The organism is Streptomyces sp. IMTB 2501 (genome assembly GCF_001953885.1).
Lineage (GTDB): Bacteria > Actinomycetota > Actinomycetes > Streptomycetales > Streptomycetaceae > Streptomyces.
In genome coordinates this window covers 1-57504 of record NZ_MQUS01000044.1, presented here as the reverse complement: position 1 = coordinate 57504, position 57504 = coordinate 1, and the positions used below count along the sequence as shown (strand labels likewise).

The 57504-nt window shown below is 68.7% G+C and carries 35 protein-coding genes and 6 pseudogenes; 15 read left to right on the top strand and 26 right to left on the bottom strand.

All coding sequences use genetic code 11. The features are described 5' to 3' along the window. Positions 1–308 precede the first annotated feature (308 nt). Positions 309–875, bottom strand: coding sequence for a TetR/AcrR family transcriptional regulator (locus AV521_RS42065; RefSeq protein ID WP_076096814.1), 567 nt, complete (start codon positions 873–875; stop codon positions 309–311). Positions 876–976: 101 nt separating this feature from the next. Between AV521_RS42065 and AV521_RS42060 the strand changes: the two genes are divergently transcribed. The 3 genes from AV521_RS42060 to AV521_RS42050 all read left to right on the top strand — a co-directional run bounded on the left by AV521_RS42060 (position 977) and on the right by AV521_RS42050 (position 4433). Beyond that, positions 977–1744: an SDR family NAD(P)-dependent oxidoreductase gene (locus tag AV521_RS42060; protein WP_079249675.1), complete on the top strand. Its 768-nt coding sequence runs from the start codon at positions 977–979 to the stop codon at positions 1742–1744. A gap of 20 nt (positions 1745–1764) precedes the next feature. Beyond that, entirely contained in the window at positions 1765–2730 is a 966-nt protein-coding gene (locus AV521_RS42055; RefSeq protein WP_076096810.1) for an alpha/beta hydrolase fold domain-containing protein, read from the top strand. 825 nt (positions 2731–3555) lie between these two features. Beyond that, positions 3556–4433 (top strand): IS5 family transposase gene (locus AV521_RS42050; RefSeq protein ID WP_107481163.1). Its coding sequence is split into 2 segments (ribosomal slippage): positions 3556–4378 and positions 4378–4433, totalling 879 coding nucleotides; the frame shifts between segments, so codons are not numbered across the junction. Positions 4434–4437: 4 nt separating this feature from the next. Here AV521_RS42050 and AV521_RS42045 read toward each other — a convergent pair. Continuing rightward, positions 4438–4788 carry a hypothetical protein gene (locus tag AV521_RS42045; protein ID WP_076096808.1) on the bottom strand — a complete coding sequence of 117 codons (351 nt, stop codon included), beginning with the start codon at positions 4786–4788 and terminating at the stop codon, positions 4438–4440. Positions 4789–4970: 182 nt separating this feature from the next. Between AV521_RS42045 and AV521_RS42040 the strand changes: the two are divergent. After that, positions 4971–5111: pseudogene (locus AV521_RS42040) on the top strand (IS5/IS1182 family transposase); the annotation flags it as partial. Positions 5112–6016: 905 nt separating this feature from the next. After that, a complete protein-coding gene (locus tag AV521_RS42035) occupies positions 6017–7675 on the top strand; it encodes an FG-GAP-like repeat-containing protein (RefSeq protein ID WP_076096806.1) in 1659 nt (552 codons plus the stop codon). A gap of 364 nt (positions 7676–8039) precedes the next feature. On the opposite strand, the pseudogene AV521_RS47220 reads toward AV521_RS42035, so the two are convergent. The 12 genes and pseudogenes from AV521_RS47220 to AV521_RS41980 all read right to left on the bottom strand — a co-directional run. Beyond that, positions 8040–8322, bottom strand: a pseudogene (locus tag AV521_RS47220) (IS5/IS1182 family transposase); the annotation flags it as partial. Between the two features lie 2 nt (positions 8323–8324). Next, positions 8325–8546 (bottom strand): annotated as a pseudogene (locus tag AV521_RS53065) (poly(3-hydroxybutyrate) depolymerase); the annotation flags it as partial. 32 nt (positions 8547–8578) lie between these two features. Next, positions 8579–10561, bottom strand: coding sequence for an alpha-L-fucosidase (locus tag AV521_RS42025; protein ID WP_076096804.1), 1983 nt, complete (start codon positions 10559–10561; stop codon positions 8579–8581). 77 nt (positions 10562–10638) lie between these two features. Next, positions 10639–13047 (bottom strand): ricin-type beta-trefoil lectin domain protein, encoded by a 2409-nt coding sequence (locus AV521_RS42020; RefSeq protein ID WP_076096801.1) that lies wholly within the window; start codon positions 13045–13047, stop codon positions 10639–10641. 55 nt (positions 13048–13102) lie between these two features. Further along, the gene (locus AV521_RS42015; RefSeq protein ID WP_076096800.1) at positions 13103–14935 is read right to left on the bottom strand and encodes an RICIN domain-containing protein; all 1833 of its coding nucleotides are present in this window, start codon (positions 14933–14935) and stop codon (positions 13103–13105) included. A 48-nt stretch (positions 14936–14983) separates the two neighbouring features. Next, a complete protein-coding gene (locus tag AV521_RS42010) occupies positions 14984–16465 on the bottom strand; it encodes an arabinofuranosidase catalytic domain-containing protein (RefSeq protein ID WP_256725938.1) in 1482 nt (493 codons plus the stop codon). A 79-nt stretch (positions 16466–16544) separates the two neighbouring features. Beyond that, the gene (locus AV521_RS42005; RefSeq protein ID WP_076096796.1) at positions 16545–18197 is read right to left on the bottom strand and encodes a glycoside hydrolase family 27 protein; all 1653 of its coding nucleotides are present in this window, start codon (positions 18195–18197) and stop codon (positions 16545–16547) included. Positions 18198–18239: 42 nt separating this feature from the next. Then, on the bottom strand, positions 18240–19673 hold the full coding sequence (locus AV521_RS42000; protein WP_076096794.1) for an arabinofuranosidase catalytic domain-containing protein: 1434 nt from the start codon (positions 19671–19673) through the stop codon (positions 18240–18242). A 354-nt stretch (positions 19674–20027) separates the two neighbouring features. After that, positions 20028–21494 (bottom strand): annotated as a pseudogene (locus tag AV521_RS41995) (endo-1,4-beta-xylanase); the annotation flags it as partial. 74 nt (positions 21495–21568) lie between these two features. Continuing rightward, complete coding sequence (locus tag AV521_RS41990; RefSeq protein WP_076096789.1) at positions 21569–22702, bottom strand: SGNH/GDSL hydrolase family protein; 1134 nt, start codon at positions 22700–22702, stop codon at positions 21569–21571. A 57-nt stretch (positions 22703–22759) separates the two neighbouring features. Then, positions 22760–25138: pseudogene (locus tag AV521_RS53060) on the bottom strand (RICIN domain-containing protein). Positions 25139–25284: 146 nt separating this feature from the next. After that, positions 25285–26910: an arabinofuranosidase catalytic domain-containing protein gene (locus tag AV521_RS41980; protein WP_256725935.1), complete on the bottom strand. Its 1626-nt coding sequence runs from the start codon at positions 26908–26910 to the stop codon at positions 25285–25287. A 515-nt stretch (positions 26911–27425) separates the two neighbouring features. On the opposite strand from AV521_RS41980, the gene AV521_RS41975 reads away from it, so the two are divergent. After that, a complete protein-coding gene (locus tag AV521_RS41975) occupies positions 27426–28472 on the top strand; it encodes a LacI family DNA-binding transcriptional regulator (protein WP_076096787.1) in 1047 nt (348 codons plus the stop codon). Here AV521_RS41975 and AV521_RS41970 read toward each other — a convergent pair. Next, on the bottom strand, positions 28451–28792 hold the full coding sequence (locus tag AV521_RS41970) for a hypothetical protein (protein ID WP_143658743.1): 342 nt from the start codon (positions 28790–28792) through the stop codon (positions 28451–28453). The genes AV521_RS41975 and AV521_RS41970 overlap by 22 nt on opposite strands. A 36-nt stretch (positions 28793–28828) precedes the next feature. Further along, a complete protein-coding gene (locus AV521_RS41965) occupies positions 28829–30559 on the bottom strand; it encodes a glycoside hydrolase family 6 protein (RefSeq protein ID WP_076096783.1) in 1731 nt (576 codons plus the stop codon). A 488-nt stretch (positions 30560–31047) separates the two neighbouring features. On the opposite strand from AV521_RS41965, the gene AV521_RS41960 reads away from it, so the two are divergent. Then, positions 31048–32166, top strand: a complete 1119-nt coding sequence (locus tag AV521_RS41960) for a cellulose binding domain-containing protein (RefSeq protein WP_076096781.1) — start codon at positions 31048–31050, stop codon at positions 32164–32166. Positions 32167–32243: 77 nt separating this feature from the next. Here AV521_RS41960 and AV521_RS41955 read toward each other — a convergent pair whose 3' ends face one another. From AV521_RS41955 to AV521_RS41945, 3 genes are all read right to left on the bottom strand, one after another. Beyond that, positions 32244–32903 (bottom strand): polysaccharide deacetylase family protein, encoded by a 660-nt coding sequence (locus tag AV521_RS41955; RefSeq protein WP_256725934.1) that lies wholly within the window; start codon positions 32901–32903, stop codon positions 32244–32246. A gap of 127 nt (positions 32904–33030) precedes the next feature. Further along, complete coding sequence (locus AV521_RS41950; protein ID WP_371917109.1) at positions 33031–33714, bottom strand: glycoside hydrolase family 11 protein; 684 nt, start codon at positions 33712–33714, stop codon at positions 33031–33033. Between the two features lie 240 nt (positions 33715–33954). Beyond that, entirely contained in the window at positions 33955–35010 is a 1056-nt protein-coding gene (locus AV521_RS41945) for a LacI family DNA-binding transcriptional regulator (protein ID WP_076096774.1), read from the bottom strand. A 372-nt stretch (positions 35011–35382) separates the two neighbouring features. On the opposite strand from AV521_RS41945, the pseudogene AV521_RS41940 reads away from it, so the two are divergent. Next, positions 35383–35993: pseudogene (locus tag AV521_RS41940) on the top strand (family 1 glycosylhydrolase); the annotation flags it as partial. On the opposite strand, the gene AV521_RS41935 reads toward AV521_RS41940, so the two are convergent. The 6 genes from AV521_RS41935 to AV521_RS41910 all read right to left on the bottom strand — a co-directional run bounded on the left by AV521_RS41935 (position 35993) and on the right by AV521_RS41910 (position 43719). Beyond that, on the bottom strand, positions 35993–37048 hold the full coding sequence (locus AV521_RS41935) for an endo-1,4-beta-xylanase (protein WP_076096772.1): 1056 nt from the start codon (positions 37046–37048) through the stop codon (positions 35993–35995). The pseudogene AV521_RS41940 and the gene AV521_RS41935 sit on opposite strands and share 1 nt — an antisense overlap. Positions 37049–37104: 56 nt before the next feature. Then, positions 37105–39336 (bottom strand): glycoside hydrolase family 3 N-terminal domain-containing protein, encoded by a 2232-nt coding sequence (locus AV521_RS41930; protein WP_076096770.1) that lies wholly within the window; start codon positions 39334–39336, stop codon positions 37105–37107. Between the two features lie 52 nt (positions 39337–39388). Then, the gene (locus AV521_RS41925) at positions 39389–40153 is read right to left on the bottom strand and encodes a carbohydrate ABC transporter permease (RefSeq protein WP_371917110.1); all 765 of its coding nucleotides are present in this window, start codon (positions 40151–40153) and stop codon (positions 39389–39391) included. 80 nt (positions 40154–40233) lie between these two features. Next, a complete protein-coding gene (locus AV521_RS41920) occupies positions 40234–41226 on the bottom strand; it encodes a carbohydrate ABC transporter permease (RefSeq protein ID WP_076096823.1) in 993 nt (330 codons plus the stop codon). Positions 41227–41232: 6 nt separating this feature from the next. Continuing rightward, the gene (locus AV521_RS41915; RefSeq protein WP_076096765.1) at positions 41233–42540 is read right to left on the bottom strand and encodes an extracellular solute-binding protein; all 1308 of its coding nucleotides are present in this window, start codon (positions 42538–42540) and stop codon (positions 41233–41235) included. 126 nt (positions 42541–42666) lie between these two features. After that, the gene (locus AV521_RS41910; RefSeq protein ID WP_076096821.1) at positions 42667–43719 is read right to left on the bottom strand and encodes a LacI family DNA-binding transcriptional regulator; all 1053 of its coding nucleotides are present in this window, start codon (positions 43717–43719) and stop codon (positions 42667–42669) included. Between the two features lie 588 nt (positions 43720–44307). Between AV521_RS41910 and AV521_RS41905 the strand changes: the two genes are divergently transcribed. Both AV521_RS41905 and AV521_RS41900 read left to right on the top strand, forming a co-directional pair. After that, positions 44308–45783, top strand: coding sequence for a xylan 1,4-beta-xylosidase (locus AV521_RS41905; protein ID WP_076096763.1), 1476 nt, complete (start codon positions 44308–44310; stop codon positions 45781–45783). Positions 45784–46229: 446 nt separating this feature from the next. Further along, on the top strand, positions 46230–47555 hold the full coding sequence (locus AV521_RS41900; protein WP_076096761.1) for a non-reducing end alpha-L-arabinofuranosidase family hydrolase: 1326 nt from the start codon (positions 46230–46232) through the stop codon (positions 47553–47555). Between the two features lie 405 nt (positions 47556–47960). On the opposite strand, the gene AV521_RS41890 is transcribed toward AV521_RS41900, so the two are convergent. Then, a complete protein-coding gene (locus AV521_RS41890; RefSeq protein WP_256725933.1) occupies positions 47961–49679 on the bottom strand; it encodes an RICIN domain-containing protein in 1719 nt (572 codons plus the stop codon). A gap of 932 nt (positions 49680–50611) precedes the next feature. Between AV521_RS41890 and AV521_RS41880 the strand changes: the two genes are divergently transcribed. The 5 genes from AV521_RS41880 to AV521_RS41860 all read left to right on the top strand — a co-directional run bounded on the left by AV521_RS41880 (position 50612) and on the right by AV521_RS41860 (position 57373). Next, positions 50612–52852 (top strand): cache and HAMP domain-containing protein, encoded by a 2241-nt coding sequence (locus tag AV521_RS41880; protein WP_076096755.1) that lies wholly within the window; start codon positions 50612–50614, stop codon positions 52850–52852. Between the two features lie 6 nt (positions 52853–52858). After that, positions 52859–54127 carry a poly-gamma-glutamate synthase PgsB gene (pgsB, locus tag AV521_RS41875; RefSeq protein WP_076096753.1) on the top strand — a complete coding sequence of 423 codons (1269 nt, stop codon included), beginning with the start codon at positions 52859–52861 and terminating at the stop codon, positions 54125–54127. Next, positions 54124–54606: a poly-gamma-glutamate biosynthesis protein PgsC/CapC gene (locus AV521_RS41870; RefSeq protein ID WP_076096750.1), complete on the top strand. Its 483-nt coding sequence runs from the start codon at positions 54124–54126 to the stop codon at positions 54604–54606. The genes pgsB and AV521_RS41870 overlap by 4 nt, the downstream gene beginning before the upstream one ends. 93 nt (positions 54607–54699) lie before the next feature. Beyond that, on the top strand, positions 54700–55737 hold the full coding sequence (locus AV521_RS41865) for an NlpC/P60 family protein (RefSeq protein ID WP_256725932.1): 1038 nt from the start codon (positions 54700–54702) through the stop codon (positions 55735–55737). A gap of 340 nt (positions 55738–56077) precedes the next feature. Continuing rightward, the gene (locus AV521_RS41860) at positions 56078–57373 is read left to right on the top strand and encodes a sodium:proton antiporter (protein WP_076096748.1); all 1296 of its coding nucleotides are present in this window, start codon (positions 56078–56080) and stop codon (positions 57371–57373) included. The last annotated feature ends 131 nt before the right edge of the window (positions 57374–57504 follow it).

The following is a 57504-nucleotide window of genomic DNA, read 5'->3' as shown; positions in this document are numbered from 1 at the left end:
GCCGTCCTCACCCTGGAGAGTCACCGCTGAAGAAGCTCAGTGAGTCTGCTCCCCACGCGTGCGGGGATGGTCCCGTGTGGTCGGCGTCTTGGGATCCCAACACGGGCTGCTCCCCACGCGTGCGGGGGTGGTCCCCAGCCGCAGGTCGCCACCACCTACCCCGACGGGTGCTCTCCGCGCCCGCGGGGATGGCCCTCGGTGTCGCAGCTCGTCCACACCCTCAGTCCGGCAACGCCGACCCGGCCGTGACGCCGTTTCCGCCGGGCCGAGGCGTGTCGGCCCGGCCGTACCCGAGTCGGCGGTTTTGGCTATTTGAGGGTGGCGGTGGCGAGCCGCAGTTCGCGGAATGCCTGGTCGATCTGGTCGTGGAGGGGGACCGACGGGTCCTGCATCCAGCGGTGGGTGGCGATGGCGAAGGTGTCCATGCCGACCTGGGCGCACAGCGGCGCGGTCCGGGCGTCGGCGCCGCGGGCCCGCAGTGCATCGGTCAACGCGGTGACCAGCATGGCCCGCCTGGCCAGGGCGCGTTCCTGCAGGGCTGGGGTTTCGGCTACGAGGCGGGCGCCGGGCTCGGTGATCGGGCGGTTGCGTTCGAAGAGGGGCACCGACTCGTGGAAGGCGGCGCGCAGGGTCGGCAGTGGTTTCGTGCCGTGCGGGACGGCGGCGATGGCCTGGACGAGTAGGTCGCGGAGCTCGCTCTCGCGGTCGAAGAACATCTCGCGTTTGTCGGCGAAGTGCCGGAAGAAGGTGCGCTCGGTGACACCGGCACGGGCGGCGATGGCTTCGACCGGTGTCTGGTCGAAGCCGCGCTCGGTGAACAGCTCAAGGGCGGCCTGCAGGAGTCGCCGGCGCACCGCTTCCCCACTTCTTGGCATGCGCCAACCGTAGCACGTTGCGTCAGTGACTGACTCAACGTAGTGTCAGTTCCTGACAAGTTTCGAGTCAGTGACTGACACATACTTTGGAGGTCGCTCACGTGGAACGGCGCTTCGATGGAAAGACGGTGGTCGTCACCGGCGCGAGCTCCGGGATCGGGGTGGGCATTGCCCGGCGATTCGCTGCGGAGGGAGCGAACGTCGTACTCGCGGCGCGCCGCAAGGACCGGCTGGAGGCGCTCGCGGCCGAACTCGGGACGGACCGGACACTGGCGGTGGCCACCGACGTCACCCAACAGGATGCCGTGCGAGCGATGGCCGAGGCCGGCGCGGACCGGTTCGGCGGCCTGGACGTGCTGGTGTCCAACGCCGGCGTGGGTCTGGGCAAGGAGTTCGAGGAGACCACGCTCGCCGACTGGCGGCTGGTCATGAGCACCGATGTGGACAGCTGCTTCTTCGGAGCACAGGCCGCGCTGCCGTACCTGAAGCAGAGCCGTGGCAGCATCGTGCAGATTGCCTCGGCTTCCGGGCTGGGCGGCGACCGGATGCTCACCGCCTACAACGCGGCCAAGGGCGCCGTCGTGAACTTCACCCGCGGGCTCGCCTTCGACCTCGGCCCGTTCGGCATCCGCGTCAACACCGTCGCCCCGGCCTTGACGATCGGGGCGGAACACGCCGATCACCCCATGGCCGCGGACCTGGTGGAACGGTTCAACCAGCGCCGGGCGCTCACCGGGTACAGCACCCCGGCCGACATCGCCGGCGCGGTCACGTTCCTCGCCTCGGACGACGCCCGCTTCATCACCGGAACCATCCTGCCCGTCGACGGCGGCATCACCGCCGGCAGCGGCCAGCCCCCCTTGTTCTGATCCCCCAGAGGAAAGAGACCATGGACTACGGCATCGACCCCGAACTCGCAGCCGCGCTGGCCGCCATGCCCAAGGGCCCGAACGGCGCTCTGCTGGACCTTTCCGACATCCCCGCGCTCCGTGAACAGATACGGACGGCCGGCGAACGGTTCCCCGCGCCCGACCCGGATCCGCGCGTCACGATCGAGACGCTGAGCCTCCCCCGGCAGGACGGGAGCCTGCTCGACGTGGTGATGTTCCACCCGGGCAGCGCCGACCGCGCCCGGCCGGCCCTGGTCTACTTCCACGCCGGCGGACAGGTCCTCGGCAGCGCCCACGACCGCGTGGCATGGGCGTACGGCGCGGCCGTGGCCCTGCAACTCGACATCGTGCTGGCCGTGGTCGACTACCGGCTGGCGCCGCAGACCCCGGCGCCGGGCGCGGCCGAGGACGGCTACCTGGCCTACACGTACCTCGCCGAGCACGCCGCCGAGAACGGAATCAACCCGGACCGGATCGGGCTCGCCGGCGCGAGCGGCGGCGGGGCACCCGCCACGGCCACCGCACTCATGGTCCGCGACCGCGGCGACCGCCGCCCGCGACTGCTGTCACTGAACTACCCGATGCTCGACGACCGCAACGAAACCCCGTCCAGCCACGAGATCGTAAACCTCGGCATCTGGGACCGCCGGGAGAACCTGTACGCCTGGGCCGCCGTACTGGGTGACCGCACGGGAGCCCCGGACGTCCACCCGTACTCCGCACCCGGCCGCGCCACCAACGTAACCGGCCTGCCGGACACCTTCATCGCCGTCGCCCAGTTAGACGTCTTCCGCGACGAGAACATCGACTTCGCACAGCGGTTGATCGCCGCCGGCGTCCCAGTCGACCTGCACGTCTACGCCCACGCCTTCCACGCGTGGGACGTGTTCGCCCCGCAGTCGGCCCTCGCCAAAACCTTCGAACAGACCTGGCACGACTACCTGCGCCGCCACCTCCACAGGTGAAGAACCCTTTTCGCGACACCGCCGCTGCCGACTTCGCCGGTGGCGGCGCACCATGCACCGGCAATCCCGCCGGACCGCCCGGCCAGAGGTCCTCCCCCGGCATCCAACCGACCGGCCTCAACGACCACGGACGTCGAGCATTGACTCAGCAGACAACCCAGGTATCCGTACCGAGGCAGGAGGCACCGGTGCTGTCGAAACCCACGACCATTTCGAATTGCTTCTCAACGTCGGCTGCCTTCCGAATCCGTGACCAACTGCTGCCCTTCGTCACGAACAAAGCCATCCTGCTCCCTGCGCGGGCGCGGGTGGCTGTGAGCGTGTCTGCTGTCGGCGGCACCGGCAGGCGCGGCGGCTCTACCTGCGCCCTGCTGCAACGGCATGCTGCCTGTGGTGGTCAGTGCTGCCCTTTACCCTGCTGGCGTGTTGGCGACCGGCAAACCGCGTCGAGCTGGCATTGCAGCTGAAGTACCCGATGAGCACCATGAGTCGGTCGTCGGTGACAGGGGTCGTGGGCTACACCTCAGCAGGGCGAAAGGGCGGTTTGCCAGTGATGCCGGATTCGATGAAAGTGATGAAAAGCGAGCCGACAACGCGGTAAGAAAGCGGGTCAGCCAGTGTGCTCCCCGCGCCCGCGGGGATGGTCCCCAGATCAAGGCCAGCCCCACGGCCCTGATGATGTGCTCCACGCGGCCGCGGGGATGGTCCCCGGTACGCGAGCAGGCCTCGCGCAGTGGAGGTGTGCTCCCCGCGCGTGCGGGGATGGTCCTAGGGCCTGTCCGACGGGTCGTGTGACTGGTCCACGTTCATGTCGTTCCGGCCCGTGTGGGGCGCGGTGATCTGTCGGACGAAGAGTGGGCTCGGCTGGAGCCACACCTGCCGAAGAGCGTGGGTCGGGGCGGGCGTTGGAAGAACCACCGCACCGTCATCAACGGCATCCTCTTCCGTCAGCGGACCGGCATACCGTGGCGGGACCTGCCCACGCGATTCGGGAAGTGGAAGACGTGCCACGATCGCCATCGCCGATGGTCGGCCGACGGCACCTGGGAGAGAATCCTGCGGTCCGTCCAGGCTGACGCGGATGCGGAAGGCCGGATCGACTGGAGCGTAGTCAGTGTGGACTCCACAGTGTGCCGTGCCCACCAGCACGCAGCAGGAGCCCGCCGCCGATTGACTCTGATACCGGGGCGACGCCGTCACCCTGCCCGGCATCGCCCCGACGAGGCGCTCGGCCGTTCACGTGGTGGGCTCACTACGAAGATCCATCTGGCGAGTGAGGGCGGACGCCGCCCGCTGGCCATCCTCATCACGCCTGGACAGTGGGATGATGCTCCTCAGCTGATCCCGGTCCTGGACCGTATCCGTGTTCCGCGGCCAGCCGGTGGGCACCCGCGGACCCGTCCGGACTACCTGTGCGGCGACAAAGCGTATAGCTCACGCCGGAACCGCCATTACCTGCGGCGACGGCAGATCCGGCACACGATTCCCGAGCGCCGGGACCAGCGGGCCAACCGCCAACGCCGCGGAAGCCGTGGCGGCCGGCCCAGCGGCTTTGATCGGGCCCGCTATGCCCGCAGGAACGAGGTCGAACGGACCGTCAACGCCCTCAAGGGATTCCGGGCCGTAGCAACCAGATACGACAAGAGAGGTACGTCTTCCAGGGCACAGTCACCCTCGCCGCGATCCGGCTGTGGGTCCGTTGATGACCTACCCGGGGGCCGAGCCGAAGCGGACGCCCATGGCTTGGGCGCCCGTGGGCGCGTCCCATGTGGCGCCGGTACCGACGAGTTCGCCCCATTGCCCGCTGCATGATCCGCTGGCGTAGAGGAAGGCAGTGTCGGTGGTGTCGTTGGAGAACCTCACCGCGCCCCCGGTGAGCGGGATGCACGTGTCGCTGGGCGGGTCCTGGCCCTGGATGATCTGCCCTGACGGTGTGACGTAGGTGTATGTGCCGGACGCCGCCTGCGCGCTGCCCGCCGTCGCCGTCAGCAGCGCGAGCGCCGACGCTCCCGCCAGGACGGCTTTCCTGAGCCCTCGCCGCCCGCATAGTGACCTCATAAGTCCTCCTCTGTCGAGCCGAACCCGGCACCTCAGTGGACGAAGCCAGCACAGCGCAGCACGTCAGCCTTGGACAGAGCCCAGGCAACGCTTCACCCAAAACAGGGAGGACAGGATCTTATGTTCGAAATGACACCAAATGCGCGGATCAGCGCTGACCCATCGGACAGGCCCTAGGACGCTATGCCCGCAGGAACGAAGTCGAACGGCTGATCAACCGGTTGAAGATCTACCGGGCCGTCGCCACACGCTATGACAAGAGGGCGTACGTCTTTCACGGCACCGTGACCGCCACGGCCATCCGACTCTGGCTCCGCGCGTAACCCACCAGACAGAACCTAGTGGTCACCAGATGCATGGGGCGCGGTCATTTCGGCGCGTCGGGCGTTGGCGAGGAAGCGGCGGACCGTCTCCACGAGGGCGGCAGTGTCCGCCCGGAAGCCCTCCCTATCGGCCCCCGATGGTTCATGCCGGGCCGATGCCCCACATGGCGAGTCGTGCTCTCTGTGCCAAGTGCGTTGTGGACTGTGTGCTGACGACAAGGCCGCGAGATCGCGAGATCCTTAACCCCTGCCGGGGAAAGGGCTGCATCGAATTGACGGGTTGACATACCTGCACCAGGCCACATGGCCAGGAACTTGGGACCTTCAGCGCGGCATGCACATCTCGCCGTGATTTGACCGCTTATGCCGTAACTGGCTTTGTGCGCCTTCCGGTTGTATGTCATGTCATGCTCGCCACCTGGCGGCTGTCGGTTACGGTTCCCCCGCCCGACCCGGCTGGCTCGGGGGCAACGGGGTGGTGACCTGGACGGTCACGTGAACTGTGTAGGGCAAACCATGCGGCGCCCACGGCGCAACACCTTCTCCTGCCCGGCTCCTCCCGGGCATTCCAGACTTCTCCGGTCGATCCGGTCCGGAGTTTCCTCATGAGCAGGAAGGTTCTTCCTTGCGTACCTCACGCACATCGAATACAGCGCATCGCCGTTTCGGCAGTCAGCGCCGCGGTGTTCCTGACGGGCGGCTCCGGGCTCGCCCACGCCGACGGCGGCAAGCAGAGACCCGTCCCAACCCCCGTAGGCACGCCCTCCGTTGGCGCGAGGCACGGTGCGACCCCGGCGCCGAAACTGCCCTCGCCTTCCCCGAGCAAGGGTCTGCCCACTGCCAAGCCGACCGACAAGAGCGGCTGGACGGACGCGGACGCCCTCAAATTCTGGACGCCCCAGCGCATGGCCTCGGCGGTCGACCCCGCCAAGCGCAAGGTAACCCCGAACGCCAATGTCCGGCAGCGGGGACTGGCAGCGAGCATGCCGACCGCCGAGCACTTCCTCGGCATGAAGTCGGTCGGCACCCTCTTCAGCTATGACAAGGACCCGACCACCGGCGAGATGCAGGCGCACGAGTGCACGGCCAGCGTGGTGGAGAGCCCGGGACACAACCTGATCCTCACCGCGGGGCACTGCGCCGGCGGCAAGGCGGTGTTCGTGCCCTGGTACCGCACCGAGTACCCGCTGGACAAGCAGGAGTACGGGTTCTACCGCGTCGGCCACTGGTTCGTGGACAACCGGTATCCGGCGGGGCACCAGATCAAGAGCAAGGTCTCGGACCTGGACTTCGCCTTCGGCAGCCTCGCGGTCTCGCCCAGCGGCAAGAACGCCCAGGACGTGGTGGGCGCCAACACCCTCGCCCGTACTCCGGGTTACAACAACAACCTGACGATGGTCGGTTACCCCAAGGCCGCGTACGACTCGGAGGACCACGCTGTCCGCTGTCCGGTCCAGACCCGGGCCCTGTCCGGCTTCTACCAGATCCAGGCTCTGTGCCGGGGCATGTACGGCGGCGTCTCGGGCGGCCCCTGGTTCTCGAAGATCGACACGGCCTCCGGCACCGGTGTGATCGTCGGCAGCGTCGGCGGCTACAACGGCGGCGGCAATGACGCCAACGTCGACTACATCACCTACAGCCCGGTGCACGGCGACTGGTTCTTCCGTCTCTACGAGGAGGCCAAGGCCGACCAACAAAAAATCAACCACGGCAGTTCGTACGACCAGCCCCCGCTCCCGTACTCGCTGGGCGGCGGCGACACCTGGCAGCACGCCCAGCTGATGGCCTCCGGTGACTTCAACGGCAAGGGCCGCAGCGACATGATCGTGGTGTGGACGGACGGTGAGGTCACCCTCTACAACAGCGACGGCCAAGGCAACTTCACCAGCGAGCGCCAGCTGATGGCCAAGAACACCACCTGGCCGCACGCGGAGACCATCACCGCCGGTGACTTCACCGGCTCGAACCAGGCCGACCTGCTGGTGCGCTGGTCGGACGGCGAGGTCACGCTCTACGGCGACGTCGGCTCCAACGGCCTGAACTGGGCAGGGACTCAGATGGCGGACCCCAACAAGACCCACCTCTGGAAGTACGCCACCCAGATCGCCGCGGGCCGCTTCAACGCGCAGCAGTACGCCACCGACCTGATCGTTCGCTGGTCGGACGGCGAGGTCACCCTCTACACCAACGTCAGTGCGGGCAGCTTCGGCCAGGAGTACCAGCTCGTCGACCCCGACAAGTCGAACCACTCCTGGAAGGACGCCAACCTGCTGACCGCCGGTGAGTTCTCCGGCAACCAGAAGTGGGACCTGATGGTCCAGTGGGCGAACGGCGAGCTCGACAGCTACGTCGGCACCGGCACTTCCGGCCTGGGCAGCGCGTCGCGCGTCCAGGACGCCAACTCGACCTGGACCCACAACACGGTCATGACCGCCGGCAACTTCACGGGCAACGGCCGTACCGACGACCTCGTTGTCCGCTGGTCCGACGGCGAGACCACGATGTACATCGACACCACCGCCAACCACCTCGGTACCGAGGAGAACCTCGTTCCTGCCGCGTGATCCGGTCGACGCACGGCCCAGCGGCGGCGCTCCGAGCCGAGCGGACTATCGTCGCGCGCGACCGCCCCAGCCCGACGCATCCTGAGGTTCGCCCCGGGGAGTATACGCTTGCGGAGGAGGTCGAGCTTCGCCCCGCCGAACATCTGGGACCCGGAAGCCCGCCGGCCGCCTCGCTCGGGGCCGGTTGCCGGCCTCTCAGGCGGAAGCGTCGGGTACGGCGTGGGCCAGTAGGCCGAGGTCGCCGTACAGGGCGGCGTGGAGTGCGGCGGCGAGTTTGCGGGCTCGTTCCTCGCTGCGCACGCCGTGCAACCCGGTGACCGGCGGCGGACACAATCAGTTGGGAGAGGCGTTGGACCGCTCCCGGACGGGTGGCGACGGCTCGGTAGATCTTCAACCAGTTGATCAGCCGTTCGACTTCGTTCCTGCGGGCATAGCGTCCCAGGTCAAAGCGGGTGGGCCTGCCACCGTTGCCGCCACGGCGTTGGCGGTGGGCCTGCTGGTCGTAGCGGCGGTTGCGGCGCGATGAGTACGCCGCTCAGGTGGTCCGACCGTGTGCGGGGGCGGCCGCGAGTCGGACGGGGAACGCGAATGCGTTCCAGGACCGGGATCATCTGCGGGGCGTCGCCCCATTATCCGGGCGTGACCAGTATGGGACCCGCAGGATGTAACTGCGTGTCTGGCCGCCGCTCTGGATCGTGTGGCTGCCACTGGTCAGGGTCGGGGCCTTGCCGCAGCCGGCGGTCGCCCGGAGGGCGCCGGTGGGTGTGGTCGACGCGGGCGTCCCGAGGCCGCTGCCGAACGAGGAGCCCGCAGCCGACAGGACGAGAAGTAACGCTGCCGCGATGGACGTCAAGAGTGGTGTGCGTTTCATGCACTCCTTCTTCCGTGGTGGTGGGGGGCGGTTCACACGCCGGTGATGGTCCATGCGTTGTTGGTGCTGGAGTTCGGCGTCCACAGCACCGCGGTCGAGCCCACCGTGGTGCTGCCGCTGCCATCGAGCGCGGTGCCGGTGCCGCGGTTGACGATCTGGTAGCGGTCGCCGCCGAGGCCGACCAGCGACCACTGCTGGTTGTTGCCGCCGTTCCAGGTCTCCTGCCGGGCGGGAGCGCCGTTGGCGGAGTTTCCCCAGCTGTCGGCGGTCATGCCGTTTGTGCGGTTGATGATGCGGTAGTAGCCGTTGCCGAGGTCGATCAGCTGCCACTGCAGGTTGGTGCTGCCGTCGTAGTTCCACTGCTTGAGGTTGGAGCCGGCGGCGACATTGCCCCCGCTGTCGAGCACCAGCCCGCTGGTCACGTTGGCGATCTTCACCCAGGTCTTCGAGCCGCCCGGTGCGCCCAGAACGGGAATCTCGCCGGAGAAGGTGAGCTTGACCGTGTACGCCAATGCGCTGAACGGCGGGTTCGACGAGGGCATGGCCAGGTGCAGGCCGGTGCCGTCCTGTGTCGGGGTGGGCAGGTTGACGTAGGTGCCGGCTGTGTTGTCGAGCAGTTGGGCGCCGGTCAGGCTGCTGAGGTTGATCCGGTTGGAGTTCAGCGTCGTGATGGTCGTGGTGCCGCCCTGCCAGCCCAGCGTGGTGGCGTAGAGCACCTTGTTGTCCTGGCTGCGGGTGAACCGGATGTCCTTCGGCGTACCGCCCACCGGGCCGCTGAAGGAGCCTCCGCCCATCGGCGTGGGGCCCTCGCCGTAACTGGTCCAGGAGCGGGTGCCGTAGATCGCCTCTCCGAAGCGGCCTAGCCAGTCCCCCATGGCGAGCAGGATCGACTGCTGTCCGGAGGGGATGGTGCCGTCGGCCATCGGGGCGATGTTCAGCAGCATGGTGCCGCCCTTACTGACGCGGTCGATCAGCGAGTGCAGCAGTGCCTGCGTCGAGTAGTAGCCGATGCCCACCGTGTAGCACCAGCTGGAGGAGGAGATGCTGTCGTCGGTCAGCCAGTAGGGGGTGAGCAGTCCTGCCGGGCCGCCGCGCTCGAAGTCGAAGACCTCGCCCTTGTTGTCGAGTCCGTCCTTGTAGGTCGCGGCCACGTCCTTGTTCCAGGAGACGGCCTGGTTGTAGTAGTGCGCGAGGAACTGGAGCCGGTAGGACTCCTGCACCAGGTTCAGGTCGAAGTCCTGCCAGAGCAGATCCGGCTGGTAGGTGTCGATGACCTCGACCAGCTTGTCGTACCAGAGCTTGTTCTCCGCGGCCGAGCCCTGCTGGCCGAAGAGGATGCGCAGGGCCGGGTCCGACTGGGACGGCACATGGTCGTAGTAGCCGTTGAAGTGGTAGGCGTGGTGCAGGGACGCCATGAACTTCAGGCCCTGCCCTCGGATGGCCTGCGCGTGCAGTCCCACGAGGTCGAGTCCGGGGCCGTGCCGGACGGAGTTCCACGGGTTGGCGCGGCTGTTCCACATGGAGAAGCCGTCGTGGTGCTCGGCGACCGGTCCTGCGAACCGCGCGCCCGCGGCCCTGAACAGCCGCGCCCAGGCGTCCGGGTCCCAGTGGCCGCCCTGCGAGGCGAGCTTGGGGGCGAACTGCACGAAGTTGCCCGCCTTGTCGCGGGCTCCGTCGATGAAGTTGTTGTACGGCCATGCCGAGGGGTCGCCGTAGGTGGCGATGTGATGCTGGTTCTCGGCCGAGCCGCCCACGTACATGTTGCGCGGATACCACTCGTTGCCGAACGCGGGGACGCTGAAGACGCCCCAGTGGTAGTAGATGCCGAACTTGGCGTCCTTGAACCAGGCCGGAGCCGGGGGGTGCTGGTCCACGGAGGGCCAGCTCGCGGTGTAGCTCGTGGGGCCGTCGGTCGCGGCGGCCTCGGGGGCGAACCGCAGCAGGCCGAGGGCCGTTGCCGCGCCGGTCGCCGCCAGCAGCCGGCGCCGGCTGATCGGGAGGGGTGAGGAAGTCATGGGGGCCTCTCGGCGTCATTGACGGGGTGGGTGGTCCCAGATCTCAGAGGGCAGATCTCAGAGGGCACCGGATCAGTTCAGTTGCGTGTCCACTTCTGGTTGCTGCCGCCACTGCAGGTCCACAGCTCCAGCAGGGTGCCGTTGGCCGTTCCGGCGCCGGTGGCGTCCAGGCACAGGCCGGACTGGGCGCCGGTGATCGTTCCGTCGGCGTTGAGCGTCCACTTCTGGTTGCTGCCGCCGTCGCAGGTCCAGATGTCGACCTTGGTGCCGGGGCTGGTGCCGCCGCCCGAGGCGTCCAGGCAGGCGCTGCCGTAGACCCGCAGTTCACCGGCCGAGGTGCTGGTCCACTGCTGGTTGCTGCCGCCGTTGCAGTCCCACAGCTCCACCTGGGTGCCGGACGTCTGCGACTGGTTCGGCACGTCCACGCACCGGCCGGAGCCGGCCCCGACGATCGCGGCGGTCGTGCCGCCGCCGGGTCCGCCGCTGCCGGGGGTGAGGGACAGGTTGTCGAACTGTGCCGTCTCGCCCTGGCTGGTCGCGTAGCCGGCCTGTCCGCCGGCCCAGGTGCGGTCGCTGACGGAACCGACCGTGGAACCGTCGACGACGGCGGTAAGGGTGGTGCCGGAGAAGGTCAGGGCCAGGGTGTGCCACCGGTTGGTGCCCAGCGCCGCGGTAGTGCCGTGGGCGAGGGTGGAGACATTTCCGTTGGTGCCGGAGTTCAGGATCGACCAGGCGCCTGTGTCGCTGACCCGCAGGTGGTAGGCGTTCAGTCCGCCGGTGCTGTTGTAGTCCTGCCCGTTCGCGCGGCCTATCAGCTCGGCGTATCCGGGCTGTTCCAGGAGCACGTCGGACGAGACGGTGTAGTTGCTCCAGCCGGTGTCACCGAGGAGGGCGTGCGGGTCGGACAGTGCGTCCCAGGTGATCGGTTTCTGCGGGCTCATCTGGCGCACGCACTTGCCGCTGCGGCCGCCGCCGCAGCCCGCCACCTCGAAGGCGCCCTGCCAGTCCATGAGGTACTTCGCCTCGGTGCCGGTGGCGTAGCCGTCGAAGGAGTCGCTGTACGGCATGCTCATCGCGTCCTGGGCGGGGCCGGTGGCGGTGCCCTTGCCCTGGCCGGTCGTGGTGGTCAGGGTGTAGACGTGATGGGGTTGCACGGTCAGGCTGAAGCCGCCGCCGGACGGGGTGATGTCCGTGGTGTGCACGAAGTAGTCGGCCTGGTTGCCGGAGTTGACGTCGGTCGACCAGACGTGGACGGCCGCGGTGGACAGCCCTCCGGTGACGTCGAAGTTCAGCGTCTGGGCGCTGCCGGCGTCCATGGTCTCGATGACCGTGGAGTAGTCGGAGTTGTTCGGGGACTTCAGGGAGACGTAGCTGCCGTTGTTCCGGTTGCCGCCGATGTAGCCGCTGGAGGCGTCGAGGTACCTCCAGCCCGCGGCGGTGAACTGGCTGGTGTGCGCCATCACCCAGGTGTTCTTGCCGATCGCGTAGTGGCCGGACCACGGCTGTGCGGCCAGGGCGAGGCCCATGGTGGGGTACGGCAGGTTGGGCGTGATCGCCGCGACCACCGGCCAGTTGAGATACGCGGTCATGCGGCCGTCGATGTATCCGCGGTTGATCCCGCGGGCCATGGCCGGCGCTCCCGCGTTGTAGCCGTCCGAGCCGTTCTCGCTCGCCCACAGCGACTTTCCGGACGACGTGGCGGCCGACGGCACCGAGCAGTTGGACTGGGAGGAGCGGTAGCCGCAGGGGTAGTGCGTGCCGATGACGTTCACCGCCGCGGCGAACGCCGGGTTGGAGTTGACGTCGCCCGCCACGTTCCAGTCCGAGTCGGCCGCTACGATCTTGACGCTGCCGTAGCCGTTGCTGTTGAGCGCGCTGCGCAGCTGCTCGTACCAGGAGACGTTGTAGCCCCGCTCGTTCCAGCCGCCGAGGTAGTCGATGGTGAGGCCGTGCTGCTTGGCGCAACCCAGCCAGGAGACCAGGTAGTTGACCATGTCGGTGGACCAGAAGTTCCCGCCGCCGATCCAGCCGGGGGCGCCCCAGGCGAGGCCGTACAGCTTGATGTTCGGGTTGCGGGCCTTGGCCTGCTCCATCAGCCACCATTCGTAGCCGCGGTCGCAGTTCAGGTCGGAGCGGGTGTGCTGGTGGCTGGGCTCGGCTCCCGAGGTGGAATTGGTGTCCCCGCCGATCTCGGCCTTGAGGATCTGCAGGGAGGCGCCGTACCCGGGTTTGAAGAGGTAGTCAAGGATCTGGCCGCGTTCGGGCTCGGGATAGTCGATCAGGAGTCTGCTGTTGCCGCCTCCGCCGCTGATCGCGCCGACGCCGTCGAAGGTCCGTCCGCCGGACGTGCCGTTGACGGTGATGGAGGTGGCGGCATGGGCCGTGGCAGCTGCCGTGCCGACGAGGCCGCCGGCGGCCAGGACGAGGCCCGTGAGCACGGCCGTCGAGCCGCGCAGGCGCCGTAACAGCCGTCTGAGTGCTGACACGGTGGGGGTTCCTTTCGCAGGTCGGTGGGGTTCGCGGTCCGCGTCGGGTGCGGCATCAGCGGACGGCGAAGTCCTGGTTGGTGCCCGGCGCGTTCTTGCACTGCCACTGGTCCAGCTGCTGTCCCGCGGTGCCGCCGGCACCGTAGACGTCCAGGCACAGACCGCTGTTGCGGTTCTGGAAGGCGTAGGTGCCGTCGGACTGGCGCACGGGCAGCCAGAGGGCGCTCGGCGCCGTGCCGGGGGCCTGCTGGACGATGTCCGGGGTGCCTGCTGCCGTGGAACTGCCGGCGACTGCCACGTCCTGGCCGGAGCTCTGGGTGCGCAGTTCGCCGTAGCCGTCCGAGGCCGGCACGAACCGGAACTGCTGGTTGCCCTGCCCGTTGCAGGTCCACTGGTCGATCGCGGCGCCCGCGGTACCGGAGTTGCCGTACACGTCAAGGCACAACTGGTTGCTTGCGACCACGAGTTGGTGGTAGCCGTCCGGGAAGCCTCCGCCGCCGGACGTTGCCGGGGTCAGATAGACGGCGAAGGCGTCGTGCGAGGCCTGGAACGTGAACGGCACGCTGATCGAGCCGCCGGAGGTGCTGACGTTCTGGTCGTACACGGTCTGCGGGGCGGCGAGCGGCGCCTGGTCCGGGATGCGGTGCACGGTGACGTGGACGCTGCCGGTGTTCGTCAGCCAGGGCACGGACGATAGCCCGTTGAAGGTCACGGACACGGCGCCGGTGTAGCCGTTGGAATCGCCGATGACGGCCACCGCGCGCCCGGCGGCGGAGTCCTGGGAGGCCGCGATGGCCGTCGACCCGACCTGGCCGGAGGTGTCGACGAGGGTGCCGGTCATGTCGGCGTAGTCCCGAAGCGCCCACCAGTTGCCGGTCGGCTGCCAGCTGCCCCCGCTCTGGGTGAGGACTCCCGTCAGGTTCGGCGTGACGCAGCACACCCAGTTGCCGCGCATCGCGTTGGCGTACCCGGACTGCGCGAACCGCGCCAGGTACCAGGCCGTCACCCCGGCGGTCTGCCGGTCGGCGGGCTGGTACTCGTTGGCGGACAGCGGCCGCGCCCCGATGCCCGCCCTGCTGAGCGCACTGTTGAGAGACTGCGAGACGGTGACGGGGTCGTCGACGTCGCCCTCGTCATGGTTGGTGATCATGTCAGGCACCGTCCCAGCCGCCTTCACGTGCGCGAGCCAGGTCTGCCACTGCCCTGACCTGCCTTGCGGGGTGTAGGCGAACGAGGGGCCCACGATCTGCGCCGTGGGGGCGATGCGCCGGATCTCCCGGTAAGCGGTGTCCCACATCTGGAAGTACTGGGCGCTGTTGACACCCCGGGTCCAGAAGTAGGAGATGTCGGGCTCGTTCCAGATGTCGTAGGAGAACTTCAGCCCCGACGCCTGGAGCGCTCCCACGCTGGAGTCGATGAAGCTGATCCAGTTCGCGCAGTTGCCGTTGTCGCACGGGTACATCGTGTTGGACGGCTGGCCGCCGTTCGCGCCGTAGATGTCGCTGACCAGCACCTGGTACTGGGCGTGGTACGGCGGCTGGGTCAGCCGTTTCGCCTGCGCGATGATCGAGTCGACGTCGGCCCGGCTGGCCGCGCCGTACTGGTAGTTGTCCTTGATCCAGCCGCCGGAGAACCAGCCCCCGCCGCGGAACGCGTTGATCCCCAGCGGCTGGACGAACTGGTCCACAGGCTGGCTGCCGTCCTGGGTGAAGCCGTAGAGAAACCCCTCACCCACACCGGTCGACGGGCCTCGCGTCGACGCCAGGTTCACGCTCAGCGCCTCGCCCGTGGCGGCACGGCTCCCGGCCGCCGACAGCAGCTGCAGCACGAACGCCAACACGACGCCGACGGTAAGCAGCACACGGCGGTCCCTCGCTCGCGTCCTCATACGGACCTCCTATGGGCCGGCGGTTCAGCGATACAGCGATTTGTCGGTTCAGCTCAGCGACCACTTCTGGTTGGATCCGCCGTTGCAGGTCCACAGCTGTACGAGGCTGCCGTTGGCGGTGGCGGCGCCGGTCACGTCCAGACACAGGCCGGACTGGGCACTGGTGACGGTGCCGTTGGCGTTGAGGTTCCACTGCTGGTTGGTCTGGCCGTTGCAGGGCCAGGTGATGACCTTCGTGCCGGGGCTGGTGCCCTTGTTGTAGGCGTCCAGGCACACTTGGCTGCTGCCGGAGTACACGGTGAGCTGGTGGGACGCGGTCGCGGTCCACGTCTGGTTCACCGCGCCGTTGCAGTCCCAGATCTGCGGCTGCGTACCCGCCGTCGTGGATGCGCCCGGCACGTCGAGACACTTGGCCGCACCCACCGCGTGCACGGCACCGGTCGTGCCGCTACCGCTTCCCGTTCCGTAGTTGGCGGCGGTGATGGCGGCCTGGACCGCGTACTCGGTGGCGTCGGACGGATAGCCGGCCGTGATCGCGCCTTCGAAGAACTCGCCCACGCCATTGGGACTGTTGTCACCCCCGGTGCCGAGCAGGACCGAACTGTCGACCTTCATCGGTGAGTAGCCGTTGGGCAGGGGGCCGGAGAAGGTGGTGGTCAGGCCGCCGCTCGTGCCGTTGCCGTATTTGAGAGTGAAGTTGCTGGTGCCGTTGTTCTTCAGCCACGCGCTGACGAACGGATAGTGCACGCCCGGGTTGTTCGGGTCCTTGTTGGAGCCGGTGTTGGTGTGGAACATGCCGTTCTCCAGGTCGGCCTCGACCCACGGGCCGCTGCCCGTGCAGCCGCCGAACCAGCAGGCGGTGCCCCAGTAGATGGCGTTCATGGTGGCGTTGCCGGTGTCCGTGTGGGAGTTCTCGCCGCTGCCGTAGTCGAAGCAGCACCACTGGCTCGTGTAGTTCGACGAGGTCACCATGTAGATGCCCTCGGGCTGGGCGCCGGTGGGCACGCCGCTCGCGTGGTCGAGACGGTAACCGACGCCCGGGGTGACCTTGACACCGAACACCTGGTGACCGGCCGCGGTCACCGGCAGGGCCATGGCGTCCGCCCCGACGTCGGATCCGTTCGGACCCGGGCCCTTCCAGTAGCCGCCCCAGGAGATCGGCATGTCGTTGTGCCTGGCGGTCTGGTCGTAGATCTTCGTGATCGTGCAGGACGTACCGGCGCAGAACGACACCTGGGAGGCGCCGTCGGCGTACCCGCCCGCGGTGAGCACTCCGATGTCGCGGTATGTGTGATCGGAGGACCGCTGGATCTGGTACAGCGGCCCGTTGTACGCCGCGAAGAGCGCCCTGGTGGTGGCGTGCGCCGTCACGCACGGCGTGCCGCCCGCCGCGTAGAGGTCGCACGGAAGCGATGCGTCCGCCGCGGGTACGGGCGCGTGGCCGGCGGCGGGTGTGCCGGTCCGCGCGGAGGTGGCGAACGAGGGTGTCCCGAGCGCGGCCAGGGCCATCGCCAGGGCGATCAGGAGCACGGCCGGGAAACGCCTTCGTCGGCGATCGGTTGCTGATCCGGGCAAGGAGACCTCCTGGGTGGCGGTGGGGAGGACGGGGTCAGCCCAGCGTCCACCGCTGGCCGCTGCCGCCGTTGCAGGTCCACAGCTGGGCGAGGGTTCCGTCAGCCGTGGCCCCGCCGGTGACGTCCAGGCACAGGCCGGACTGGACGCCGGTGATCGTGCCGTCGGAGTTCAGCGACCACTGCTGGTTGCTCTGACCGTTGCACTGCCAGATCTCCACCTTCGTCCCCGGTGTGGTCTGGTTGTTGTAGGCGTCCAGGCACATCTGACCCCTGCCGGAGTAGACGGTGAGCTGGTTGGAGGCGGTGTGCGTCCAGGTCTGGTTGGCGCCGCCGTTGCAGCTCCAGATCTCCACCTGGGTGCCCGCGGTCGTGGTGGAGTTCGGCACGTCCAGGCACTTGCCCGCGCCGACCGCGTGCAGCGGACCGGTCACGCTGGTGCCGCCGCCACCGCTGGTGCCGCCCGCCACCCGGTACATGACCGTGCCGTGTGCCGGTACCGAGGCGCTGATGGTGCCGGAGGTGGTCGAGGACGCGCCCGACCACAGGTCGGTGAGGGTGTAGGCGGACGCCCCGGTCTTCCCGATCGCCGAAGCGGTGGTGGTGATGGTCGCCGTGGATCCCGTCTCGTTGAACAGCGCCACCGACACGTCTCCGTTGGCCAGTGGCTTGGCCAGCACGTCCAGGCCGCCCGAGGAGGACACCATGGTCCCCTGCTTGCCGAGGGGGTCCTGGTCGACCTCGATCACCCGGGAGTTGGTCAGGACGGACAGGGTGTCGGAGCTGGCCGAGGGGATGTTGGTGCCCGCGACGAGCGGTGCGGCCATCTCCGCCCACAGACTGAACTCGCTGCGGTTCTCGGTGGCCGTCATCGAGCCGTTGCCGACCTCCAGCATGTCTGGGTCGTTCCAGTGGCCGGGTCCGGCGTAGGAGGCCAGTCCCACGTTGCTGTGGAAGATCGACAGCATGCTGGAGAAGGTCGGGCTGATGTCGCCGGTGGTGCGCCAGCTGTTGCCGACGTCCGCGCCCCAGGTCCACACGTTCTCCTGGCCCCAGTTGCACAGGCTGTACAGGATCGGCCGTCCGGTGGCCGCCAGGGCGTCCCGCATCGCCGCGTACCGGGTCCGCGCCGGCACACCGGTGTTGTTGCAGTTGTCGTACTTCAGGTAGTCCACGCCCCACGCCGCGAACGACTGCGCGTCCGTGGTCTCGTGGCCCAGGCTGCCGGGGTATCCCGCACAGGTCGCGGTGCCCGCGTCCTCGTAGATCCCCAGCTTCAGCCCGAGCGAGTGCACGTAGTCCGCGGTGCCCTTGATGCCGTCGGGGAACTTGGCCGGGTCCGGCACCAGGTGGCCGCCGGAGTCGCGGTTGTGGGTCATCCAGCAGTCGTCGATGTTGACGTACGAATAGCCGGCCGCCTGCATGCCGTTGGTGTGCATGGCCTGGGCGGTGGACTTGATCAGCGACTCGGTGACGTTGCAGCCGTACGCGTTCCAGTCGTTGAAGCCCATCTGCGGGGTCGGCGCGAGCCCGTTGCCGAGTGCGGCGGCGGGCCCTGCCGTGCCGAGGGAGAGGAGGGGCGCGGTCGCGGTGAGCAGGATGGTCGAGAAGGCGAGCGCGAGGGTTCTGCGCAGGGAACGTAGCGGGGACAGCGACCGGGGACGCCTGGCTCTCGCAGTGGTCGTGGGCATAAGTCATCGACTCCTGGGGCGGGTTGGGGAGCTGGGTGCGGGTCAGCGGTAGCCGGCGGCGGTGATGTTGGCCTGCACCGCGTTGTCGGTCGCGTCCGAGGGGTAGCCGGCGACCATGGCTCCCTCGTAGAAGGTGCCGGCGCTCAGGTTGGCGCCGCCGCCGGGCTTGCAGCAGTCGCCGCCGCTGCCCAGCACGATGGCTCCTTGTTTCTTCATGGGGTTGTATCCGCCGGGCAGCCCGCCGTCCCACAGGGTGGTCAGGCTGCCGGACTGGGCGTTGCCGCCCTTGAGGGCGAACCTCGTCGTGCCGTTGTTCTTCAGCATCGCGGTGACGAACTTGCTCGGAAACGCCCGCTGGTTGGGGTTCCAGGACTGGCTGCCGCCGGGGTACAGGCCCCATTCGAGATCGGCCTGCACCCAGGGGCCGCTGCCCGAGCAGCCGCCGAACCAGCACTGGGTGCCGAAGTTGATCGCGTCCATCGCCCCGGCGGCATCGGCCTTCCTGGTCGTCTCACTGTTGCCGTAGTCGAAGCAGCAGCCGCTGTTGACGTGGGTGCCGCTGGTCACCATGTACGCCCCTTCGGGTGCGGCACCGGTCGGTACGCCCGTCAGATGGCCGTCCCGCCAGTAGCTGTTGCCGGGGTTGATGTACAGCGAGTACGCCTTGCTGCCGCCGGCCGTCAGCGAATCGGACGTCGCCTTCGCGGGACTGCTCTGACTCGACCCCGGGACCTGGGCCGATCCCTGGTACCACAGGTCGTTGCCGTGTCCGGACTGGTCGCGGACGACCGTGATCACGCACGAGGTGCCCGCGCAGAACGCGTCCTGCGCCGCCGCGTCGGCGAAGCCGCCCGACGCCAGCACGCCGATGTCCCTGGTGGCGTTGTCCGAGGCGCGTCTGACCTGGTAGAGGGAGCCGTTGTACGAACCGTAGAGCGCCCGCACGGTGCTGTGCGCGGCCACGCACGGCGTACCGCCCGCGGCGTAGATGTCGCACGGGCCCGACCCGCCCGCCGGGGGTGGGGGCGGAGGTGTCGGCGTGGTCCACTTCTGGTTGCTCTGGCCGTTGCAGGTCCACAGGATGACCGCGGTGCCGTCGGCCGTTCCCGCCCCGCTCACGTCCAGGCAGAATCCGGAGGCGACGCCGGTGACGGACCCGTCGGAGTTCTGCCGCCAGACCTGGGTCGCCCGCCCGTCGCACCCCCGGACGACCACCGGGGCTCCGGGAGCCGTCCGGGTGTCGTAGGCGTCCACGCACCGGGTGCCGTTCATCGTCCTCAGCTCACTCGCCGCCGTGAGCTCGAACGCCTGGTTGGCCTGGCCGTTGCAGTCCCAGATCTCCAGCCCCGTGCGCGGCGTGTCGACGTTGCCCTTGACATCCAGGCACCGCCCCGACGGCGAGCTCACCAGGGCTGCCGCGGACATTGGCACCGACCAGGTCGGCGCGGTCGCCAGCAACATGGCCAGCAGCGCCATCACGGATACTGCGGCCGCAGCCGGTAAGCGCGATGCACGAGCCGCGGGGCTGCGGTGCGGAGCGGATGGAGGCTGCATTCTGTGTCCTCGGATATGCGGGGGGGGAGGGAGGGGACGGAGAGTGCCACTGCACGCACAGGGAACACTCAGACATCCCATGTCGCATAGTGATCCCACACGGTCATGGGCCTGTCAATAGAAGTTTCCGAGTCGTCCAGAGCGCGATCCATCCCATGTTTTCCCTGGTCAGACCGCTCTGAGGGCAGCCGAAACCCGCGTCCGGCGACGACCGGAGTGCCGGACGCAGGCGTTCGTCGGGGGATCAGGTGCGAGCGCTCGGTTCCGATCGCCTCACCTGAGGTTCCAGTGCTGGTTGGCACCGCCGTTGGAGTCCCAGACCTGGACGGGACTCCCGTTGGCGCTCTGCCCCGCGGGGACCTCCAGCGCCCGGCCGGACGCGGCATTGGTCAGGGTGTAGGAACCGTCGCCGTTCCGGCTCGCACGCCAGTGCTGGTTCGCGCCGCCGTTGGAGTCCCAGATCTCCATCCGCGTGCCGCTGCCCGTCTGCCCGCCCGGCTCGTCCAGCACCCGCCCGCTGCCGACGTTGGTCAGGGTGTAGGAACCGTCACTGTTCTGACTCGCCCGCCACTGCTGGTTCGCGGCGCCACTGGCGTCCCAGACCTGCAGGGACGTGCCGTTCGCCGTCTGCCCGCCCGGCACGTCCAACGCCCGGCCCGCGGCGACGTCGGTCAGCGAGTACACCGTTCCCGCGACGATGCCGCCCGAGTTCCCCGAACTGCCGCCCAGCGCCGACAGGGCCGCGTCGTACGCGGGCTTCTTGTTGCCGTTGTTGTCGAACAGCAGCGGGTTCTCCCCGCTGCGCCAGGAGTCGCTGTCCCGGATGCCCCACACGGTGATGCCGGTGCAACGCGCCACGTTCATGCACGCCTTGACGGTGTTCGCGTACGCGGTTGCCGGCGCCTGCGCGATGTCCAGCTCGGTTATCTGTACGTCGACGCCGAGCGCGGCGAAGTTGGACAGGGTGGTCTGGAAGCTGGCCGGCGGGCCGCCGGTGCCGAAATGGGACTGGAAGCCAACGCAGTCGATGGGCACGCCGCGCGCCTTGAAGTCGCGCACCATGCTGTAGACGCCCTGGGTCTTGGCGTCGGACCAGTTCTCGATGTTGTAGTCGTTGTAGCAGAGCTTGGCGGAGGGGTCGGCCGTCCGTGCGGTGCGGAACGCCTCCTCGATGAAGCCGTTGCCCAGCACGTCGTGGAACACCGAACTGCGCTGCCGGCCGCTGCCGTCGTCGGCGAACGCCTCGTTGACCACGTCCCAGGCGTAGATCTTGCCCTTGAAGTGGTTCATCTCGGTGGTGATGTGGTTGTCCATCACACCGCGCAGGGTGTTCGCATCCCTGATGGAGCTGACCCAGCCGGGCAGCTGGGAGTGCCAGACGAGCGTGTGCCCGCGCATTCGCTGCCCGTGCGCGGCGGCGTGGCTGACGATCTGGTCGCCGGGCCCGAAGTTGAAGTTGCCGCGGGAGGGTTCGGTGGTGTCCCACTTCATCTCGTTCTCCGGGGTGATCATGTTGAACTCCCGGTCGAGAATGGTGGAGTACGTCGGGTCGCCGAGGCGGCCCGCGGCCACGGCTGTGCCGAAGTAGCGGCCGCTGTCGGCCGCTGCCGCGCCCAGGGTGCCGGAGGCCGCGTGAGCAGCGGGGTTCGCCGGGCCGGCCAGGGCCAGAGCCGTGCCGGCTGCCAGTACGGCGGCCAGGGCCAAGGCCTTGCGCGGACGGGGCTCTGCGTTGAGCCAGAACATGACGGATCGTTCTCCTTGTGTGTGTGGGGGGGACACCGACCACAAGCCGGTGCCGGGGTCGCGAATCGGGCCGGTCACAAAGCCGAGCTGACGGGCAGTGCGCTCCACTGCTGGTTGGCTCCGCCGTTGCAGTCCCACAGGACCAGCTGCGTACCGTCGGTGGCAGACGCACCGGGGTCGTCGAGGCAGCGGCCGGAGACCGGGTTGCGGTAACCGCCGTTGTACGCCTGCCATTGCTGGTTGCTGCCGCCGTTGCAGTCCCAGATCTCGATCTTGGTGCCGTTGGCGGTACCACCGCCCGTGGCGTCGAGGCACTTCCCGAGCGCCCGCAAGGTGCCGTCCGAGCGCGCGGACCATCGCTGCGCGTCGGCGCCGTTGCAGGACCAGATCTGCGCGGCGGTCCCGTTGGCGCTGTTGCCGCCGTTGACGTCCAGGCACTTCCCGGCGACCCCGGAGTGCACCGGCTCGCCCACGGAGACCGGCGGCTTGATCCAGCCTGCGGCGTCCGCGGCCTGGACTCCGGCGTTGAAGGCGTCTGCCATCTTGCTGTAGCCGTTGTCGTTGGGGTGGAAGGGGTCGGACAGGTCAGCGGTGGTCAGAGCGCTCATGTCCACCAGGCGCACATGCTTGCCGGCAGCCTGCTCGGCCTGGACGATGCCGGGCAGCTTGGCGTTGAACGCGGGGCGGGTGGCCTCCTCGGTGCTGCTGGTGGAGACGATCACGGTGCCGACGAGGACCGTCGCGTCAGGGGCGTCGGCCGTGATCTGGTCGATGAGCGCATGGAGCCGTTCGGCGGCGGGGTCAGCCTGAGAGCCGCCGTTCAGATCATTGGTGCCGATCTCCAGAGTGACCACGTTGGGCCGGTACCGGGCCAGCACGGAGTCCGCGATGCCGGCTATCTCGCCGATATGCCAGCCGGAGTGGCCTTCGTTGTCCGGGTCGGACATTGTGCCGTTGCGGCCCGACCCCACGAAGTCCAGGGCATGCCCCTCGTTCGCCAACCGGTTCCACAGGAAGCCCCGGTAGCCGTTCCCGGACGGGCTGCCGATGCCCCAGGTGATGGAGTCGCCCAGCGGCATCAGCCGCAGGGCGGTGGGCGCGGCGGCGGCCGGTGATCCGGTGCCGGTGGCGGCCGTTGCGGGCAACGCGGTGCCGGTGCCGATCGCTGCCGTCAGAGCGACGGCCAGGAGTGCCGCGTACTTCTTCATCTGGGTTCCTCACTGGGTGCGGGACAGTGGGTGGGGGTGAACGAGCGGGTGAGTCGGTCAGCGCGGGGTGAAGTCCTGGTTGCTGCCGGCCGTGTTCTTGCAGAGCCATTGGTCGAGCTGCTGGCCGAGGTTGCTGCCGCCGCCGTAGACGTCCAGGCACAGGCCGCTGTTCTGGTTCTGGAAGGAGTACGAGCCGTCGGACTGCTGCACCGGCAGCCACAGAGCCCCGGCCGCTCCGCTCGGGGCCTGCTGTACGACGTCGGGCGTTCCGGCGGTCGTGGAGCCGCCCGACACCGCCACGACCAGCCCGGAGCTCTGCGCCTGCAACTGCCCGTAGCCGCCCGCGGCCGGCACGAACTGGAACTGCTGGTTGCTCTGCCCGTTGCAGGTCCACTGGTCGATCGCGGCGCCCGCGCTGCCGGAGTTGCCGTACGCGTCCAGGCACAGACTGCCGCTGCCGGTCACCAACTGGTGGTATCCGGTGGGGAAGCCGCCACTGCCGCCCGAGGAGTTGACGCCCGCCTGCTGGATGACCTGCTGCGCGCCCTGCGGCCAGTTGGTGCCGCTGACCTGGACGTTGCCGGTGAGGACGTTGTTGTGCGGCGGGCCGGTGGCCACGTATGTGTTGCCGCCGATGTACCAGTTGCCGGAGAACGTGCTGTCGTCGGTGTGGTTGTTCGCATTCGCGTTGGTGAGCGCCCAGTTGCCGGCGTCCTGCACCACGTTGTTCGACACCGTCAGATACCGGGAGCCCTCGTCCAGGTACAGCGCGGTGGTGTGGTGGTTTTCGTACATGTAGCTGTCGGAGATCACCGAGCCGGGGTTCGCGGACAGGTTGTAGATGCTGCCGCCGTCGGACATTGCGTTCTTGGTGTCGAAGATCAGGTTGTGGGAGACGGTGTTGTTCTTCAGCGTCGTGGGGGTGCTGTACACGGGCTGGTAGTTGTACGTGCCCCAGTTGACGTAGTCCTGACTGCCGCCCGGGTCGTTGGCGTCCCACCCCCAGCCGATGTCGATGCCGTCGTAGGGCAGGTGGTCGCACTGGTTGTGGGTGATCGACGCGTTGGTGACGTAGGTGGACAGGATGGCGGCGGTCTCCTTGTAGTCGGTGCCCACCCCGCTGACCTTGTTGTTGCTGATGGTGATGTTCTAGTTGGTCATCTGCGGGTTGCCGGGTTGGTGCGCGTCCGGCTGGATCCCGCCGACCTGGATGCCGCTGCCGGCGGTGTCGGTGAACGTGTTGCCGGTGACGGTGACGCCGTTCGCGTCGAGTCCGGTGCCGGAGGCCGTGCCGACGTCGTCGTTCCCCACGCCGAGCCCGGCCTGCCCGAGTTCGGAGAACATGTCGCCGGAGAACGTGATGTCGCCGGCGGCGGAGACCTGTACGGCAGCGGGCATCTGCGCCCAGTGGTTACGGGTCGCCTCGAACTGCGGACACCCCGACTTGCAGGTGCTCAGCCAGTTGGCGGGCATCGCGTAGGCGCCGGTGATGTGCGCGCCGCTCTGCTGGTCCGCGTAGCCGTCGGGTCCGCTGGGTCCGAGCCAGGAGGTTCCCGTGAACCGGATGCCGGAGAAGCGCAGCCCCGTGGCCGGTGAGCTGTAGCTGCCGCTGATGTCCAACAGGCTCTGCAGTCGGGGCAGTTCGATGTCGAGACCGCTCGGGTTCTGTCCTTGCTGGGCCCGGTAGTAGAGGTCTCCGGTGGACGCGTCGAGGTACCACTGCCCGGCCTGCTTCAAAAACGCGTAGTCGTTCTCCAGGTACATCGTCCCGCCGGCGAACGGCGCGTTGATGGTGTCGTAGCCCCAGGAGTTGTTGTTCCACGCGGGCTGCTGCATGGTGACCGTCCTGCCGCTGATCGACTGGACCGGCGCGTAGCGGTCGGTGAAGGAGTCGATGCTCTCGACTTCCATGTGGCTCTGGTCCGACAGGCCCGCCAGGTAGTCGAGAGGCGAGTCGGTGATGGTCAGGCCGGTCTGCGTGAAGGTGAAGGCCGAGCGGGGCACCTGGATCGCCGCCCTCGGCGCCTCCTTGCCGTTCACGTACAGCTGGCGGGTGTTCACGCCGGTGCCGACGTGGGCCGACCAGATGTTGCTGCTCCGATCATGCACCTGCCAACCAGACGCCTGCTCGGCAACAGTCACGACCGGCTGTTGCCCGGGCATGGCCTGGTAGCTGATGGTGTGGCCGTTCTGGCCGCCGTCGCCGGAGCCGAAGGCCAGCGGCTCGGACAGCCGGTAGGTGCCACCGGCCAGGTGGACGACGACGTCTGAGCCTGCCGAGAGCTGATGCGCGGGCTGCCGCGCCTGGTCGATGGTGGCGAACGGCTGCTGGGCGCTGCCGTCCCCTCCAGGGGACGCACCCGGCGCCATGTACAGTTCGGCGACCGCCGCCCGGGGCTCGGCCGGTCCGGCACTCGCGGTCCCGGCGGTGGCCATGCTCCCGGCCAAGAGGGCGAGCAGGCCTACGGGGACGGCCCAGAGGCCGCGCAGCGCATTGGCTCTGGGTCTGGCTCTGGCTCTGGCTCTGGGACTGAGTCTTCTGGCGCTGGACATCGTCATCTTCCTGTCTGGACACGTTCCGGTCAGCCGAGACGCCATCGCTGGTTCGATCCGCCGTTGCACGGCCAGAGTTCGGCCAGGGAGCCGTTGGTCGTGGAGGCGCCGGTGACGTCGAGGCAGAGCCCGGACTGCATACCGGTGACGGTGCCGTCGGAGTTCACCTGCCACTGCTGATTGGTCCCGCCGTTGCACGGCCAGATCACCGTCTTGGTCCCGGCGGACGTCTGGTTGTCGTACGCGTCCAGGCACATCTGGCTGCCGCCGCTGTACACGGTCAGCTGGTTGGAGGACGTACGGGTCCAGGTCTGGTTGGCAGCGCCGTTGCAGTCCCAGATCTGCAGTTGCGTACCGGCCGTGGTGGACGCCCCCGGCACGTCCAGGCACTTCCCCGCGCCCACCGCGTGCAGCGGACCGGTGCCCGTCCCGCCCGAGGAGTTGCTGTACCCGGCCGCGGTGATGTTGGCCTGGACCGCGTTCTCGGTGGCGTCCGACGGGTAGCCGGAGGTCATCACTCCCTCGTAGAAGGTGCCTTGGGCGCCCTTGCTGTTGTCGCCGCCGGTGCCCAGGATGATGGCGCCCTGTTTCCGCATCGGGTTGTAGCCCGCGACGTTGGGGCGCGGCCCGTCGTAGAAGGTGGACAGGCCGCCCGACTGGGCGTTGCCGCCGCGGATCGCCCAGTGGTTCGCCCCGCCCTTGATGATGGCGGTCGTATACCGGTAGTTGATGGTCGGGTCGTTCGCGTTGTAGTGCTGGTTCACCCCGGAGAACAGGCCGTTCTCCAGATCGGCCATGATCCAGGGGCCGTTGCCCGACCCGTAGCCCCAGACCTTGATGTTGCCGAAGTAGATAGCCTCCATGGTGCCGTTGCCGTCGTCGTTGCTGTCCGTTTCGGCGTTGCCGTAGTCGAAGCAGCAGCCGCCGTTGTAGTGCGTGCCGTCGAAGATCGCGTACATGCCCTCGGGGTTGTCCCCGGTCGCGATGCCGTTCGTGTGGTTGTTGCGGTACCCCGTGCCCGGCGCCACGAAGACGCCGTAGGCCTTGTGGCCTCCCACCGTGGTGGGCGCGGCGGTCGCGTTCGCGAGGTCGTCGGGGCCGCCCGCGGCACCGCCGCCGGGCGCCTGGGTGAGGTTGTTGTTGCGCCCCGACTGGTCATAGATGGCCGTGATCAGGCAGGTCGTCCCTGAGCAGAACGAGTCCTGCGCGGCGGCGTCGGCATACCCGCCCGCGCTCAGCAGACCGATGTCCCGGGTGGCGTTGTCCGAGGCGCGACGGACCTGGTAGAGCGGTCCGTTGTACGCGGCGTACAGCGCTCGCGTCGTGCTGTGCGCCGCCACACAGGGCGTGCCGCCTGCCGCGTAGAGGTCGCACGGCCCGGACGTGGCGGCTCGGGCCGTGTGGGCCGTGTTTGTGGTGGCCTGGGCCGTGCGGACCGTTGTCGTGGCGGCGGCCAGTGTGCCGGCGACGAGCGCGGCCGCGGCCCCGGTCCGGACGAGCCGAGTCCACCGGGAGCGGGACGAACACCCTGGCGGATGGCCGAGTTCATGGTCCCGCACATTCTTCGGCCGCCCGAGGCGTCGTAACGCCGCAAGCAGCCAGGGGACGCCCTCGCGCCCTGACAGCGGGCGGCGTCGTGCAGGTGTGGTTCCCATCTCATCTCCCTACCGTGCCGGCGCAACCCGGTCGGGTTGTGCGAGTGGCGCTGTGCTCCGGAAGCGCTTGCGTGATGTGCTTCAGCGAGATTGCAGAGAGGTTTCGGAGGGAGACGGTGCTCCTGGCCACACGGGACTGTCAAGGGGGAGGTGTCTCTCGACTCAACCTTGTCGCGGAATCGATTCGATGGCTGATTCCGGCGGATCGAGTGCCTGTCTGCTGTCGGGCGGCACCGTTCGGCAGGAGACAGCCGCCGGTGTGACCGGTGGCTTTCGTAGGCATCGACGGCGTATTCAGCGGGGCACACCGTTGACCCGGCACCCCGGTTGTAGCCTCCCTTCGAAGCGCTTGCGCGGAATCGATTCGATTCACGCCTTTCGGTATGACGTGAATCGTCCCGCCGGAAGCCAAAGGTCTCAGTAGCCCCAGTCGCCCTCCCCGCTCCCTGGCCCAGGAGCGAACCGATTCGTACGCGGTAACCTTGCGGGCCTGTCGGCGGGTTCTTGGGAGCTGCATGAACATCGGGGAGATCGCCCGGCGCGCGGGCGTGTCACGGAGCACGGTGTCCTACGCGCTCAGCGGCAAGCGCCCCGTCGCGACCAGCACTCGCAGACGTATCCAGGACGTGATCGACGAGTTGGGCTATCGGCCCAACGCTGCCGCGAGGGCGCTCAAGGAGGGGCGGACCCGCACGATCGGTCTCGTCATCCCGCCCGCGGGGAACCGGCTCACGCACATGCAACTGGACTTTGTCGCCAGCGTGGTCGACGCCGCCGCCCGGGTGGATCTGGATGTGCTGGTGTCCCCCTCCGGCCGGGATCACGACCGTTCCTTCGAGCGGTTGATATCGGTGAGCCGCGTGGACGGTGTGATCCTCATGGAGATCAGCCTGGAGGACTCTCGTGTCCGTCGTCTGCAGGACGCCGGGCTGCCCTTCGTCGGCATCGGGCACACGGCGGGCGACCAGGAGATGTCCTGGATCGACGTCGACTATGCCGGCCTGGTCCGGCACTGCGTGCGGCACCTCGCCGATCTGGGGCACCGCCGGGTGGCTCTGGTGACCCGCTCCCCCGAGCTCGTCGCGGCGGGTTACGGCCCCGCCCACAGGGCCAGGGAGGGCTTCGAGAAGGCCCTCGCGGAACGGGGGATCGACGGCGTCGAAGTGCCGTGCGGGGACGATGCCCGTTCCGGCCGGGAATGCGTCACCGCGCTCCTGGAGAGTCATCCCGATCTCACCGCTGTCACCACCATCAACGAGGCCGCCCTGCCCGGTGTCCAGAGGGCGTTGGCGGACGCCGGTCTCGAAGTGCCGTACGACTTCTCCCTCACCGCGGTGGCGGGCAGGACGTGGGCCGAGGACTTCCACCCGCCGCTCACGGCGGCGGACGTACCGGCCCTGGAGATGGGCGAGAAGGCCGTATCCCTGCTGGTGGAACGCATCACCACGCCGGACGGCCCGCCTCGGCACATCCTGCTGGCACCGTCGATCTCGCTGCGCTCCAGCACAGCCGCCGCTCCCGTCGGCCGCCGGGCGCGCACTCATCCGAACGGGGTGCGGTAGGAAGGGACTCGGGTGCACGGGTCGAGCCGGAGGGTGAGGCGGATCGTGGTGGAGCGGGGCAGTTCCCCCCTCAGCCACGGTCCGTCGACGGTCGCCGACGCGACGGTCACGGTCGGCGGGGTGTGACCGTAGTCGTACAGGTCACCGGTCCAGGACGGGTCCGCGCAGACGGTGTGCTCCACCGAGCGGATGGTGTGTTCGGCGAACGCGCCGGTCTGGGCGATCAGCGAACGGGCCTGCGAGATACAGCGCCGCGTCTTCGGCTGAGCCGAAGTCCTCGGGGCCGGCAGACCGGTCCGGCCGGGTCCGGCCCTCGGCAAGGACCGGACCCGGCGGGCACACACCACGCCAGAGGACTACGGCAGCGGCGGGTAGGCGTTCTGCATCAGCTGCTGGAACTGGGCGGAGAACCAGTGCCCGGCCAGCGGCGCGTTCGGCAGGGCGCCGCTGGGGTTGTTGCCGTTGCGGGCGTTACCACCGTACGTGGGGTCGCACATCCGGTCGAAGCCCTTGCCCTCGTCGTTGGGGATGGCGGTGCTGGAGCCGTCGGACTGTCCCGGCGGCTTGACCCAGACGTAGGCGTCGACACCGGCGGCCGGGGCCGCGGTGGGCCGCTGCCCGAGTCCGGCGCCGCTCTGGTTGCACCAGTTGCCGACGTGGACGCGCCGGTCGATGCGGCCGCCGTTGACGTAGGCGTCGACGGAGGTCAGCGGGCCGGGGCCGGTGGGCCGGGCGGTTCCGCCCCAGCCGTCGCGGGAGGTGTCGATCAGCATGCCGAGGCCGGAGTCGAACCCGGCCGCGATCAGCTTGTCCCGCAGACCGAGCGCGTACGACTGCTCGTCGACGTACTGGTTCCAGTCGACCCACTTCGACTGGCGCACGGTCTGCCCGTTCACGGTGTCCGTGACCTTGACGTTCGGCTCCGTGACGGGGCCGTAGTTGGCGGTGTTGACGATGAAGCCGGCCACGTCGTTCACGCTCGCGCCGTTGGAAGTGGCGACCTTGGCGAATTCCTGCACGGACGGGCCGAGGTTGGTGTCCCAGCCGAGCCAGCCGTGGTGGCCCGCGTCGAGGTAGTTGTAGACGTTCGGCATGGCGCCGAGCTTGCCCAGGGCGTACGAGACACCCTTCTCGTAGTTGCCGTTGCTCTTCATGGTCACGCAGGCGTCGGTGGTCGTGTTCGTGCCGCCCGCGTTGGTGACCAGGTTGGGCAGCGAGTCAGGCTCGATGACCGTGGCGATGCGCAGGCCCGCGTACTTGGGGTCGGCGAGGATGGCGGCGATAGGGTCGATGTACTGGCTCTTGTACTTGTCGAGGTCGTTCGGCCCGAGTTCACCGTTGGAGGCGAGGGCGGCGCAGTCGCGTCCTGGCAGGTCGTAGATGACGAGCTGGATGACGAGGTTGCCGGAGCCCTTCTGCTTGAGTGCCTCGTCCAGGTGCGCGCGCAGGCCCATGCCTCCGTCGACGCCGTCGATCGCGGCGATCCGGTCGAGCCAGACGGCGGTGGACTGATTGGCGATACGGCTGCCACCGGGTTCGGCGGCGGCTTTGGCCGACCACTCGGGGTCCACATACCCCTTGGCCCCGGCGTAGGGGTTGTCGACCCGGTTGCCGGTGCCCCCGCCCCCGCCTCCGCCGCCTGTGCCACCACCACTGGAGCCACTGCCGTCGTCGACGTTGCAGGTGACCCCGTCGAGGGTGAAGGTGGCGGGTAAGGCATTGGTGCCGGTGTAGGTGCCGTTGAAGCCGAAGCTGACCGAACCGCCGCTCGCCAGCGTGTTGTTGTAGCTCTCGTTGGCCACGGTGACAGCGGCACCGCTCTGGGTGATCTGCGCGTTCCAGCCGCTGGTGACCTGCTGGTTACCGGCGTACGACCACTTCAGCGACCAACTCGACTTGGCGGCCGCGTTGTTGGTGATCGTGACGGCGGCGGTGAAGCCGGTGTCCCACTGGTTCTGCACCTTGTAGTCCACGGAGCAGGGGATCGAGGAGGTGGCGGCGCCCGCCGGTGCCGCGAGAAGCGCTGCCCCGGAGGATCCGGCGAGCACCGCCAGCGCGGCGAACAGTGACAGGTGAGTACGGCTCATGAGAGTGGATTCCTTCCCTTTGAGGGGTGTTGACGGAATGCGGGTGACCAGGTGATCGCACAGGCCGGTGCCGAGGGAGTGGGGTGCCGTCGCGGGCGGAGGTCAGAAACCCCCGGCGGATCGGATCGTCACGGTGATCGTCACGGAGCCCCGGACGTCCCTGGCGATGGCCGGTGGTGAGGAATGCGGGGATGTCGCATGGGCGAGCCCTTGCATCCGGGCGCGCCGTGACAGACGCGTCGACTGATGGAAGCGCTCCCACTGGTGCGAGGGACCGTATCGCCAACTCACCAGACTGCACAGGGGTGTTGCCAACTTTTTTATTTGGCACGGTTCCAATGATTCAACTTCTCAACACCTTGACCTCGCCCGCACACATCCCCACTATGGGAGCGCTCCCATCGGTTCAAGCCTTGACCACCTTCGGGTCGCCCCTGCCTCGGAGGAACAAGCACCACGGCTCCCCACACCCCACACGGAGGATCCGCATGCACCGGTCAGCTCCCCAGGCCCGAAGAGCGCACGCCTTGCTCAGCGCGCTGCTCACCACCCTCGTCGCAGTCGCGGCGCTGCTCACCGCCGCTTCGACATCGCACGCCGACACCACGGTCTGCGAACAGTTCGGCTCCACCACGATCGGCGGACGCTACGTCGTACAGAACAACCGCTGGAACACGAGTGAGCCCCAGTGTGTCTCCACCACGGACAACGGCTTCCGGGTCGTCCAGGCCGACGGTTCGGTGCCGACCACCGGCGCCCCGAAGTCCTACCCGTCCGTGTTCAACGGCTGCCACTACACCAACTGCTCCCCCGGGACGAACCTCCCTGCCGTCCTCGGCTCCATCGCCGCAGCACCCACGAGCATCTCCTACAACTACGTGAGCGGAGCCATTTACGACGCCGCCTACGACATCTGGCTCGACCCCACGCCCCGCACCGACGGTGTGAACCGCACCGAGATCATGATCTGGTTCAACCGTGTGGGGGCCGTGCAGCCGGTGGGCTCGCAGGTGGGTTCCGTCACCGTGGCCGGCCGCCCGTGGCAGCTGTGGTCCGGTAACAACGGCTCCAACGACGTCCTGACCTTCGTCGCGCCGTCGGCGATCGGCAGCTGGAACTTCGACGTGATGGACTTCGCCCGGCAGGCCGTCGCCCGCGGGCTCGCCCAGAACAACTGGTATCTGACGAGCGTTCAGGCAGGGTTCGAGCCCTGGCAGAACGGCGCGGGACTCGCCGTCACCTCCTTCTCCTCGACCGTCGACCTCGGCAGCGGCCCACCCAGCGGGCCCACGGCGTGCAAGGTGGCCTACAGCACGAACACATGGCAGGGCGGATACACCGCGGACATCACGCTGACCAACACGGGTTCCTCCCCGGCCGACGGCTGGCATCTCGCGTTCACCCTGCCTGCGGGGCAGCAGATCACCAGCACATGGAACGCCGGCATCTCTCCCTCGTCGGGAGCCGTGACAGCCGACGGCCTCGCCTACAACGCGTCCCTCTCCCCCGGCGCCCAGGTTTCCTTCGGGTACCAGGCCACCTACAACGGCAGCTTCGCCAAGCCGACGGCCTTCAGCCTGAACGGCCTTTCCTGCAGCGTGGCTTGACCGGTCCGCAGCAGGCTGCTGGTGTCCCGCCGAGTCCATCGGTGATGCCACCGCCACCGGGCCCCGGACGGATGATGTCAGCCGTCCGGGGCCACCGCACGGCCGGTCCGCGGGGAGATCATGCCCGCACACAGCCCGCGGCCCGCCAGGCCCTGCGCGATGCGTGGGATCGCGGCGCGTGTGTTGGCGGCCCAGTCGTGCATGAGGATGATCTGGCCGTTGGTGAGCCGTGCCGCTGCCTGCACGATCGCATCGGTGCTCGCGCCGTTCCAGTCCTGCGAGTCGACGTCCCACAGGATCTCGGTCAGGCCGTACTTGGCCTCGACGCTCCTGACCGTGGCGTTGGTCTCGCCGTACGGGGGACGGAACAGCCGGGGTGTGCCACCGCCCGCGTTGCCGATGGCCTGCTGGGTCCGGGAGATCTCGGAGTCGATCTGCGCCTGGCCGAGTTGGGGCAGGTGGGGGTGGGTGTAGCTGTGGTTGCCGACCCACATGCCGGCGGTGACCTGTGCCCGTACCAGGGACGGCTTGGCGGCGGCGTACTGCCCCTCGTTGAACATCGTGGCTCGCAGTCCGTTCTGCCGGAGCACGTCGAGCAGCGCCGGCGTGCCGACGGACGGGCCGTCGTCGAAGGTCAGCCCGACGTAACCGGTGCAGGCGGCGGCCTGGGCCGAGGCGCCGGGGTCGACGGCGAGGGTGCAGGCGCCTACCGTCGCGACGACGGCCAGCTTCGCCATGAGGGAGCGCGACAAGTGATGTGGTCGCGTGCTTCCCAGTCGGATTCTCATGCGGATGCTCCTTCGACCTGAGGCGGGGGTGGGGAGGGGGCCTGCCCGACGGGACGGCCGGGCAGACCCGACTCACTCAGCTCACCGTGATGTCGGAGCTGCCGCTGCTCTGGTAGCCCTCGGTCGCCAGGATCATGTAGTACTTGAAGCTGCCCAGGGGCATCCCGGCGCGGCCCCATGCGTCGAAGTGGTTCCCGGTGGTGATGGATCCGCCCGTGCGCTTGGACTGTCGGACGCTCCAGTACTGGTCGAAGGTGCGGTTGCCCTCGACGGACGGGGCGTTGTACCGCGTCGTGCGGTACATGTCGTAAGTGCCGCCGTCACTGGTGACGGTGCCCTGGTACGCGCCGGTGGGCCGGTACGTGCCCCAGTTGTCGACGATGTAGTACTCGACGAGCGGGTTCGTCGTCCAGCCGTAGAGCGACAGATAGGCGTTGCCGGAGGGGTTGAATGAGCCCCAGTAGTTCACGGTCCGCCGGGAGCCGTTGGCCCAGCCCTTGCCTGCCACGAAGTTCCCCGTGTTCCGCCACGAGGTGCTGTAACTGCCGCCGGAGGACAGGGTCATGGAGACGGTGCCGGCGGCGTCGGTCCAGAACGAGTAGTAGTAGCCGTGGTCGGTGCCGGTCTGGTTGGTCGTGATGGTCGTGTCCGCGTACGCGGTGCCCTGCAGCGCCGGCGTGGCCGCGCCGACCGCCAGGGCGCCTGCCGTGCCGATGAAGGTGCGGCGGTTCATGGGGGGTATGCGGGGGTTGTCGCGCATGTTCATGCGCCTCCTCCTGGTGGGGCCTGCGAGAGGCTGCACAGCCATTGAGGTGCCTGTCGACGTCGATAGGTTGGTGCCGGGTCTGTGGACTGTCAACTCTTTCGGCAAAGAGTGCGAAACTCTTGAGTTGTGATGATGTTGCTCTCGTACGTCAACTTCCCTGATGACAGGGCACTTTGGCGCACGCCACAACAGATCCGACTCAGCGACGCGCGACTCAGGCAACATGACGAAGTGTCAGTCAGAAGGAGTATCCGAAACTCTTTCGAAGGAGGGCGCCGCCGTGCTCTGCCGCACGACCAGGCTCGTCGCCAGTTCGAGCCGGGTCGCCACCGGCTCCTGTGACCGCAGGCGCAGCAGCATCTGGGCCGCGCCCTCGGCCATCTCCCTCAGCGGCTGGTGGACCGTCGTGAGCGCGGGGCTCGACCACTGGGCCAGGGGTACGTCGTCGTAGCCGACCACGGACAGATCGTGCGGAACGCGCAGGTCCCGCAGCCGGGCGGCCTCCAGGACGCCGAGGGCCTGGAGGTCGCTCCCCGCGAAGATCGCAGTCGGCGGATCGTCCAGATCGAGCAGCTCGGCCGCACGCTCGCGCCCGCCCTCGACGTGGAAGTCGCCGTACCGCACAAGCTCGGGATCCGCCGCCAGACCCGCCATACTGAGCGCCGAACGGTAGCCGTCGAGGCGGGCCAGCGAGCAGAGCATGTCCTGCGGACCCGTGATGATGCCGATGCGACGGTGACCGAGCTGGACCAGATGCCTCGTGGCGGCCAGGCCCCCGTTCCAGTTGGCGGAGCCCACCGAGGGCACGTCCGGGTCGGGGTCGCCGGCCGGGTCGATGACGACGAACGGGATGGAACGCGAGCGCAGCCGCTGCTTCACCTCCGCGGGCAGCGTCGAGAGGACCAGCACCACACCACGCGGGCTTCGCTGCAGCACGCCCTCGATCCACTCGGGCCCCGGCGCCTGGCGGGTGCCGCTCTCGGTGAGCACCACGCTGGCGCCGTTGGCCTTGGCGACCTTCTCCACCCCACGGATCAGCTCCAGCGCCCAGACGCTCTCGAGTTCGTGGAAGACAAGCTCGATGAGAGGCGCCTCGCGAGCGGCCCGGGTGGTACGGCGGTACGCGTTGTCGTCCAGGACGCGCTCCACTTTGACGCGGGTCGGCGCGGCCACGTCCTGTCGCCCGTTGAGCACCTTCGAAACTGTCGAAATGGAGACCCCCGCCAGCTGGGCCACCTGCGCCAGGGTGATGCGACCAACGCCCTCGTCATCTCGCATGCCCAGGAGCATAAGGCACGGTCAACTACCCACACCGGGTGATGCGTGGATCGTTCGAAAGGTTTCGACGCGCGACTCGGGTGCCTTTGTGGCCTGACGACATCACCTCTCGGCCGTCCGCGTCACGGAGCCACAGCGTCCAGGGTGCGGACGTGTCCAGGCGACCGACAGGGCTCCGCTGACCTCAGGTGGTGAAACGCTTCAACTCGCGGAACTGGTCGTCACTGGCCACTCGCCGAGGGTCATCTTCCTCTGAGGTCTGGCTTGACTCTGTCGGGGATCTTGGGTGGCCGAGGGCAACTGCCCAGCGTCCGCCAGGATTTCGACCGGGGGATGCCATGCCGCCAGTGGCGCATGCCGTGTCCGTGGGCCTACTTGTCGACGGTGCCTTCCACTCCGGAGCGGACTCGCCCAGAAGTACAGCGCCGCCGGCATCACCGCGGGCGCGACCCCTCCATCTGGGACGCCTACAGCCACACCCCGGGCCGCGTCGATCGCGGCGACACCGGGACGTGGCCTGCGACCGCTCCCACCGCCACCCCGAGGACGTGGCTCTGCCGCGCGGCCTCGGCGACGACTCGTACCGCTTCTCGATTGCCTGGCCCCGCATCCACCCCACCGGCAAGGGCCCGACCAGCCGGAAGGGCCTGGACTTCTACTCCCGTCTCGCCGAAGACCTCCTCGACGCCGGGATCGAACCGGCCGCCACCCTCTACCACCGGGACCTGCCGCAGGCCCTGGAGGACGAAGGCGGCTGGCGGGTCCGCGCGAGCGCCGAGCGGTTCGCCAAGTACCCGGCGATCGTCGCCGAGCGCCTCGGCGACCGCGTCCCGAGCTGAATCACCCTCAACGAGCCCTGGTGCAGCGTCTTCCTCGGCTACGCCGTCGGCCGCCACGCACCCGGCGCCCAGGAGGGCACCGGCGCCCTCGCCGCCGCCCACCACCTGCTCGTCGGACACGGCCTGGCCGTCGAGGCACTGCGCGCGCCCGAGGTCTACCGCAGAGCCTCACGGATCGCGTCGTACGCGGGCTTGTGTGCGAGGTTCTCGTCCCAGGGCAGGGCCGCGCCCTCGCCCGGGAAGACCGCGGGGATCCACGAGTGCTTGTCGGAGTAGCCCCACAGGGTGATACCGACGCAGCGCTTCACGGCGAGGCAGGCGTCGGTCACCTTGCCGTACCAGTCGGCCTGTCGGGCCAGTTTGGCCGCATCGGACGGCAGGGTCATGCGGATGTCCAGCTCAGTGATCGCGACGTCGACGCCGAGGTCGGCGAAGCGCTGGATGTTCTGCTGCATCCGGTCCGGGAATCCGTACTGCAGCGCCAGATGCGCCTGCATGCCGAACCCGTCGATCGGGACGTGGTCGGCCTTGAGCCTCTTGATCAGCGTGTAGTAGGCGTCGGACTTGGGGCCTACGGCCTCGACGTTGTAGTCATTCAGATAGAGCTTGACCTTGGGGTCGGCGGCGTGGGCCCAGCGCAGCGCGTCAGCGATGTAGGACGGGCCGATCGTCTTGTAGAAGATGTTCTCCCGGTAGGTGCCGTCCTCGTTCATGATCTCGTTGGCGACGTCCCAGGCGAAGACCTTGCCCTTGTAGTGCTTGACGACGTGCGTGATGTGGTTCTTGAGGATGGAGCGCAGTTCGTCCTTGGTCCAGGTGCCGGAGGTGAGCCAGTCCGGCAGCTGCTGGTGCCACAGGAGGTTGTGGCCGCGCACCTTCAGGCCCTTGGCCTTTGCGTAGTTCACGATCTCGTCGCCCGCGGTGAAGTCGAAGACGCCACGCTGCGGTTCGGTGGCGTACCACTTCATGCCGTTGCCAGGGGTGGTGGCGTCGAACTCCTTGCCGAGCAGGTCGGCGTACGGGGTGTCGGCGAGTTCCGGGTTGTCGACGGCGGCGCCGAAGTAGCGGCCGGTGCGTTCGGCGAGTTGGCCGAGGGTGGGGTCGGCGGTGTGCCGGTGGGTGCCCGCGTGGGCGGCCGGGGCGACGGCGAGCCCCGCCAGAAGGGCTGCCGCGGCGGCGAGCGTGGCGGTTCGGACACGAGTGGAGCGCATCGTGGATCTCCTCGACTAGGATGCGAATAACGGTGGTTGAGCTTGAGCCGACGCGGCTACTTGACACGCATCTCGCAGCGCAGCCGCCGCTCGTGCCCGACCTCGCGGACCGGACCCGTCAGGGTGAGCGGCACAGTGTGGCGGGCGTGTGCGCTGGAGGTCGCGAGGCGCAGTTCGAGGGCGCCGGGTTCGACGACGCGGCGGCCGTCGGCTCCGGTGTACGCGGCCAGGTCCGCCGGGAAGGTGGCGTGGACCTCGGCGGACGCCCCCGCGTCGAGCGGCACCCGGGCGTAGCCGACGAGCCGGACATCGGGCTGGGCGACGGTGGCGAGCGGGTCGTGGAGGTACAGCTGGACGATCTCGGTGCCCGGCCGGTCGCCGGTGTTACGGACAGTGAGGCGGATCGAGGTCTCGCCGTCGGTGGGGAGTTCGGCGCTCTCGCACTGGGGGACGTCCCAGGCGAAGGTGGTGTACGACAGGCCGTGGCCGAACGGGTAGAGGGGGGTCGGGTCGACCGTGCTGGGGAAGCCGTTCCGGGCGAGCGGCGGCGCGAGGTACGGGGCGGGCTGACCGCCGGGGCTGCGCGGCACCGCGATCGGCAGTCGCCCTGACGGCTCCACACGCCCGGAGAGGATGCCGGCGACGGCCCGGCCGCCCTCCTGCCCGGGGAAGAACGCCTGGACGACGGCCGCGGCCCGTGCGGCCCAGCGGCCCAGCGCGTAGGGCCGCCCACTGAGGACGACGACGATGAACGGAGCGCCGGACGCCATGATCTCGTCCAGCAATTCCCCTTGCCCGTAGGGTAGTTCCAGGTCCTCGGCGTCACAGCCCTCGCCCGACGAGCCGCGTCCGAACAGGCCGGAGCGGTCCCCGACCACGGCGAGCACCACATCCGCGCCGGCCGGCTCGTCGACGAACTCGGCGCCCGGGAATTCCGCGTGCAGCGCCTGGGCCAGCGTCAACACTTCGACACCGATGGGGAGTTCGGGGTGGTGCACGCCCACATGCCGGGGGAAGGTGTAACAGCCCATCATGGCGGCCTGCTCGTCGGCGAGCGGCCCGACGACGGCGATGCGCAGCCCGTCACTCAGCGGCAACGTTCCGGCGTCGTTGGCGAGCAGCACGACCGACTCCTCGGCGACCCTACTCGCCAGCTCCCGCATGTGCGGCGGGTTCAGATCGACGGGCACACCCCCGGCACCGGGCTCCCCGTCGGCGTCGAGCAGCCCCAGTTCGCACTTCTGGGTCAGGACGCGCAGCGCGGCCCGGTCGAGCAGATCCTCGGGGAGCGGGTCCGTCAGGCTGAAGCAGCGGGCGGCGGGCAACTCCACGTCGACACCCGCGGCGAGGGCGAGCCGCGCCGCTCCGGGCTCCCCGTCCGCGACCCGGTGCGCCTCTTCGAGGAGCGAGATCCCGTAGTAGTCCGAGACCACAGTGCCACTGAACTCCCATTGTTCGCGAAGGATGTGAGTGAGCAGCATCTGGTGAGCGTGGGCGGGCAGGCCGTCGATGTCGTTGTAGGAGGGCATCACGGAGCGGGCGCCGCCGTCGCGGATCGCCATCTCGAACGGCAGCAGAATGACGTCCGCGAGTTCGCGCGGCCCGATCGACGCGGGCGCGTGGTTGCGGGCGGCTCGGGAGGCCGAGTACGCGGCGAAGTGCTTGAGCGTCGCAACGATGCCGGCAGTTTCCAGGCCGCGTACGTACGCGGAACCGATCGTGCCGACGAGATAGGGGTCCTCGCCGATGGTCTCCTCGGTGCGGCCCCAGCGTGGATCCCGTACGACGTCCAGGACCGGGGCGAGGCCCTGGTGGATGCCGACCGCGCGCATCGACGTACCGATCGCCCGGGCCATGTCCGTGATCAGCGCGGGGTCGAAGGTGGCGCCCCAGGCGAGCGGGGTCGGGAAGACGGTGGCCTGCCAGGCGGTGAAGCCGGTCAGGCACTCCTCGTGGGCGAGCGCGGGCAGCTCGAACCGGTTGCCCGCGCGGATGGTGCGCTGCAGTTCGGCGAGGCGGGCGGCGCCTTCTGCCGGATCCACGGGAACGGTACCGAAAGGGCGGGTCAGCTGGCCGACCCCGTACGGGAGCAGCGTGTCCAGGGCGGCGCTGCGGTTGGCGTACGCGTTCTGGCCGGGGGCGACCTCGGCGCCCGTTGTTTCGTCTGCGGAGCTGCCGAGCCAGACACTGGACAGCTGGGCGGTCTTCTCCTCGCGGGTCATCCGGGCGAGCAGGTCCGCCGCCCGGGCTTGCGCGGACAGGGTGGTGTCCTGCCATGGCTGAACCATGGAACTCCTCACGTACGGTGTGAAAACGGGGTGTTGACGGCCGACGGCGGTGTCAGCCCTTGGTCGCGCCCAATGTGATACCGCCGATCAACTGCCGTTCGGCCACCGCGTAGAAGGCCAGCGCAGGTGCCATGGACAGGACCAGGTAGGCGAAGATGCGGGCGGTGTCGCTGGAGTACTGGCCCTGGAACTGCTGGACGCCGACCGGGATCGTCCACCAGGTGGGTTCGCTGAAGACGAGCAGTGGGAGCAGGAAGTTGTTCCAGCTGGTCACCACGGCGAGGACGGAGACGGTGCCGAGCGCGGGCCGCGCCATCGGCAGCAGGACCCGCCAGAAGAAGCCGAACGCGGAGCAGCCGTCGAGCGTGGCTGCCTCCTCCAGTTCGCCGGGGATCTCCCGGAAGAAGTTGCGCAGGATGACCACGGTCATGGGCAGCCCGAACGCGGCCTGCGGCAGGATCACGCCCCACGGGTTGTCGAGCAGTCCGAACGTGCGCAGGAGCACGAACAACGGCAGGATCGCCACCGCGAACGGGAACATCAGGCCGACCGTGAAGAGGGCGAAGAGCACCTCCCGTCCCCGGAAGGCGAATCGGGCGAGCGCGAACGCGGCGAGCGCAGCGGCACCCACCGTCAGCACGGTGGTCGCGACGGCGATCAGGGTCGACGAGCCGAGCATGCGCCAGAACGCGCTGTCCTTGAGGATGTCGGTGTAGTTCCTCGTCACCCACGGGGACGGCAGGCCGAACGAGTTGCCGGAGAGCTGGTCGGTGGACTTGAAGCCGGACATGAGCGCGTACAGCAGCGGCGTCACCATGACGACGCCGATCAGCCACACAGTCACGTACAGGGGCAGGGACTTGAAGCTGCGTCGCCGTGCAGTCGGAGCCGGGGCCGTCATCGGGATCCTCGCATGTTCGTGAGGGCGCCTTCGGTGTCGCGGCGCAGCACATAGCGCTGGTAGAAGAGGGCGAAGACGAGGCTGATGAGGAACATGACGATCGAGATCGCGCTGGCGTACCCCATCTGGTAGCGCTTGAAGCCGAACTGGAACATCGTGACCGCCATGGTCTCGGAGTGGTGGTCGGGTCCGCCCTGCGTCACCACCCACACCAGGTCGAAGAGCTGGATCGCGCCGATCACGGACAGGAAGATGCTCATCCGGATCGTCGGTCCGAGCAGGGGCAGGGTGATGTGGCGGAAACGCTGCCAGGCGTTCGCCCCGTCGAGGCGGGCGGCTTCCGTCAGTTCGGCCGGAATGCCCTGAAGCCCTGCCAGGAGCAGCATCATGTGGAATCCGAAGTACTTCCAGGTCATGACCAGGAAGAGGGTCGCCAGGACGGTGTTCTGGCCGGCGAACCAGAGGCCGCCGGCGCCGCCGAGGCCGACGGCGCCGAGCACTTTGTCGGCGAGCCCGCTGTCCGGCGCGAAGATCATCGAGAACAGCACGCCGGTGATGACTTCCGACAGGACGTACGGGGCGAAGAACAGCATCCGGTAGACGGCGCGGCCGCGCAGTTTCTGGTTGAGGAGCACGGCCATGGCGAGCGCGAACGGGAGTTGCAGGCCGAGCGAGAGCCCCACCAGGAGCAGGCCGCGCCACAGGTCGCCGAGGAACACCGGATCCTGGAACAGGCGGGTGAAGTTGTCCACGCCCACGAAGTCCGAAGGCGAACCGAAACCACCCCAGTTGAAGAAGCAGACGTATCCCGCGTACAGGATCGGGATCGCCACGAACACGAGGAACAGAGCGAGCCCGGGGACGGTGAACAGGAAGGCGGTCAGCCAGTCTCGCACCCGGCGGGCCACCGGCCGCCGGTTCCTCGCCTGACCGGTCGGCGACCCCTCTCCCAGAGCGGGTTCCGCGTCCTCGATCTGGGTCGAAGTCATCGTCATCTACTGGCTCTTCGCGACCTGGGTGATGGAACGGGTCACCTCTTGCGGGGACTTGGAGCCCGCGATGAGCGCGGCCACCGAGTCGTTGACCTCCTGGCCGACGGCCGGCGGATAGGCCTGGTCGAGGTAGAGCTGGAAGGCCGTGGCGGCGTTCAGCAGGTCGGAGACTGCCTTGAGGTTGGGATCGGTGAGGGCGTCCCGGGCCTTCGTGTTCACCGGGATCATCCCGCCTTCCCTGACGAGCCTGCTGTCGCTCTCGGGGCCGACGAACCACTTCAGGAAGTCGAGGGCCTCCTTGGGCCCGCCCTTGCGCAGCGCGTAGCCGCCGCCACCGCCGAAGACGTCGGTGGGCTTGCCCTTGCCGCCGTCGACCGCCGGGAAGGGGAAGAAGCCGAGGTCGGAGCCGATGCCCTTGCCCTCCGACTTCTGCGTATTGGGCGCCCACTGGCCCATCAGTTCCATGGCCGCCTTGGCGTTGCCCATGGTGGCTGCCTCACCGGTCGGCCCCGGGTACGCGGCACCCAGGAAGCCCTTCTGGAACGGCTGCAGGTCCACGAGTTCCTTGAGGTGCTCGCCCGCCTTGACGAAGTCGTCGCCGCTGAAGTCCTTCGCGTCCGCGGCCTTCTGCATTCCGTCGACCCCGGCGATACGGATCGCCAGATACGCCCAGTAGTACATGCCGGGCCACTTCTCCTTGCCGGCGAGGGCGATCGGCGTGATGCCGGCCGTCTTGAGCTTCTTGACGGCGTCGAGGAGTTCGGCCCAGGTCGTGGGCGGGGCGGCGATCTTGGCCTGCTTGAAGAGCGCCTTGTTGTACCAGAAGCCGACGGCTCCGATGTCGACCGGAACGGCGTAGGTCCGGCCGTCGAACTCGTACGCCTTGCGCGAGGCGGGCACCAGGTCGCCGATCCAGTCCTTGACCTGGTCGGTGATGTCCTCGGTGAGACCTGCGTCGACCTGCTGCTTGAGGACGCCACCGCCCCAGGTGTTGTACAGGTCGGGCAGCTTTCCCGTACCGACGAGGGCTGTCATCTTCGACTTGAAGGCGTCGTTCTCCAGCGGCACGAGCTTGATCTTGACCTTGGGATGCGCCTTCTCGTACGCCTTGGCTTGCTGGGGCCACAAGTGCTTGCCGGGCTCCGTGGTCTGGATGTGCCACCACTCGACAACGGTCCTGCCCTGGCTGTCCTTGCCGCCGCCGGAGTCGGAGCTCCCGCACGACGTGAGCACGGCGGTGCCCAGCCCCGCGACGGAGACCACTCCAAGGAAGCGGCGACGGGAGAGAGAAGAAGGGGCAGTGTCTGGCATGACACACCTTCCGGAAGAGATCCGTAAATTATCGGGGAGGTGGCCACGGAAATTACGGGCATGCGTCGGGGGTGTCAACGGCCTTGACAAAAAGCGCCGTTGACACCCCCGGAGTATTACGTTCCGTTACGCTTGGCGCGGCGCTGCCGTACTGGCCCTGACCACGAGTTCCGTCGCCAGTTCGACCCGTGGCGACGCGGGGGCGACCGAGCGTGCGAGATCGAGGACCGAGCGCGCCGCCAACTTGCCCATGTCCGCGAGAGGTTGGCGCACGGTCGTCAGCGGCGGCGCGGACCAGCGCACCTCCGGCAGGTCGTCGAAGCCGACGATGCTCATGTCCTCGGGCACCCTGAGGCCACGCCGCCGCAGTGCCTCGATCGCGCCGAGCGCCATCTGGTCGCTGGCCGCGAAGATCGCGGTCGGCGGGTCGGCCAGGTCGAGCAGGCAGCCCGCGCCCGTGAAGCCGGACTCGTGGTAAAAGTCGCCAGGCACGATGAGTTCGTCGGCGGCCGGCACGCCCGCGACGTCGAGCGCGGCCCGGTAGCCGTCGAGCCGGGCCCGGGAGCACAGCAGCCGCGGCGGGCCCTCGATGAACCCGATGCGCCGGTGCCCGAGGTGCAGCAGATACTCGGTGGCCGCCATGCCGCCCGCCCAGTTGGTGGCGCCGACGGTCGGCGCCTCGGTGGCGGGTGATCCGGCCGGGTCGATCACCACCAACGGAACGCCCAGACGCCGCAGTTCGTCGTGCAGGCCCGGCTCCAGGGCCGAGGTCACCAGGATCACGCCGTCCGAGGCGCGGGCTCGCAGATTGGTCATCCACTGGCGCGCGGCACCCGCCCGGTCGTGGATCGCGGAGACGACGGTGCCGACTCCCGCCTCGTGGGCGACCTCCTCCACGCCCCGGATGATCTCCACGGCCCACGGGCTGTCCAGATCGTTGAAGACCAGGTCGAGCAGGGCCGCCCGGTCGCCCGTGGGCCTGCGCCGGTAGCCGTGCCGGTGCAGCAGGTCCTCGACCCGGGCCCGGGTGGCGGGCGAGACGTCGGAGCGTCCGTTGACGACCCGCGAGACGGTCGGCACCGACACGCCGGCCTCTCGCGCGATCTCGGTGATCGTCACCTTGGCCGGCCCGTCCGGGCTCCGCGTGGCTGTCTTGCGCTGAGCGCCTTCCCCGGCCACATTCCCCTCCTCCGTCGACATGTGCTCCCGAAAGGTCTACGCCCTCCTTCCGGAAACCGTAGGACATGCCGTCGACCGGTCGCCGGTCAAGCCCTCCGCCCATACGACCCGTCGAACATCGGCCTCGAATCTGGGCCCTGGCGCCGGGCGGATTCAGGATCCCGGCAGGCCGACGCAGATGCGGGCGGGGGCCTGGGCGCGCCGGGCGAAGGGGATCTCCTCGACGTACCCGAGCGTGGGGTGAGCGGCGCATCGGGGTGCGCGGCGGATGCCAGGGCTCCTGCCAGAAGGTGTCGAAGTCATCCGGTTCGCCCAGCGGCGGCCGGTGTCACTCCGTTTCGCTCGGGGGCAGGTCGAAGGCGGTCACCAGGCCTCCCATGGGGGTCAGGAACGCTGCGGCATCGGTCCAGGGATGTGAAGGCCGTTCGGCATTCCGGCCAACTCCCGTACGTACGCACCCCATTGACAGGGTCCAAGAGCGGTCCTAGGTTGCGGTGTTGTTTCCGGAAGACTCTCGGAACTTCTCGGTCCTCGTTCCCGATACCGCCTTTCCCGGCTGCGCACTGCCCGTGAGACGAAAGGCCCAGCATGAGTTCCTCCTCCACCATGATCGCCGCCGCCCCGTGGCGGACCTGCGTCGGCACGGGCCGCATGGACCTCACGCTGCGTCGCGACCACCGGGAGTCCCTTGCCCTGGTGCAGCGCGAGATCGGCTTCGGGTACATCCGGGGGCACGGGCTGCTCAGTGACGGCATGGGGGTGTACCGCCCGTACGAGTGGCAAGGCGAGCGGCGGGTCCACCATGCGTTCACGTACGTCGATCAGGTCATCGACAGCTATCTGGAACTCGGCATCCGGCCGTTCCTCGAACTCGGCTTCATGCCGGGCGAGTTGGCGTCAGGCGACCAGACGGTGTTCTGGTGGGGCGGCAACGTCACGCCGCCGTCCTCATGCAGGGAATGGGTGGACCTCGTGCGGGCGACGGTCCGCCATCTCGTGGACCGCTACGGGCTCGACGAGGTACGCACCTGGCCGATCGAGGTGTGGAACGAGCCGAACCTCCCGGACTTCTGGGAGGGCGCCGACGAGCACGCATATCACCGCCTGTACGAGATGACCGCGCACACCATCAAGGCGATCGACGCGTCGCTGCAGGTGGGCGGCCCGGCCGTGTCACCCGGCGCGGACGACTGGATCGGGCGGTTCGCCGCGTTCGCCGCGGCACGGGAGGTGCCGGTCGACTTCGTGTCCCGGCACGCGTACACGTCGGGGCCGGCCCAGCATGTGCCGTTCGGGGTGCATCAGACGCTGGGCCCGGCGCAGGGGCTGCTCGACCAGTTCGGTCAGCCCCGGCGCGCCCTCAAGGACACGGGTCTTGCCCACCTCCCAGTCCACATAACCGAGTTCAACTCCTCCTACCGGCCGGACAACCCGATCCACGACACCGCCTTCCATGCCGCGTACCTGGCTCCGGTCGTCGCGGAGGGCGGGGAGTACGCGGACTCCTTCTCGTACTGGACGTTCAGCGACATGTTCGAGGAGACGGGCGTACCGACCGCGCTGTTCCACGGCGGGTTCGGGCTGCTCACCCACCGGCAGGTGAAGAAGCCGACGTACCACCTCTATGCGTTTATGGCGCGGACGGGCGAGGTGGTACTTGCGCGCGGTGCCGACCATCTCGTGACGCGGCACGCCGACGGGCGGGTGGCGGTGCTCGCGTGGGCACCGGTGGACACGGACGGGCACCGGGTACGCCTCTCGGTGCCGACCGGTCCGGGCGAGGTGTTCACCCTGCGGTCGTCCGTCGACGGGGAGCGCGGCAACGCGTACACGGCGTGGCGGCGCATGGGCAGCCCCCTCTCCCCGGACCTGCGCCGGCTCGACCGGCTGCACGAGGCCGCCGAACCTGCGCGTACGCACGGCCGGGAGACCGCGCGGGACGGCATGGTCGGCCTCGATCTCGCGCTGGCCCGCCACGAAGTGACGCTGGTCGAGTTCGACCCGGTCCGCGACGAGACGCCTCCCTGGTGGGACGAGAGCCGACTCCTCGGCGGTGCCCCGTGAACATGCGCACGGCCGAGCTGGGCACGGGCCCGCTCTCCCGGGCCCACGGCGGCCGCCGTCATCGCTGCCATTCAGTTCACCGCGCTATGGACCCGTTGCCCAACGGTGAGCGAGGCATCCCGGGCGCACGGCGTTTCGCCGACAACGGCGCAAGCCGGCCAGGATGTCGGCGCGGGCCGGATTCCAGGAGGTATTGACGCTGCTCTTTGGTTCCCTATCATCCAAGCTGCTCGGTATTTCGACCTTCGAACGAGATACCGAACCAAGAGGTCACTCCACTCGCACAGCAGAGCACCGCCGAGTCGCGCCACCGCAACCACCGAGCCGCAAGGGGCATGCCGCACGACGCCAATGACATGCCCGCATCAATGTGTCTCGCGTCGACAGTCCGGGCAGCCCCTGATGGGGCCAACCGGAGCCGCTCACCCAAGGATGACGAGGTCCCCATGCCCAGACGAGTTTCAAGCCGCGGACATCTGCCCGCGGTGTTCGCCGCCACCGTCGCGGCCCTGCTCCTGCTGGCGGCGACACTTGTCGCCAACCCGGCTCAGGCGGCCACCAGCGGCGCCTTACGCGGTGTGGGTTCCGGCCGGTGTCTCGACGTACCGAACGCCAGCCAGACCGACGGCACCCACCCGCAGATCTGGGACTGCTCGGGCGGCACCAACCAGCAGTGGACATGGACGGACAGCAACCATCTGACCGTGTACGGCAACAAGTGTCTGGATGTTCCGGGCCACGCCACCGCGGCCGGTACCCAGGTGCGGATCTGGACTTGCAGCGGCGGTGCGAACCAGCAGTGGCGGGTGAATTCCGACGGCACGATCGTCGGCGTCGAATCCGGGCTATGCCTGGACGTCACCGGCGCCGGCACAGCCAACGGCACGGCGGTGGAGCTCTGGACGTGCAACGGCGGAAGCAACCAGAAATGGACAGGCCTGTCCGCGACGCCGGGCGGCGGCACCTGCTCCCTGCCGTCGACGTACCGATGGACGTCGACGGGTGCGCTGGCGCAGCCGGCGAACGGGTGGGTCTCACTGAANNACTGGTCGGACATGGCGTCGGCCGGCCAGACCGGGATGAGCCAGTCCACGGTGGCGCCCACGCTGTTCTACTTCGCGCCCAAGAACATCTGGGTCCTGGCGTCCCAGTGGGGCGCGTGGCCGTTCTTCTACCGCACGTCGAGCGACCCCACCAACCCCAACGGCTGGTCCTCGCCGCAGCCTCTGTTCACCGGCAGTATCCCAGGTTCCGGCACCGGGCCGATCGACCAGACCCTGATCGCCGACGGCCAGAACATGTACCTGTTCTTCGCCGGTGACAACGGCAAGATCTACCGGGCGAGCATGCCGATCGGGAACTTCCCCGGCAGCTTCGGCTCGTCCGCCACCACGGTCATGAGCGACTCCACGAACAGTCTGTTCGAGGCACCGCAGGTCTACAAAGTCAAGGACCAGAACCAGTACCTCATGATCGTCGAGGCGATAGGTGCGAACGGGCGCTACTTCCGCTCGTTCACGGCGTCCAGCCTCAGCGGTTCGTGGACCCCGCAGGCCGCCAGCGAAAGCACCCCCTTCGCGGGCAAGGCCAACAGCGGCGCCACCTGGACCAACGACATCAGCCACGGTGACCTGGTCCGCAACAACCCCGACCAGACCATGACCATCGACCCCTGCCACCTGCAGTTCCTCTACCAGGGCAAGTCCCCCGCGGCGACCGGCCCCTACGACCGACTGCCGTGGCGGCCGGGTGTCCTCACCCTGCAGCCCTGACCCGCCTGATCCACGGTGATCGCGATCGGGTGCGGTCCGCCGGCGTGTAGACGAGCGGTCTACGGCGCAGGCACCTCCACCCGCTGACCGATACCCGCCGCCTCAAGGAACCCCAGCCGTGCATCGGCTGGGGTTCCAATCGTTCGGGGACCAGGCGGAGGCCCGGAGGGGCTTGTCCGGCTGAAGGGTGTGCTCCTGATCCTGCGCGGCGTGGGCCTGGGCGCCGACGACCCGGTTCGGCGTTCTGCCGTCACCTGTCAGCACCATCATCCCCTTCGCCAAGGCCGCCTCGATCGGCGCCCGCACCGACGGCGGCACGGCCGGCGCCGACCGAGAAGTCCTCAGCCCGGCGAAGATGACGAATGCGCCCCCATCGGGGAGATGGGGGCGCATTCGTGCCTTCGCCTACTTGAGCGCTGTACCGCGCGAGTTGTGATAGGCGATCGTCTTGCGGATCAGGTTTCCGCCGTCGGACTCGGCCGTTGTCTGTTCCTGCTGTCCTGGACCGAAGAGCAGGCCGGCGACATGGGCGTTCGCGACCTGGTCCATGTGCGCGAAGAACCAGTCCACCTTGTCGTCCTTGTAATGGTTGAGAGTGTTGTTCTGCGCCATGTTGCCCACGGGGATCTGCCACAGGACCACCGGCTTGCCCACGGACTCGGCCATCGTCTTGTAGAACTTCAGCGCGGCGGCGGCCTTCTGGTCGGTCCAGAAGTGGTCACTGCCGCCGTGGGCCGGCTGTGCGTACCAGCCTGCGTCGCGGTCCGACACATCGGTGACCAGGAAGTCGGCGTTCTTCGCCCCGAGGTCCGCGTAGTCCTTGACGCATGCCTGTGTGTTGGTCTGCCAGTCGAAGCAGGAAAGGTGCAGCCCCGCGGCGGTGTTCGGCGCGTACTTGTGCGCCATCGATATCAGGCACTGGGCCAGGCCGGCGGCGCTGTTCTCCTGCGATCCGCAGTCCGTCGGATTCGAGGCCGTGACCTGCGCGGCGACCTGGTGCGGATTGCCGAGCGACCGGACGTAGCCCCAGAAGTCGGGTTCGAGGTCGATCGCGTCGTGCGACGTGCCGATCTTCTGGAGGAAGAAGCGGTAGTCGTTCAGGTATCGGGTGAGCAGGTCGGTCCTGTTGATGGCCTTGACCTCGCCCGGACCGTCGCCCTGGCCTGCCGCATCCCCGAGGTCGCGCAAGGAGTACCAGGTCCAGAGCATCTTCTGCGGGCGCGGGCTGCCCTTGTACGTCGCGTGGGCCGCCACGGTCTCCCGATAGGTCACGTACGTGCCGGGCGCCGTGGTGCTGCCGGTCCAGCAGCCCCACCAGCCCGACCACCCGTCGTGGCAGCGCGCTGCCGTGTAGTAGTCCGACGAGGGCGCGGGCTGGCTGTGCACATAGGCGTAGCGCACGTCGAACGGCGCGGCGGTCGCCGAGGCGTCAGTCATCGAGCCGCCGATGAGCACCGTGCTGCTGCCCATGAAACGTGTCGTCGAGCTGCCGCCACCAGCCTCGGGAGACGACGGCGACGACGGGTGCGAGCCGCTCGGAGCCTGGCTGGTGGGAACGCTGCCGCCCGGCGCGGTGGGCGTACCGGCGCTGCCGACACTCCCGGCCGGGACGAGTTGCCATTGCTGATCGGCGCCGCCCCGGTCGCGATCCTGGACGACGTCGCCCCCGTCGGCCTTGGCGGCGTTGTGGACCTCGACGGCCATGCCACTGAAGCGATTGATCAAACGCACGTAGCCGTCCGGCGACTTGGCCAGTTTGAACTGCTGGTTGGTGCCGTTCAGGTCTTTCCACTGCACGATGGCGGAGCCGGCGGTCTTCGACCAGCCGAGGTCGTCCAGCACCTTGCCGGAGTTCCGGTTCTGCAGCCGGTAGTACCCGTCACCCGCGTCGATGAACCGCCACTGCTGGTTGGCCCCGCCGTGGCGCGCCCACTGCACCACCGCCGCGCCGTCGTTCGTGGCGAAGCCGCGGTCGTCCAGCACCTTGCCGCTGTTGCGGTTGACCAGTACGTACGACTTCTTCAGATCCAGGGTTTGCTGCGCCGAAGCCTGGCTGACCACAACGGCGGAGCCGGCCACGACCACCATGACGAGGCCCGCCCAGAAGCCCCGACGCGCGAGCAACCGACGGCCACGATGCTTCGGGCGACCACCGCGGGCGTGGCCGTCGGCACGGCGGCCGTCGGCGCGGGACGCCACCGATGACGTGGGTGGACTGGGGACATGTCTGTGCTCTCGTTCAAGGGGCATGTCTGTGCTCTCTTTCAGTCGTGCGTCTGACCGGACCACCTGGCCGGACACCACTGAGTGGTCCGAGAGGCCGAAAAGGTTGCCGCGAAGATCCACGGAGTTTTTCCGCCTGCGCAGGGGTGAGAGGTGGTTCGGCCCAGATCGTCTTGCCTGCGCGGGTGTGACGGCTGCCCCACTGCTGTGAGAGCTGAGCGACGATGAGGAGACCCCGATCGCCTTCGTCGAAGAGGCGGGCACGCCGCAGATGCGGACGCTTCCTGCCGGTGCCAGGCGGCCAGACGTTCACCGGCGAGTTCACGGGCCAGGGCTACGACGGAGGGTTCGGCGGGTGACGCGCCCACGCCCCCGCCGATCGGCGGGGGTGAAGCAGCCGACTGCGGGATGGACAAGGCAGCAGAAATGCAAAATAATCCTTGCGGGCAATTGTCGTCCCGCTCGCAGACGGTCCATCGCAATTTGTTCACATTTCGTGAAGCCTGAATTCACCATTCGGGCAGGTGTTGCGAATCGAGCGTTTCGGCCATCGAATCCGCTGCCGGCATCTTGCAAACCAGCAGGTCAGGGCGGTTGTGTAACTCCTGCTCCCATGCGCGAAACGGCACATTGTCGCCGATGGGTGAGTGCCGTCACACCTCCCTGATAAACCGGCGAAGCATTCCCGTCGTCAGGCAGGTCAAGAACTTCTGTTCGTTGCTTCACGCGGCCTCGGCAGAGCTCGGAAAGGATGCTTCTTGACCACCACTCGATCCCCGATATCCACACGGGGCCCGGCTCGGCGTCGGGCGGACATGGCTGTGTTGGGAGGTGTGCGGCCGCCACTGGCGACCCTGCCGGTTCTGTTGGCGCTCGTCGCGGGCCTGACGGTGTTCGCCGTCGGGAGCGATGCCGAACGGGGCGTTCCCGAGGCCGTCCTCAGCTCCCAGCAGCACATGGCCGAGGACGGGGCGGTGGCGCTGCAGGGCGCCGTCGACCAGAGCGTCACCGATCTGCGGGCAGCGGCCGCGGACTTCGGTGGCTCCAAGTCCGTACCGGCGGACGGAATGCTGACCCGCCTCGACCGGGCCTACCGTAAGTGGCGCGGTACCGCCGTCGTCGACCTGTCCACCGGTCGGCTGCTCGCCTCGCAGGGCGAGGCCGTACCGCTCGGGAAGGTGGATCTCCGCGGGCTGCCGGCGAACCCGCCTCCGAGGCTGGTGCGGGACGACTCGGGCGTCACCCGGCTGCTGGTCTTTGCGACGCTGTCGCAAGGCGGCAGGCAGGAGTTGCTCGTCGCTTCGCAGAGCCTGAAGCTGCCGGGCATTTCCGTCGGCAGTAATCACACGCTGGGCGTCGTGGACCGTGGCGGGGCCACTCTCACCTCGACCGGGCCGGGATCCGGCACTGACCGGGCCAAGGCGCTGGTCGGCACCGCCGCCCGCGAGGCGCAGCGCAAGGGACCGTCGGACACCGCCGCTGCCGGCGGCTTCGACGGTCCGAGCGGCAGTCTCGTCGGGGCAGCGGACGGCAACACCCGTACCGCCGTCGGGTACGCCGGAGTGGCCCGGGGGCTTGCCGCGAAAGAGAGTCCGAGCAGTGGACTCGGACTGACGGTCGTCACGACGGTGCGAACCGAGCGTCATGGGGCCAGGACCGGCGACCTTCGGCTCGCCCTCCTCGCCGCGGCCGTGCTGCTGGCCCTCGCGGCCGGGGTCACCGCCGCCCTCCACATGGTGGTGCAGCGGCCTGTGCTGCGGTTGCGTCGCGAAGCGCGGAGACTCGGCTCGGGCGACCTCACGGCTCCCGTCCACGTGCCCCGCTTCGGGGAACCCGCCCGGGTCGGCGCCGCGCTGGAGGCACTGCGCCTTCAACTCCGTGGCAGGGACGACCCGTCGCAGGAGACAGCCGCGCAGCCACCGGCCAAGGGGCGTGTGCTGCTCGGGACCGGCAAGGGCCGGCATCGGCTCGGACTGCGCACCGTCCTTGTGGTGTGCGCGTTCGCTCTGCTGGCCTGGCCCGCGTCGATGCTGCTGACGCTCGGCAGCACCTGGCCGCACCCAGCTGCGGTCGTACCACGACTGATCACCGACGACCAGCGGCAACGCACCGAGACGACGGCGGATCGCGTGCGCAGGGGGATCAACGATGGATACGCGGATCTCGCCCATCTCGCCAACGTGATCGACGCTGCTCGGCCGGAGGAGGCGCGCAAGATCCTCGACAGATCCCTGGAGCAGCACGGCCGATATCAGTCCCTGTACGTCGTCGACGGCGCCGGTGAGATCCTCGTCCGTGCCGGCGGTGAACCCCGTACCCCGAAGAAGGTCCGCATCAGGCCCGGGGTCATGCAGACGAACACCTCCGGCAAGGAACCGGTGCTCGCCGCAGTGGCCGCTCAGCCGATCGAAGGTGCGCCGACGAGGTCAGGACGCCGCTATGTCGTGGGCGAGTTCAAGGTCCAGTACCTGGTCGGCATCCTCAACCGACCCGGCCTGGGCTCGGTGTGGCTGGTGGACTCCGCGCATCGGGTCATCGCGTCCAACAAGGGGTTCGTGGCCTTCGGGCGGGTCTCCGACGGCCGGCTGCGGGCCCAACTGGAGGCCGTCCGCACGACCAAGGGCTCCGCTGAGTTGCTGCTCGGCTGGAGGAATCCGGCGGTCGCCGCAGTGGCGCCGTTCAACGACAAGCTGGGCGTCGCGAGCGCACTCGGCTGGAAGGTCGCCTCGATCAGGCCGGTGTTGTGGATCGGTCTGCCCGAGTACCAGGCACAGCGGCGGATCATGCTCGTCGGTCTGCTGGGGGTGACCACGGGCGCCCTCTGCCTCGGCTGGCTGTACCTCGTCGTCGTCCGTCCGCTGCGTGAAATCGCCCAGGGAGCCGAGGCGTTGGCAGCCGGGGACCGCAGAACGGTGCTCTACCCGCGCTATCACGACGAGGTGGGATCCGTCGCCCGCAGCCTCGAACTGATCAGACAGCGACTCTCCCGCACCGACACACCGCCCGCGCCCGGTTCCCCGGACGGGGCGCCCACCCCCTCCACTTCCCCGTCCGGCCCCGGTCCCAGGAGCTGACCCGCCGTGCTCTTCCTGTACTGCGTCCTCGCGACGTGCTGCGCCGGCCTGCTCGTCGCAGGCATCGTCGAACAGCGCCGCCATGACGCGAATCTCGTCGCCATACCCACCCGAGTGCTGGTCAACGGCATTCGCGGTAAGTCCTCCATCACCCGGCTGTGCGCGGGCGCGCTGCGCGGCAGCGGCCTGGTGACCGTCGCCAAGACCACGGGCACCGCGGCCCGGTTCATCCATCCCGATGCCACCGAAGAGCCGGTCTACCGCAAGTTCGGCATCGCCAACGTCGTGGAGCAGATCGGCATCGTCCGGCGGGCCGCCACCTACCGACCCGATGCGCTGGTCATGGAGTGCATGGCCGTCATGCCCGCACTCCAGGAGATCAACCAGTCCAAGCTGATCCGCTCCACCATCGGCGTGCTCTGCAACGTCCGCGAGGACCATCTCGCCGAGATGGGCCCGACGTTGGACGATGTGGCCCGCTCCCTGTGCCGGTCCCTGCCGGAGGGCGGCGTCTGTGTCACCGCGGAGAAAGAGCGCTTCCCCATCCTCCAGGAGGAGGCCGACGCCCGGAACTGCCAGCTGATCTACGCCGACCCGCAGACCGTCACCGACGACGAACTGCGCGGCTTCAACTGGTTCACCTTCAAGGAGAACGTCGCCATCGCACTCGCGGTCGCCGAACTGCTCGGCGTCGACCGCGCGACCGCGCTGAAGGGAATGTACGAGGCGCCACCGGACCCGGGCGTGCTGTCCGTCGAGCGGTACCGCACCCCTGACGGAAAGCGGCTGCGATTCGCGAACGTCTTCGCCGCCAACGACCCCGAGTCAACGGTGATGAACATCAAACAGCTGCTCGAACTGGATGCGATCCAGCGTCCGTTGCACGTCGTCATCAACTGCCGCCCCGACCGTGTGGAGCGCAACGGGCAGATGGGCGCGCTCATCCCCCAGCTCGACCCGGAGACGGTGTTCCTCATCGGCCACCCCACCAAGTCGGCCGCCGACGCCATACCCAGCCACTGGACCGGGAACGTCGTCGATCTCGGCGGCGACCGCCGCGACCCCGACCGGCTCACCACGGATCTGCTGGCTCACCTGGGTCCGGACTCCTCGCTCGTCGCCATCGGCAACATCCACGGCCAGGGCGAACACTTCCTGGAGCGGCTCGCGGCACTCGCGCCCGAACCCCCCGACGCCGCCGACCCCGGCGATCCGACAGACGGCCGCACATCGCCCGATGCCCACTACAACTCCTCCCACGGAGAGTTCCGTTGATCCCCGCAGTAGTCACACCCCAGATCGCCGCCATCGGCATCGCACTCGGTCTGGCGTTCTCCCTCCTGTGCTACCTGACCACGAACCTCTCACCGGGCGGCATGATCACCCCCGGCTGGCTCGCCCTCACCCTCGTCGACGATCTGCGGCGCGCCGCCATGGTCGCGAGCGTGGCAGCCCTGACCTACCTGCTGACCAAGCTGCTGCAGCGCTTCGTCATCCTCTACGGCAAGCGGCTGTTCGCCGCCGTCGTGCTCACCGGTGTCCTGCTCCAGGCCGGGCTCTCCCTGTTGCTCCAGCAGCAGTTCCCCCTGCTGTTCGCCCATCAGGCCCTCGGGTTCATCGTCCCCGGACTCATCGCCTACCAGCTGGAGAGGCAGCCCAGGACGGCGACGGTCCTCTCCACCGGCGCGGTCACCTTCGCCACCTACGTGATTGTGGTGTCCGGGCTGCTGCTGGGCGCCCTGCCCACGACATGAGCCGCCCCCTCCCCGACACGCGGCGCCATCTCTCCTTCCATGTACCGGAGTTGACCAGTGAAACGCCTCCTGCCCGGAATCCGTAGGTTCTCCTTGACCAGGAACTCGGCCCTGTTCCTGGTGACAGCCGTCCTGCTCACGGCGAGCTGCGTGCTGACCGTGCGGTTCAGGCACCACACCGACCATGCGGAGGCATCACAGGCATCACCGGGTGCCGGAATACAGGCCAGTAGCGGCCAGCTGCACTTCGAGCGGATCGGCAACCCCGCCCGCACGGTCGCCCGAGACCGGCACGGCACCGTCATCGCCACGTTCACCGACGGCGCCCGTACGGCCGTACTGACAGGGCCCAGCAGGACCTTCGCGGAGCCACGTACGACGGATGCCCAGGTCGTCACCAAGAGCTGGGTGCGGCTGCTGCCCAAGGCATGGGCCCGTGGCGCGGAGCGGAGCGACTGGTTCAAGACCTGGCTCAGGTCCCGGCTCGGCAGCCGCGATCCCGACATCCTCGCCACGGCCTTCGACTACATGGCCGGTGCTCCGGCCCGGACGACGGCGGCGGGAGTCACATACAGCGGTGCCGCTCGCTACACACCCGGCACCACCAGCGACTCCGGGCGTGCTCTGCAGGGGAAGCCGCGCGTGGGTTCGGACTTCTACGACTACCTGGGCATCCCCTGGACCTTCCCCGACGCAGTCACCCGCCGCCCCGAGAAGGACCGCTCGCGCTCCGTCGACAGCTCCGGCTATGTCCGGCTGGTGTACGGATACCGCTCGGGGTTCCCGCTGAACAGCAGGGACAGCGCGGCGGGCAGCGGGCTGCAGCGGACCGCCGACGCGATCGCCCACGGGCGGCTCGGCGTACCCGTGATCCCCCTCACCGACCGCCGCCCCGCTGTCATCCAGCAGCTCCAGCCCGGCGACCTGGTCTTCTTCAGAACACGGGAGCTGCCCGGCGGACGGATCGGCCACATCGGGATCTACCTCGGCCTGGACACCGCCGACCACCCGCGTTTCATCTCCAGCCGGAAGAGCGCGGGCGGCCCCACCATGGGTGACAAGGGCGGTACCTCACGGCTCGACGGTGACGGCTACTACGCACAAGGACTGCGCGCGGCCCGCCGCCTCTGACCGCGCTCCGACCGGGCCGACGCCTTCAGGACGGTGGGTTCCAGCCTGTCGGCGGGGTGGATCCCGCTGACCGGCGGAGTGACCTTCGGTGAACGGTGCGCTGGGATGAGAAGGACGACGGGATCACGAGGAACTGCTGAGTTGACAGAGGGGGGCCGTGGCCCTGTCGGCGCTGGTGCACGCTCCAGCGGCGGTATGCCGGAGCCGGGCGTAAGGGCCCGTGCTGTTCGGCCGGGCGTCGTCCGTTGCACCGTCTGCCCGTGCTGGCGCCGGCAGACGCCCTTGTGGAGGCCCCGATGGAGTGGCCGCCAGTCTGTTCCGAGTTCTGAAGCGGATTCAAATGATCTCTGTCCTGATTGTGATCACCACGGTGGTGGCCGGCTGGTCGCTGGTCGCCGGGCGACTGGAACAACGACATGTGCGGGCTCCTCTGGTGCTGGTGCTCGCGGGAGTCGTCACGGGGGTGTTCACGCACAGCCATATCGCCGCCACGTTGAACTCCGAGGTCGCTCAGCATGTGGCCGAGGTCATCCTGGCCGTCCTGCTGTTCGTCGACGCCACCGAGCTGCCGGGCGGGCGACTGTTCGGCAACGACCCCGGCTCCGCCGCGCGGGCACTGCTGGTGGCCCTGCCGCTGAGCCTGATCACGATGGTGCTGCTGGGAACGCTGCTGCTGCCCGGGCTGCCGGTGGCGCTGCTGCTGCTGATCGCGTGCATCGTCGTCCCGACCGACTTCGCCCCGGCCGAGACGCTGGTCCGCGACCGGCGTATCCCGGCGAGGGTGCGCAGCGTGCTCAACGTGGAGAGCGGCTACAACGACGGCATCGTGTCGCCCCTCTTCCTGTTCGCACTGATCCTCGTCGGCACCAACTCGGTCACCCACACGCCCGTGCAGGCCCTCGGCACGGCCGTGCCGTTCGCGCTGAAGGCCCTCGTCGTCGGCTTCGTGGTGGGGGCGCTGGTGGCATGGCTGATCAATCTGGCCGACCGCGCAGCGTGGATGACGGAGCAGTCCCGGCGGATCGTCGTGCTGGTCACTCCGCTGCTCGCCTACACCGTGACCGTGGCGATGGACGGCAATGGCTTCGTGGCCTCGTTCGTGTGCGGGATCGCCTTCCGCTACGTCAGGCAGGCGCCGGTCCGCCGACGGGGCGCTTCGGCTCCCCACGCCTCGGACTTCCAGCTCATCGAGGACACCAACTCGATGATGACGATGTGCATGTGGTTCTTCTTCGGCAACGCCGTGGTGCTCGCCGTGGGCGACGGCGTCCACTGGCCCACCGTCGTGCTCTGCGTCGCCGCGCTCACCCTCGTGCGCATCCTTCCGGTCATGCTCGCCTTCCTCGGCTCGACGTTCACCTGGCGAGAACGGCTCATGGTCGGCGCGCTCGGACCACGCGGCACCACCTCCATCGTGTTCGGCCTGCTCGCGTTCAACGCTCTGCCGGACGGGCCGTACGCCGACACCGCCCTGTACGCCATGACCCTGACGGTGCTCGGCAGCGTTCTGCTCCACGGCGGCGGCTCGGTGGTCATCGCCCGGTCCCTGACCGGCCCGACCCCGTCGGCTGCCGACGGCCCGGGCTCCCCGAGGACTGACGAGGCGGACTCACAGGTCGTCGCCATGCGGAGTTGATGTGCCTGGCGGTGCTGCGCTTCTCGCGATGCTGTCGTGTCATGCGGTGCTGCGATCGTGGGGTTTCAAAATGGCTTCATCGGCTGTGATCTGCGAGTTTGTCGGTGGTCAGCCTGCCTGCCGGTACTCGT

Bases quoted from the DNA above. Each gene is read 5' to 3' on its own strand.
- AV521_RS41990 (WP_076096789.1), bottom strand. From the start codon at position 22,702: ATGAAGAAGTACGCGGCACTCCTGGCCGTCGCTCTGACGGCAGCGATC.
- AV521_RS42025 (WP_076096804.1), bottom strand. From the start codon at position 10,561: ATGACTTCCTCACCCCTCCCGATCAGCCGGCGCCGGCTGCTGGCGGCG.
- AV521_RS41920 (WP_076096823.1), bottom strand. From the start codon at position 41,226: ATGACTTCGACCCAGATCGAGGACGCGGAACCCGCTCTGGGAGAGGGG.
- AV521_RS42035 (WP_076096806.1), top strand. From the start codon at position 6,017: ATGGCCTCGGCGGTCGACCCCGCCAAGCGCAAGGTAACCCCGAACGCC.
- AV521_RS41950 (WP_371917109.1), bottom strand. From the start codon at position 33,714: ATGCGCGACAACCCCCGCATACCCCCCATGAACCGCCGCACCTTCATC.
- AV521_RS41955 (WP_256725934.1), bottom strand. From the start codon at position 32,903: ATGGCGAAGCTGGCCGTCGTCGCGACGGTAGGCGCCTGCACCCTCGCC.
- AV521_RS41915 (WP_076096765.1), bottom strand. From the start codon at position 42,540: ATGCCAGACACTGCCCCTTCTTCTCTCTCCCGTCGCCGCTTCCTTGGA.
- AV521_RS42005 (WP_076096796.1), bottom strand. From the start codon at position 18,197: ATGCCCACGACCACTGCGAGAGCCAGGCGTCCCCGGTCGCTGTCCCCG.
- AV521_RS41965 (WP_076096783.1), bottom strand. From the start codon at position 30,559: ATGAGCCGTACTCACCTGTCACTGTTCGCCGCGCTGGCGGTGCTCGCC.
- AV521_RS42055 (WP_076096810.1), top strand. From the start codon at position 1,765: ATGGACTACGGCATCGACCCCGAACTCGCAGCCGCGCTGGCCGCCATG.
- AV521_RS41960 (WP_076096781.1), top strand. From the start codon at position 31,048: ATGCACCGGTCAGCTCCCCAGGCCCGAAGAGCGCACGCCTTGCTCAGC.
- AV521_RS41860 (WP_076096748.1), top strand. From the start codon at position 56,078: ATGATCTCTGTCCTGATTGTGATCACCACGGTGGTGGCCGGCTGGTCG.
- AV521_RS41945 (WP_076096774.1), bottom strand. From the start codon at position 35,010: ATGCTCCTGGGCATGCGAGATGACGAGGGCGTTGGTCGCATCACCCTG.
- AV521_RS41905 (WP_076096763.1), top strand. From the start codon at position 44,308: ATGAGTTCCTCCTCCACCATGATCGCCGCCGCCCCGTGGCGGACCTGC.
- AV521_RS42000 (WP_076096794.1), bottom strand. From the start codon at position 19,673: ATGGCGCTGCTGGCCATGTTGCTGGCGACCGCGCCGACCTGGTCGGTG.
- AV521_RS42045 (WP_076096808.1), bottom strand. From the start codon at position 4,788: ATGAGGTCACTATGCGGGCGGCGAGGGCTCAGGAAAGCCGTCCTGGCG.
- AV521_RS42065 (WP_076096814.1), bottom strand. From the start codon at position 875: ATGCCAAGAAGTGGGGAAGCGGTGCGCCGGCGACTCCTGCAGGCCGCC.
- AV521_RS41980 (WP_256725935.1), bottom strand. From the start codon at position 26,910: ATGGGAACCACACCTGCACGACGCCGCCCGCTGTCAGGGCGCGAGGGC.
- AV521_RS42015 (WP_076096800.1), bottom strand. From the start codon at position 14,935: ATGAGGACGCGAGCGAGGGACCGCCGTGTGCTGCTTACCGTCGGCGTC.
- AV521_RS41975 (WP_076096787.1), top strand. From the start codon at position 27,426: ATGAACATCGGGGAGATCGCCCGGCGCGCGGGCGTGTCACGGAGCACG.
- AV521_RS41935 (WP_076096772.1), bottom strand. From the start codon at position 37,048: ATGCGCTCCACTCGTGTCCGAACCGCCACGCTCGCCGCCGCGGCAGCC.
- AV521_RS41925 (WP_371917110.1), bottom strand. From the start codon at position 40,153: ATGGTGACGCCGCTGCTGTACGCGCTCATGTCCGGCTTCAAGTCCACC.
- AV521_RS41930 (WP_076096770.1), bottom strand. From the start codon at position 39,336: ATGGTTCAGCCATGGCAGGACACCACCCTGTCCGCGCAAGCCCGGGCG.